The organism is Streptomyces sp. NPDC058579 (assembly GCF_042718575.1).
Classification (GTDB): domain Bacteria; phylum Actinomycetota; class Actinomycetes; order Streptomycetales; family Streptomycetaceae; genus Streptomyces.
On sequence record NZ_JBHXPI010000022.1, the window covers coordinates 1 to 55794 of the forward strand.

A 55794-nucleotide genomic window follows, 5' to 3' on the forward strand; every position below is an offset into this window, starting at 1 on the left:
AACTACATGAACGAGCGCTACGGCTCCCCCAACGCCGCCTGGGCCTTCTGGCAGGCCAACGGCTGGTACTAAGAGTCACCCACCGACTCCCAGCCACAGCAGCACCACCCGCAGCGCCCGCAGCACCCGCAAGGCCCCGCCCTCCCCTCGGAGGAGCGGGGCCTGCCGCGTTTCCAAGACTTTCCGCCTTCCCGGACGGCCTCAGAGCCGCTGAATGATCGTCCCCGTCGCCAGCGCCCCACCCGCGCACATCGTGATCAGCGCGAACTCCTTGTCCGAACGTTCCAGCTCGTGCAGCGCCGTCGTGATCAGCCGCGCCCCGGTCGCCCCCACCGGATGGCCGAGGGCGATCGCGCCGCCGTTGACGTTGACCTTCACGAGCCCGTCCAGGTCGCCCTCGAACTCCTGCGCCCAGCTCAGCACCACCGAGGCGAACGCCTCGTTGATCTCGACCAGGTCGATGTCCTTGAGCGACATCCCGGCCTTGCCGAGCACGGCGCGGGTCGCGTCGATCGGGCCGTCGAGGTGGAAGTGCGGGTCGGAGCCGACCAGGGCCTGGGCGACGATCCGCGCCCGGGGCTTGAGGCCGAGCGCGCGGGCCGTCCGCCTGGACGCCCACATCAGCGCGCACGCCCCGTCGGAGATCTGCGAGGAGTTCCCGGCGGTGTGGACGGCGGTCGGCATGACCGGCTTGAGCCGGCCGAGCGCCTCCATGCTGGTGTCGCGCAGCCCCTCGTCACGGTCGACGAGCCGCCACATGCCCTGCCCTGCGGCCTGCTCCTCCTCGGTGGTGGGGACCTGGACGGCGAAGGTCTCGCGCTTGAACCGCTCCTCGGACCAGGCGTTCGCGGCCCGCTCCTGGGAGAGCAGCCCGAGGGAGTCGACCCGCTCGCGGGTCAGGCCGCGGCGCCGGGCGATGCGCTCAGCGGCCTCGAACTGGTTGGGCAGGTCGACGTTCCACTCGTCCGGCCACGGCTTTCCGGGCCCGTGCTTGGAACCGGAGCCCAGCGGGACCCGCGACATGGCCTCCACTCCGCAGCTGATGCCGATGTCGATGACGCCCGAGGCGATCATGTTGGCGACCATGTGGCTGGCCTGCTGCGAGGAGCCGCACTGGCAGTCGACGGTGGTGGCGGCGGTCTCGTACGGCAGCCCCATGGCGAGCCAGGCGTTGCGCGCGGGGTTCATGGACTGCTCGCCTGCGTGGGTGACCGTACCGCCGACGATCTGCTCGACGCAGTCGGCCTTGATGCCGGTCCGGCCGAGGAGTTCACGGTAGGTCTCGCCCAGGAGATAGGCGGGATGGAGGTTGGCGAGCGCGCCCCCGCGCTTGCCGATGGGGGTGCGTACTGCTTCGACGATGACGGGTTCCGCGGCCATGAGCTCGTCCTCTCCTCGCCCGGGCGGGGTGTCCCGGCACTCCGCGACGGGGGCGGTACGGGGAACTAGTACGCGTTCTAGTTCTGAGTGAAGTCTTATGACTGCTACCGCCGGTACGCAAGGGTTGTGCACGCACTCCCACGCGCTCGCACGCACTCCTCCGCACTCCTCCGCACTCCCCCGCACCCGCGCACGCCCGGTTCACGCGCCCGGTTCACGCGCCCCGATCACTCAACCGGCCGCCCGCTCCCGCCACCACGACGGTTCCGGCAACAGTTCCGGCCGCATCCCTTGCGACTTGTAGAACCCGTTACTACCTTGCGGTCACCATCTGATGGACCGTCAGGAGTGTTGCCGATGCGCTGCCCTCACCTCCCCGAAGGGTTCGACGCCACCGACCCCGATCTGCTCCAGAGCCGCATACCCTTCCCGGAGTTCGCCCAACTGCGGCAGACCGCACCCGTCTGGTGGTGCGCCCAGCCGCGCGGCATCACCGGCTTCGACGACGAGGGGTACTGGGCCGTCACCCGGCACGCGGACGTCAAGTACGTGTCCACGCACCCCGAGTTGTTCTCCTCCACCGAGAACACGGCCGTCATCCGCTTCAACGAGCACATCACCAAGGACCAGATCGAGGTCCAGAAGCTGATCATGCTCAACATGGACCCGCCGGAGCACACCCGGGTCCGCCAGATCGTCCAGCGCGGCTTCACGCCCCGTGCGATCCGGAGCCTGGAGACGGCCCTGCGCGCCCGCGCCCGCGCGATCGTCGAGGAGGCGAAGCGGAACGCCGCCGCCGACGGCTCCTTCGACTTCGTCACCCAGGTCGCCGTCGAACTGCCGCTCCAGGCGATCGCCGAACTCATCGGCGTACCGCAGGAGGACCGCGCCCGGATCTTCGACTGGTCCAACAAGATGGTCGCGTACGACGACCCCGAGTACGCCATCACGGAGGAGATCGGCGCCGAGGCCGCCATGGAGCTCATCGGCTACTCGATGAACCTGGCCGCCGAGCGCAAGGAGTGCCCGGCCAAGGACATCGTGACCCAGCTCGTCGCCGCCGAGGGCCAGGGCAACCTTTCCTCCGACGAGTTCGGCTTCTTCGTGCTGCTGCTCGCGGTGGCCGGAAACGAGACCACTCGCAACGCCATCAGCCACGGCATGCACGCCTTCCTCACGAACCCCGAGCAGTGGGAGCTCTACAAGCGGGAGCGGCCGGCGACCGCCGCCGAGGAGATCGTGCGCTGGGCGACCCCGGTGGTCTCCTTCCAGCGGACGGCCACGCAGGACACCGAGATCGGCGGCCAGAAGATCCGGCGGGGCGACCGCGTCGGGCTCTTCTACTCCTCCGCCAACAACGACCCCGAGGTCTTCGAGAACCCCGAGGCCTTCGACATCACGCGGGACCCGAACCCGCACCTCGGCTTCGGCGGCGGAGGCCCGCACTTCTGCCTCGGCAAGTCGCTCGCGATCAACGAGATCGAACTGATCTTCAACGCGCTCGCGGACGAGCTGCCCGACCTGACGCTCGCGGGCGAACCGCGGCGGCTGCGCGCGGCCTGGCTCAACGGGATCAAGGAGTTGCAGGTCCGCACAGGCGCCTGACCACAGCCCGCCGACAGCCCGGGAGGCGGGGGCCTTCCCCCCTACGCCATGGCCCCCGCCGCCCGCCCCCACCGACGATCCCGCCCGGAACCGGGTCCTCCCCCGCCACGTCTGACCCGGCATGCGGGGGACACGAAGGACACACAGAATTCTGGCCATGATCATCGCGCTGCTCGGGCTCCAGCTCGGCTCGCTGATCGCACCGGCGTACGCGTGCGGTTGCGGGGCGATGGTCCCGGACCGGAACCACAGGATCGGCGTCGACCGGGAGACCTCGGCGGTGCGCTGGGACGGCCGTACGGAGCAGATCGTCATGCGCTTCACCGTGCGCGGCGACGCCGAGCGCGCCGCCTGGATCATGCCCGTACCCGCCCGCGCGGACGTCACGCTCGGCGACCCGAAGCTCTTCGACGCGCTGGAGGACCTCACCGGGCCCGAGTACCGGACCCGGCACTACTTCTGGCCGCGCGGCGGCGACTGGCCCTTCGACCTCACCACCTCGGACGGCTCGTCCGCCGGCGCGCCCGCACCGGGCGCCCCGGACGTCGGCGTCGTCGGGCGCGAGCGCCTCGGCCCCTTCGACGTGGCCCGGCTGACGGCCACGGACCCGAAGGCGCTGAGCGGCTGGCTGAAGAAGAACGGCTTCGAACTCTCCGACCGCCTGTCCGCCGAACTCACGCCGTACGTCGAGCGGAAGTGGGAGTACGTCGCGGTACGCCTCGCCCCGGAGCCGGCCGGCGATGCCGGCAGCACGGGCACGTCGGGCACCTCGGGCATGTCCGGGACCCCCGGCACCTCGGGCACGAACACCGCCCCCGCTCCCACCCTCGGCGGTGACCTCACCCCGCTCCGGATCACCTTCGCCAGCACCGAACTCGTCTATCCCATGCGGCTCTCCCGGCTGGCGAAGAGCCCGCAGTCCCTCGCCCTGTACGTCCTCGCCGACCACCGCATGGAACCGCGCGACGACATCGGCGGCTCGCGCCCCGAGGTGAGGTTCGCGGGCGAGATCGAGGGGACGGAGGACGAGGCACTCACCGCGCTCACCGGCGGCCGGCCTGTCTTCCTGACCGCCCTCGACCAGGAGTTCCCCGAGCCGTCCCGGATCGACGGCGACCACGAACTCCGGGCGGTCGCCGAAACCCCGTACCGCGAGGTGATCTACACCGACCGACTGCTCACCGTCGGCGACGGCATCCCGGTCTGGATCCTGACGGTCTCGGGCGTCCTGCTCGCGGCAGCGGGGACGGTCGGCGCGGTCGTGGCGGTCCGCCGTACCCGTACGCGGGCTGCGGTACGTTCGGCGGTATGACTCAGGATCAATGGACCACGGTGGACCGCTACTTCACCGAGCTGCTCGCCCCGACCGACGACGCGCTCGCCGCCACACTCGCCGACTCGACGGCCGCCGGACTCCCGGAGATCGCCGTCGCCCCCAACCAGGGCAAGCTCCTCAACCTGCTCGTCGCCATGGCGGGCGCGCGCTCGGTCCTGGAGATCGGCACGCTCGGCGGCTACAGCACGATCTGGATGGCCCGGGCGCTGCCGGCCGACGGGGGCCGGATGGTCTCCCTCGAGTACAACCCGGCCCACGCGGACGTGGCCCGCGCCAACATCGCCCGGGCAGGACTCGACAAGATCGTCGAGGTCCGGACGGGCGCGGCCCTGGACAGCCTGCCCCAGTTGGAGGCGGAGGGCGCGGGCCCGTTCGACTTCGTCTTCATCGACGCGGACAAGGTGAACAACCCGCACTACGTGGAGTGGGCCCTGCGCCTCTCCCGCCCCGGCACGGTGATCGTCGTCGACAACGTCGGACGCGGCGGCGCGGTCGCCGACGCGGAGTCGACGGAACCGGCGATCACCGGCACCCGCGCGATGTTCGAACTGATCTCCCGCGAACCCCGCCTGGACGCGACCGCGTTCCAGACGGTCGGCGTGAAGGGCTACGACGGACTCCTGGTGGCCCGGGTCGTGGCGTAAGCCGTGGCGTGGCTCGTGGCGTAAGGGTGAAGGGGCCGTTCCCTCCGCCCGCATCCCTCGTTGCTCCGATCATGAAGAAGATCATCTCCCTCGCCGCGCTCGCCCTGGTCAGCGCCGCACTCGTCACGCCCGCGCACGCCGACAACGACTCCAACTTCGGGAGCGGCGTCAACGCGGCCAACAACTGGAACTTCACCGCCGCGGACGTGTGCATCCAGGAACTGGCCGTGGTGCCCGCGCTCAGCGACTGGACCGGGAACCACGCGAACAACTGCTCCAACGGCAACGTGATCGACCACTCGGGCGGTGGCCGGTAACCGAGCACTCCACGCGTGAGGGCGGCGCCGATGCCGGGCATCGGCGTCGCCCTCACGCCGTCTTGACCGACGGATGTAGGAGACTGCACTCATGAGCATCGTCAAGATCAATGTCCTGACCGTCCCGGCCGAGCAGCGCGAGGTTCTCGAGCAGCGGTTCGCCTCCCGCGCGGGCGCTGTGGAGGGCTCCGACGGCTTCGAGTGGTTCGAGCTGCTGCGGCCCGTGGAGGGGACCGACCAGTACCTGGTGTACACCCGCTGGCGCAGCGAGGAGGACTTCCAGAACTGGATGAACGGTTCGATGAAGGCCGCGCACGGCGGCGGCGCCGAGGCTTCGGGTGGGGAGCGACCCAAGCCCGCCGCCTCGGGGTCGACGCTCTGGTCGTTCGAGGTCGTCCAGCAGGCCTCCCCGAAGTGACCGGCTGGTCGTTCTCGCCCGAGGACGTCCACACCCCCGAAGCGACGGCCCTGCGCCGCGACTACTACGACGACGTGGCGAGCCGCTACTGGCAGCGGCCGGCCACCGAGGCAGAGGTCGACGAGGGCCTGGCGGGCGACGGGGTCGAGCTGCTGACCCCGCCGACGGGCCGGTTCCTGGTCGGCCGGTACGAGGACAAGCCGGCGGCGTGCGGTGGCGTACTGCTCCTCGACGCCGAACGCGCCGAACTGACCCGGGTGTTCCTGCGCCACGCGTTCCGGGGCACGGGCGGCGCCGGGCCCCTGCTGGGCCGCCTTGAGGACGCGGCCCGTGACCTGGGCGCGCGGCGGATGGTCCTCAACACGCGCCTGGATCTCGTCGAGGCGCGCGCCCTGTACACGCGCCACGGGTACGGGGAGATCCCGGCGTACTGCGAGGGCCCGTACATGGACGTCTGGTACGGCAAGGAGCTGTAGAGCGGGGCCGTACGGCTCAAGCTGTCGGTCGGACGGTCGGACGGCTCACGCCGTAAAGCGCGGTCGGACGGCTCACGCGCCAAAGGGTCGGTCGGCTCACGCACGGTGGTCGCGGGGCGGCTCCGGTGAGTGCGGGCGCTCCGCGTCCGAGCCGCTCAGCTCGGCCGTCAGTTCCTCCACCAACTGCACCAGGTCCGTGGGCCGGTCCGGAGCCCACCAGTCGCCGAGCAGTTCGGCGAGCGACTCCTCGCGCGCCTTCGCCAGCCTGGTCGCGGTCGCGAGCCCCTCCTCGGTCAGGATCAGCTGCAGCCCCTCCCGGCGCGCCAGATGGCGCTCCTCGACCTGCCGGGCCGCCTCCGTGATGGCCCGCAGCGGTACGGGCGTGGTCTCGGCGAGCAGGGCCGGTTCCACGGTCCCGTGGCGGCGGATCCGCAGCAACAGCCAGCTCGCGGCGGGCAGCAGATCGAGCCCCGCCTTCGCGGTGATCTTCTCGTAGATCTCCTTGCGGCCCTCGCGGGAGCCGAGCACGGACAGGGCCCGCGCGCACTCGTCGTACGAGGAGCGCTCCACGGGGTTGGAGGCCAGGGTCTGGCTGGTGTCGGGCGCGGTGACGGAGCCGCGCAGCTTGTCCTCCTTGAGGAACCAGGCGACGACGAAGGCGATGAGGACGACCGGTGCCGCGTAGAGGAAGACGTCGGTGATGGACGTCGAGTACGCGTGCACGACGGACTGCTGGAGGTCGGGCGGGAGGGCGTCGATGGCGCGCGGGTCGGCGGCGATCTGCTCGGGTCCGGTACCCGGTGGGAGCGTCTGACCGGCGAGGGCGTCGTCGAGTTTGACGCGGAGCCGGTTGGTGAAGATCGTGCCGAAGACCGCGACGCCGAAGGAGGCTCCGATGGACCGGAAGAAGGTCGCGCCGGAGGTGGCGACGCCCAGGTCCTGGTACGAGACGGCGTTCTGCACGACGAGGACGAGGACCTGCATGACCAGGCCGAGTCCGGCGCCGAAGACGAAGAAGTAGAAGCTCATCTCCCAGGTGGAGCTGGTCTCCGTCAGCTCGTTGAGCAACAGGAGCCCGAGGGCCGTGATGCCGGTGCCGGCGATCGGGAAGACCTTCCAGCGCCCGGTGCGCGAGACGATCTGGCCGGAGACGGTGGAGGTGATGAGCAGGCCGAGGACCATCGGCAGCATGTGCACGCCGGACGCGGTCGGTGTGACGCCCTGGACGACCTGGAGGAAGGTCGGCAGATAGGTCATCGCGCCGAACATCGCGAAGCCCACGATGAAGCTGATGACCGAGACGAGACTGAACGTCCGGATCCGGAAGAGCTTCAGCGGCAGCACGGGTTCGGCCGCGCGCCCCTCCACGTACACGAACCACACCAGGAGTACGGCTCCGAGGACCGCGAGCCCGATGATCTGCGGGGAGCCCCAGTCCCAGGTGGTGCCGCCGAGGGATGCCACGAGGACCAGGCAGGTGGCGACCGAGGCGATGAGGAACGTACCGAGGTAGTCGATGCGGTGCCGGGTGCTGTGCACCGGGATGTGCAGGACGGCGGCGATCACGAAGAGGGCGACGACGCCGATGGGCAGGTTGATGTAGAAGACCCAGCGCCAGGAGAGGTGCTCGGTGAACAGCCCTCCGAGCAGCGGCCCGAGGACGCTCGTGGCGCCGAAGACGGCACCGAAGAGCCCCTGGTACTTTCCGCGCTCCCGGGGCGAGACGAGGTCGCCGACGATCGCCATGGACAGCACCATGAGCCCGCCGCCGCCGAGGCCCTGGACGGCGCGGAAGGCGATGAGCTGCGGCATGTTCTGCGCGATGCCGCAGAGGGCGGAGCCGACGAGGAAGATGACGATGGCGGCCTGGAAGAGCTTCTTGCGGCCGTACTGGTCACCGAGCTTGCCCCAGAGCGGGGTCGCGGCGGTCGACGCGAGCATGTAGGCCGTGACCACCCAGGAGAGGTGCTCCATGCCACCGAGCTCGCTGACGATCGTCGGGAGGGCCGTGGAGACGATGGTCTGGTCGAGCGCGGCGAGCAGCATGCCGAGCAGCAGGGCCCCGATCGCCACCATCACCGAGCGGTGGCTCCCGCCCTCCCCTGGCACCGGGCCGCCACCGCCGAGATTCGCCGTGCGTTCGTCCTGGGCCATGGGCACTCCTCGCGTCCGTTCCCTCCACTGCCTCCGTTGCCTCCATCCTGAGCGGAATGTCCGGTTACGGCCTGCGGAGGGGTACGGGTGTTCGCCTCGCCCGGATGGGCGGGCTGCATAATCGCTGCCAGTTGAACTGGGGAACTGGGGAGGGGACCCGCCATGACCGGACACGTATGTCCTGAATGCGGTGGACAGAGACCGGGCTGCGCCTGCTACCAGGCGGAGGTCGCGGCGGCGGAGGACTTCGATCCGCTACGGATCCGTCCGTACGTGACGCTGGAGGAGCCGGGGGAGGGTGGGGCTCCTGCGGCCGAGCCTGGTGAACCGCCGGTGCCGGTGCCAGTGCCTCCGCCGACGCCGACGGCCAGGCAGGACGCGGCGGAGACGATGCCGCTGCTTCTGCCGGGGATCGCGGATGCTCCGGAACCGGTTCAGGAGGAGCCGTACGGCACGGAGCCGTACGGGTCGGACCCGTACGACGCCGATCCCTACGGCGCGGAGGCGTACGAGCCCGAGCGCCCCGTCACGCGGCGGCGCGGCGCCCTCGTGGCGCTGGCGGCGGCGGTCGCGGTCGCCGTGGTCGCCACGGCGGCGATCGCGACGGGGCTGCTCGGCGACGGCGGGACGGACGACCGGGCGGCCGTGCCCACGCCCACGGCGAGCGCGTCGGAGAACGTCGTCGTGTCGGAGGCCCCGTCCTCCCCGTCGTCGTCACCCCCGCCGTCCCCCAAGGCCTCCGCCTCGCGCTCGGCGTCCCCCTCCGCCTCGCCGACCGCCTCCACGCGGCCACCGGAAGCCACCCCTACGGGCACGGGTACGGCCACCACGCCGACCGGACGTCCGACGCCCTCGGCCACCCGGACGACGACGACGCCCACCCCGACCCGTACCCCCACCGAGGCCACACCGGGCCCGACCCTGCGCTACGGGGACACGGGAGCCGAGGTCGAGGAGCTGCAGCGGCGGCTCAAGCAGGTGTACGCGTACGACGGCAGCATCGACGGCACGTACTCCGGGCGGGTGCGGCGGGCGGTGGAGTGGTTCCAGTCGTACCAGTACATCGAGGAGGACGAGGAGGGCGTGTACGGCCCGGAAACGCGCCGCGCGCTGGAGGCGCAGACCACGGGCTGAGGCCGACCCGAGGCCCGATCGAGGTACGACCGAGGTCCGACTGAGGTCCGGATGCCGTCCGACCGAGGCCGGCTGAGGTCCGCGATGCGGGACGGATTGGCGGAGAGGGCCCCTCGTTTTGTATCGTCGAGGAACAAAGTGGTCCCGCCCGCACCCCCTGACCGGTGGGCGGGACCGCTCTGCTCTCCTCCCACCCCTCTGGAGAACCCTGATGCTCGCGCTCACGACCCACGCCCTCCTCCTCGACATGGACGGCACCCTCGTCAACTCGGACGCCGTCGTCGAGCGCTGCTGGCGGCGCTGGGCGGAGCGCCACGGGCTCGACCCGGAGGAGGCGCTCAAGGTCGTCCACGGCCGCCAGGGGTACGCGACGATGGCCGTCCTCCTGCCGGACCGCCCCGTGGAGCAGAACTACGCGGACAACCGGGTGATGCTCGCGGAGGAGACCGCGGACCTCGACGGCGTGGCGCCCGTACCGGGCGCCCCGGCCTTCATGGCCGCCCTCGTCGACCTCCCGCACGCCCTCGTGACCTCGGCGAACGAGGCCCTCGCCCAGGCCCGGATGGGCGCGGCGGGGCTGCGGATGCCGGGGACCCGGGTGACCGCGGAGCACGTCGGCGCGAGCAAGCCGGACCCCGAGGGCTTCCTCAAGGGCGCGGCGGAACTGGGCTTCGACCCGGCGGACTGCGTGGTCTTCGAGGACTCCGAGGCCGGCATCCAGGCCGGCCGCGCGGCGGGCATGCGCGTCGTCGGCGTGGGCCCGAGGGCGGCGGCCTTCGCCCCGGACGTCCACGTTATGGACCTCACGGAGATCACGGTCGAGGCCACGGAGGACGGCATCCGCCTGACGTTCGCGGAGTAGACCCCAGAGGCCCACCCTCTGAGGCCCAACCCCTGAGGCCCACCCGCTGAGGCCCAACCCCTGAGGCCCACCCTCACCGGCCACCCACCCCCGCACCGCCCTCCCGCCCGCGCTCGCGCACGAAGGCCCCCCGGGCGACCAGCTCCAGCACCGCCGCGACCGCCACGGCCTGCACCACCATCAGCGCCACCAGCACGAAGAGTTGCACGGCGCCCGCCTCCCACGGCGAGGCGCCGCCCAGAAGCATGCCCACGAACGCGCCCGGCAGCGTCACGAGACCGACCGTCCGCGTCTGGTCGAGCCCCGGCAGCAGCGCGTCCGACGCGGCCCTCCGCGCCACCTCCAGGCGCGCCTCCCGCTCCGGCAGCCCGAGCGCGAGCCCCGCCTCCACCTCGCCCCACCGCGTCTCCAGCTCGTCCAGCGCCCGCCGCCCGCCCAGGACGGTCGCGGTCAGCGCACCGCCGATGAGGATGCCGGTGACCGGAATGAGCGCCACGCCCCGTACCGGTACGAGCCCGGTGAGCAGAAGCACCCCGACGACCGGCCCGACGCCCGCCGCGATCGGCACCGCGGCCCACCAGCGGCCGCGCCCCGCGCCGGGGACGACGCGCCGTCCGGCGGTCCAGACGGCGACCCCGTACATCACCACCAGGAAGCCGAGCAGCAGCGGCAGATACCGCATGACCCAGCCGATCACGAGCGACACGGCGATCAGTTGGACGGCCGCGCGCCCGCCCGCGACCAGGGAGTCGCGGGCGCGGCCGAGCTGAGCGAACGCGACGACGCCCGCGGCCACCAGCAGCAGAACGGCGAGAACCACCGCAAAGGTGACGTTCACTTCCAGAAGCACACGCCAACCCTAGGGCCAGGAAACGGAACTGTCGTTCCGTCACACCCCTTGATGTGACGTGCCCATGTCGCCACTCTGTTACCTGGCGCACCCCCCACCGAAACCTGGCGCCGCCACGATGACCGGGCGCCGGGCACCCGCCCGCACAGGCACCCGGACAGCAGCACGGCCCGAGCAGGGCCGAGCACCGCCACAGCACCACCCAGGAACCGGCACACCCCCACGCCCCCTGCATCCCCACACACCAGCCCGAGCCGCCCCCCACCTCCCAGGGAGTCCACATGCCCGCCGCAAGCGCATCCAGCACCCCCACGATCAACTTCTACGCGCGTGGAACGGCCCGCCGAATAGCCCGCCGCGCGACCGTCCTGGCCGCCACCGCCGCCCTCTCCGTCACCGGCCTCCTCGCCACCGCGCCGACGGCCCAGGCGGCCATGCCGACGCCCGTCAGCGCGGCCACGGCCCGTACGTACCTCGCCTCGCTCACGGTCAAGGCGGAAGGTTCCTCCTCGGGCTACAGCCGGGATCTCTTCCCGCACTGGATCACCCAGTCCGGGGCCTGCAACACCCGCGAGGTCGTCCTCAAGCGCGACGGCTCGGGCGTCGTCCAGGACTCCAGCTGCGCGGCCGTCAGCGGCAGTTGGTTCTCCGAGTACGACGGCGCGACCTGGACGGTCGCCTCCGACCTCGACATCGACCACATGGTGCCGCTCGCCGAGGCGTGGCGCTCGGGCGCGAGCTCCTGGACCACCGCCAAGCGCCAGCAGTTCGCGAACGACCTGACGCGCCCGCAGCTCATCGCCGTCACGGACAACGTCAACCAGTCCAAGGGCGACCAGGACCCCGCCGAGTGGCTGCCGTCGCGCACCTCGTACCTCTGCACGTACGTCCGCGCATGGGTGCACACGAAGTACTACTGGGGCCTAAGCGTCGACTCCGCCGAGAAGAGCGCCCTCCAGTCGGTCCTGAACGGCTGCTGAGTCGGCAGCTGAGTCGGCCGGCCGAGACGGCAGCCGAGATCGCTTCCGCCACCCCTCTGTCGTTCCGTACGGTACGGGCTGGAACGACAGAGGGGGATGGAACGAACGATGGCGGCCGGACTGAGGCTCGGACCACTGCTGCGGTACGTCGACGGGGTCACGGGCGACTCCGCGACGATCTGGGTCGAGACGGACCGCCCGTGCACGGCGGAGGTGCGCGGCACCTCCGGCTCCACCGGGGCCGACGGCTCCTCCGAATCCTCCGGGGCCGACGGCTCCTCCGGATCTCCCGGTGCCGGCGGCTCCACCCGCACCTTCCAGATAGCGGGCCACCACTACGCCCTGATACCGGTGACGGGTCTGACTCCGGGCACGACGACGGAGTACGAGGTACGGCTCGACGGCCGCACGGTCTGGCCCCCGCCGGACTCCCGCTTCCCGCCGAGCACCATCCGCACCCCCTTCCCCTCCCTCCCCGCCTCCCCCGCGGGGGCTGACGGCGACGTCAAGGTGGCGTTCGGCTCGTGCCGCTGGGCGGCGAAGCCCGCCAAGGGCAGGGACCCGGTCGGCCCGGACGCCCTCGACACCCTCGCGACGCACCTCGCGGCCGACCCCGCGGCGGCCGAACGCCCGGACCTGCTGGTGCTGCTGGGCGACCAGGTGTACGCGGACGAGACCTCGGCCGACACCCGCCGCTGGCTCGCCGCCCGCCGGGACCTGCGCGACCCGCCGGGTCCGGAGGTCGGGGAGTACGAGGAGTACACCCGGCTCTACGACGAGTCCTGGGGCGACCCCGAGGTGCGCTGGCTGCTCTCCACCGTCCCCAGCTGCATGATCTTCGACGACCACGACGTCATCGACGACTGGAACACCAGCGCCGCCTGGCTCGCGCGGATGCGGGGCACCCACTGGTGGGGCGAGCGGGTGCTGAGCGGGCTGATGTCGTACTGGGTGTACCAGCACCTGGGCAACCTCTCCCCCGCCGAGCTCGACGCCGACCCGCTGTACGCGGAGATCCGGTCCGTACCGGACGGCACGGACCGGCTGCGGCGGTTCGCGGCGGAGGCGGACGCCGATCCGGCGTGCGTGCGCTGGAGTTACCGCAGGGACCTCGGGCGGACCCGGCTGCTGATGATCGACACCCGGGCGGCCCGGCTCCTGACGGAGGGCGCGCGGGCGATGCTGGACCCGGCGGAGGCGGCCTGGGTGCGCGAACAGGCGCTCGTGGACCGGGGCTCGTACGACCATCTCCTCGTCGGCACCTCGCTGCCCTGGCTGATGCCGCCCCTGATCCACGACGCGGAAGCCTGGAACGCGGCCCTGTGCCGGGGCGAGCGCGGCGGCCCCGGGGGCCGCTGGGCGCGGTTCGCGGAGGATCTGCGGCAGCGGGCGGACCTGGAGCACTGGGCGGCGTTCCCGTCGTCGTTCGAGGCCCTGACCCGGCTGCTCGCGGAGGCGGGCAGCGGCCCGGATGCGCCGGCGACGGTGTGCGTACTGTCCGGGGACGTGCACCACGCGTACGTGGCGGAACCCGACTGGACGGAGCGGGCTGTCGAAGCGCCGCCCCAGGCACGGGTGGTGCAACTGACCTGCTCGCCCCTGCACAACGCGATCCCGCGCTCGGTACGCCTGGGCTTCCGCTTCGGCTGGAGCCGCGCGGGCCGCGCCCTGGGCCGCGCGCTGGCCCGCCACGGCCGGGCGGGCCGCCCGCTGATCGGCTGGCGGCGGACGGGGGGCCCGTGGTTCGGCAACCAGCTCATGACGCTGACCCTGCGCGCCCGTTCGGCCCGGCTGACGCTCACCCAGGCGCGGGGGAACGGGCGGCTGGAGAAGGTCGACGAGCGGAGCCTCAGCGGAAGTTGAGCGAGGGGGGCGAGGCGGGGGCGCTCCGCGGGCGTGACCCTGACCACAGATCCGACATGACTGAATGTTGAAGTTGCAAGTACTACTCAGGCATGCCTAACCTGTCGACCTCATCGGTTCCGTCCCCCCGCGTCCCGACCCCTCGGGACCGACTCGACCGAAGGAGTCCCCCCATGAGTCCCCATCCCCACCCCCTGAGCAACCGACTGAATCAGGCCCAGCCGTACGCGCTCGCCGGGTTCCGCATCGTCATAGGCCTGCTCTTCGCCTGCCACGGCGCCGCCACGCTCTTCGGCGTCCTCGGCGACGGCCCCACGGCCACGGCCGGCGCTTGGCCGGGCTGGTACGCGGCCGTGATCCAGCTGGTCGCGGGCGTCCTGGTGCTCGTCGGCCTGGGAACCCGTTCCGCAGCCTTCCTCGCCTCCGGCTCGATGGCGTACGCGTACTTCTCGGTGCACCAGCCCGAGGGGCTCTTCCCGCTGGAGAACAGCGGCGAGGGCTCGGCGCTCTTCTGCTGGGCGTTCCTGCTGCTCGTCTTCACCGGGCCGGGCGCGCTCTCGCTCGACCGGGTCTTCGGCGGCGCCGCCCGCGAGGAGCGTCGGCAGGAGCCGGTCACGGCGTAGCGGCGGTCACGGCGTAGCCGCGAGCACGGACGTCATCCGTACATGAGCGGATTCCGGCCCCCTGCCTGAATCCAACACCCACCGCCGCGTACGCTTCTGCGCTGTGAACGTGCTCGACAGCATCGGGTCACTGCGGTCGCTCACCGCGGGCCCTTGGATCTACGCGGCGGTGGCCACGTCGGTACTGCTCGACGTCTTCCTGCCGGTGCTGCCGAGCGGGGTCCTGGTGATCACGGCCGCGACGGCTGCGGCCACCGCCACCGCGGCCTCCCCGGACGTACCGTCCGTCGTCCCGCTCCTCCTCGTCGCGGCCACGGCCTCGGTGCTCGGCGACTTCGTCGCGTACCGGCTGGCGTGGCGCGGCGGGGCCCGGCTCGACCGGGCGATCTCCCGCTCCCGCCGGCTGACGCGCGCGCAGGAACGTCTCGGCACCGCCCTCGCGCGCGGCGGCGGCCTGCTGGTGGTGATCGCCCGGTTCGCCCCGGCGGGCCGCTCGGTGGTCTCCCTGGGCGCGGGCGCGGCGAAGCGCCGGATCGTGGACTTCCTGCCCTGGTCGGCCCTCGCGGGGGTGGCCTGGGCGAGCTACAGCGTGGCCCTCGGCTGGTTCGGCGGGCTGTGGCTGGGCGCGACCTGGGTGGGCGTGGGCGTGTCCGTCCTCGCCCTGTTCCTGGCGGGGGCGCTGGCGGCCTACGTCATACGGCGTCCGGCTGAGGCTCCCGCACCGGCTCCGGCTTCCTGAGCCCGCGCACTTCGAGCCCGTCGAGGAGCCGGGCGGTCGCGTCGGCGATCTCGTCGACGGCCTGATCGAACACCTCGCGGTTGTGCGCGGCGGGTCTGTGGAACCCGGACACCTTGCGGACGTACTGCAGGGCGGCGGCGCGAATGTCGTCCTCGGTGGCCTCGTCGGGGAGGACCGGGGGCCGAAGGGTCTTGATGCTGCGGCACATGCTTCCAGTGTCGCGCAGGCCACTGACAGCAGCCCGCGACGAGGTAGGTCGCCACGCGACCTCGGGGCTGCCACGAGACCTCGGGGTCGCCACGAGACCTGCCGCTACGCGACATCACGGGCTACGAGATAAGCCCGCGGGGTCTACGACGTAAGCCCGCGCCGACTCCTGGCGTTGATCTCGGCGGCCCGGGCCCGAAGCTCGCGCATGGGAGTGGCGAGCTGGACGTCCCGGGGATCGGCCTCCCACTCACGCCCGCCGCTGACGGGCCGGATGAGATAGCGGCCGGCGACGTTGTCGACGTAGAAGCCGACAAGCCCGGTGGCAGTGTCGCGTACGAGGTCACCGACCTCGGGAGTTGCCTGCACGAATGCCTCCGTCCCGTAACGAGGGATCTCTAGAGATACACCCAGAGAAGCCCGACGGCTCCCCCCTGTCAACGTATCTCTAGAGATGTCCCCCGATGGATGGATCACTCGCACACGTCGGCGCAGACGCGTGCACCAGCTCGCCGGAGTGCGCCGTAGGGTGTCCCGCAGACGAAGGGAGTGGTCCACCCATGACTGACCAGGACAGCGGTCGTCGGCCCAAGTACCAGCGCATCGCCGACGAGTTGAGAACCGCCATCCAGTCAGGCGCCTTCGCCCCCGGCGACCGGCTCCCCGGTGAGAACGATCTGATGACCACGTACGAGGTGGCGAGGATGACGGCCCGACAGGCACTCTCGGTCCTGCGCAACGAGGGCCTGGCTGAGGCCCGCAAGGGCGCCGGCGTCTTCGTGCGCACGTTCCGCCCGCTGCGCAGGCGGGGCATCCCCCGGCTCGCGCAGGACCACTGGGGCACGGGCCGTTCGGTGTGGTCGGCGGACATCGAGGACCGCGCGCTGGTGGTGGACCAGATCGAGGTGGGCGGAACGACGGCGGACGCGCGACTGGCGGGGGCACTGGGCCTCCCGACCGGCGCCCCACTGTGCGTCCGAAGCCGCCGCTTCATCCTGGACGACAAGCCGGTCCTGCTCTCGGTCTCATACCTCCCGGCGGCCTTGACCGAGGACACCCCGATCGCAACCCAGGACACAGGCCCGGGCGGCACCTATGCCCGGCTGGCCGAACTGGGCCACCAGCCGGTCCACTTCCGCGAGGAGATCCGCTGCCGCATGCCGACGGCGGACGAATCGGAGCGACTGGCACTGGAGTTCGGAACGCCGGTGATCCTGATCGCCCGTACGGCGTTCACGGAGAAGGGGGTCGCGGTGGAGCTGAACGAGATGACGCTGGACTCGGCGTCGTACGTACTGGAATACGACTTCGACGCTTAGCTCTGACCGCGAGACCGAGCCCCAGGCACTCCGGCGTTCTGCTGCACATCGGCACTAACCTGCCCACCAAGGGTCATGACATTCAGGGTCGCCGAATTCTCACTGGCGATGGCCTTCTCGACACGAGCGACAAGAAGGGTGAAGCAATCCCGCTCGGAGAGCCCGTGATAGGGCCCGACCCGGGCGGCGAAGTACACCCGCTCATGCCCGAGAAGCTGCTCGGTGGACCGATAATTCTTCCACTGCTCGCGATACCTGTACACGCTCTCCAACGACACGGAGGCAACGACGACAAGGCTGAGCACGGTGGCGGTGACCTTGGCGAACCCAAGATCGAGATTGACGAGCACAGGCACAAGCGCACCACCGACAACAGCCAGCGTGCGCATACGCAGATGCATGGCCTTCATCTTGGTGGCCTTGAGGTCGTACCACTCCTGATACTGCGTCAACCGACTGTCGACATACCGCTCAGCCGTCATCACGCCGCCCACCTCAGCGTCCGGCGCATCCCCCACGTCAACCATCCCCGGAGTACACCCCGCCCACCCCACGGAGTCAACCAGACCCCGGCACGGGTCCTGGTTGGTCGCCCCGGCCCGGATATCCCTTGGCAGCCACATCGACGGCAGGGTCAAAGTGCCCCGTCGGACGACCGCGACCTCTGAGTGAGCCCCAGGCGGGACGCGTGGACACCAAAAGCCCCCTACCAAGATCGGTAGGGGGCCTTCGTACTGGTGGGCGCGGACGGTTTCGAACCGCCGACATCTGCTTTGTAAGAGCAGCGCTCTACCCCTGAGCTACGCACCCGTGGAGTGAGGCAACAGCGTACATGGCCCATGGGTGGGTCCCGCAAACCGGTTCTTCACGGGGGATAGCCCCACCCTCGAGGGGGTGGGTCGCCGGATCGTGGTGGGTGGGGGGTGGTGCGTAGGTTGAGGGGTCCGTTCTTGGGTTCTGGGGGTTGTCGTGCGTCGTGTTCGTGCGTTGGGCGTTGCCGGGGTGGTCCTGTTCGGGGTCGCCGGGTGTGGGAGTGCCGAGGTGGGCGGGGCGCCCGTCGAGGAGAAGAGTTTTGCCTTCTCCGGGGACGCGCTCGTCGTCGATTCCGACGACTCCGAGTTGGAGATCGTGCCCGCCGACATCAAGGACGTGCGGGTCAGTCGGCAGGTCGACGGGTGGGTGTTCATGGGGAACGGGCCCGAGGCCTCCTGGGGGCTCAAGGACGGGCGGCTCACCCTGCGGGTCGAGTGTGACGGCCTCGCCTCGGACTGTGGGTCCGTCCATCGGATCCAGGTGCCCCGCGGTGTCGCCGTCAGCGTCGAGGACGACAACGGGAAGGTGACCGCCGAGGGGTTCGAGACTGATCTGAAAGTACGGTCCGACAACGGCGCCGTCCTCGTCCGGGGCTCCTCCGGGGCCCTCGATCTGACCAGCGACAACGGTGAGGTCGTCGTCGAGGGCGGCACCACCTCCGGGCGGGTCGTCGCCCGGTCCGACAACGGGGCCGTGCGGATCGTGCTCAGTGCTGTTCCCGGGAGAGTTGATGTCGTCAGTGACAACGGGGAGATCGACATCGCCCTGCCCGACGCCTCGTACGACGTCGACGGGCGCAGTGACAACGGGAGCGTCCGGGTCGACGTGCCCACCCGCGACGGCAGCGCCCATGTCGTGACCGCGCGCAGCGACAACGGGGAAATCGTCGTCCGTACCGCGAACTGACGGGCCCGTGTGTTCGTCCTTACCTGGTGGGAGAATGAACCGGACCGGGGCACGGCGGACAACAGTGCGGGAGAGGGACGTGGCGGCTACTCACCGTAGGGGTGCAGGGGTGTATTCGGGGGTACGGTCCGCTCCCGTGCGGCTTGGTCTCATGTTGCCCCTGCTCGTTCTCGGTCTGCTGCCCGCCGCCTTCGCCAGTGGCGGCAACCGGCGCTGGTTCGGCGGGCGTGGTGAGAGTCAGCGGGCCGAGGCGCAGGCCGCCAAGGACGACGCCGCCGCCGCGTTCTACGAGCTGGACACCGCCCAGCGCGATCTGCGGATCTCCATCGAGACGATCACCGCCGTCGACGACTCCCCCGGCGCCCGCCGGGCCGTCGACGGCTTCGCCGCCCTCGGCCGGCGGATCGACGAGGTCAGCCACGCCTACATCACCGCCGTCGACGCCCACGACCTCGACCGCGACGAGCTCGACGCGGCCACCGCCAACCGCGCCCGCGGCGAGCTGACCCGCGCCAAGGAGGAGCTCGTACGGGTCAAGGGCGAGCTCGACCGGTTCGAGCAGGGGCTCGGGCCGCTCCTCGACACGGCCGAGACCCAGCTCGCCCGGCTCGCCCCCGCCGTGGAGCGGGCGCGACAGGCGCTCCGGAACGCGAGCACCGCTCTCGAAACCGCCCGCGAGTCCGGGCTCCGCGCCGACGACCTCGCCACCCGGCTCGCCCGCCTCGGCCCCGAGCTCACCCGGCTCAACGAGGGCGCGGGGCGCCACGGCGTCGCCGAGACCCTCCAGCGCGCCGACCGCGTCCTGCGCGACGCCGAAGCCGTCCGCACCGAGGCCGAGCGCCTCCCCGAGCGGGCCGCCGAGACCAGCAGGCGCCTCGTCTCCCTCCGTACCCGCGCCGAGGCGCTCACCACCCGGGCCGGCGGCGTCGACCCCGTCCTCTCCGAGCTCCGTCGCCGCTTCTCCGCCGCCTGCTGGCAGGACCTCCAGTACGTGCCCGCCCAGGCCGCCGAGACCGTGCGCAAGGCCGAAGAGAAGCTCACCGAGGCCGCCAAGGCCCGCGACGAGCAACGGTGGCCCGACGCCACCAGCCTCCTCGCCACCGCCCGCGCCCTGCTCAACTCCACCGACGAGGCCGTCTCCGCCGCCGGTGACCGGCTCCGCCGCCTCGACGCCGTCGCCAAGAACCCGCAGGACGAGATCGACCGCGCCCGCTTCGCCGTCCGCGACGCCCAGCGCCTCGCCATGGCGGGCCGGCACACCCCCGACCCCCGCCACGCCCGCCCCCTCGACGACGCCGTCGCACGGCTCGACCGGGCCGTCCACTCCCTGGAGGAAGGCCGCCACCCCGACTACTGGCACTTCCTCACCGAGCTGGAAGCCATCCGCGCCTCCGCCGCCCACGTCGTCGAGCAGATCCGGGAGGACCGGGGCGGCGGCCAGAGCGGCGGACACCGCTAACCTCGTCACCATGCCTCGTTACGAGTACCGCTGCCGCACCTGCGGAGACACCTTCGAGCTCAACCGGCCCATGGCCGAGTCCTCCGCCCCCGCCTCCTGCCCCACCGGGCACGAGGACACCGTCAAGCTCCTCTCCGCCGTCGCCGTCGGTGGGACCGCCCAAGGAGCGCCCTCCCAAGGTGGCGGTGGCGGTGGGTGCTGCGGGGGCGGCTGCTGCGGCTAGCCCAGGCGGCTGGCCCAAGCCACTAGCTGCCCAGGTAGCGCAGGACCGCCAGCACCCGCCTGCTGTAGCCCTCGCCCCGGCCCGTCAGCTCCAGCTTGTCGAAGATCGCGTTGATGTGTTTCTCCACCGCGCTCCGCGACACGTGCAGCCGGCCGGCGATCGCCGCGTTCGTGTGCCCCTGGGCCATCGCCGCGAGCACCTCGCCCTCCCGGGGCGTGAGCCGCGCCAGCGGATCGGTGTGCGTGGTGCGGACGAGCAGTCTGCGGACGACCTCCGGGTCGAACGCCGTCCGCCCCTCGCCCACCCGTTCCAGGGCGTCCAGGAACTCGTCGACCTGCGCCACCCGGTCCTTGAGCAGGTAGCCGACCGCGCCCGACTCGCCCGTCAGCAGCTCGGTGGCGTACCGCCGCTCCACGTACTGGGAGAGCACGAGCACCCCGACCTCCGGCCGCTCCCGCCGGATCTCCAGGGCCGCCCGCAGCCCCTCGTCGGTGTGCGTGGGCGGCATCCGGACGTCGGCGACGACCACGTCCGGCGGGTCCGCCCGGACCGCCGCAAGGAGGTCGGTCCCGGTGCCGACCGCCGCCGTCACCTCGTGGCCCTCCTCCGCGAGGAGCCGCACCAGGCCCTCCCGTAGCAGCGTCGAGTCCTCCGCCAGGATCACGCGCACGGCAGGACCGCCCGTACGACCGTCGGCCCGCCCGCCGGGCTGTCCACCGCGAACCGTCCGTCCAGCGCCGCCGCCCGGCTCGCGAGCCCGCTCAGGCCGCTGCCCGACGCGTCCGCGCCACCCACCCCGTCGTCCGTCACCCGTACGCTCAACTCCTCATCCTCCAGGGTTACTTGTACGTCGATACGGGTCGCGCCCGCGTGCTTGACCACATTGGTGACCGCCTCCGAGACGAGGAAGTACGCGACCGTCTCCACCGCCCTCGGGAGCGGCCGCCCCACGGCGTACCCGAGCCGTACGGGCAACGGGCTCCGCTCGGCGACCGCCTCAAGGGCCGCCCGCAGGCCGCCCTCGTCGAGCACGGCGGGGTGCACCCGCCAGGCCACCTCGCGCAGTTCGGCCAGCGCGCGCCGACTCTCCTCGTGGGCCTGGAGCAGCAGCGCGTCGGCGGCCTCCGGGTCCCGGGCCCTGAGCCGGCGGGCGCGGCCGAGCAGCATGCCGAGGGCCACAAGCCGTTGCTGGACGCCGTCGTGGAGGTCGCGCTCGATCCGCCGCCGCTCGTCGTGCACGACGTCCATCACCTCGGCCCGGCTCGTCGCGAGCTGGGCGATCCGGGCCTCCAGGGCGTCGGCGTGGCGCGGCCCGAGGAAGTACCGGGCCAGTCCGTCCTCCAGGGCGACGACGCCGAGCCCGCCCTGGGCGGCGAGGAAGAGCAGGAAGAACCCGCCGACGCTGCTGAACGCGACCAGCCAGGGGTGGTTGATGTCGGTGATCAGCCAGCCGTAGAAGACGAAGGTGCCCAGGCCGAGTCCGTACGCGGCGCAGCCGAGCACGACCGCGCCGAGGAGGCCGAGCGGCCAGCGGGCGGCGAGGTACCGCGCGGCGGCGCCGTCCTCGTGGACCGGGGGCAGGCGGATGTCGAGGAGGTGGCTGAGCCGCGCGCGTTCGAGGCGGGTGAGGGCGCGGGCGACGGCGGTCACCGGGCGCAGCACGGCCCGTCTTCCGCGCGGCCAGGCGAGCACGGGCAGCAGCGCGAGGCCGCCGAGGAGGCAGCCGAGCAGCTCCAGCACGGCGGTCGCGGCTCCGAAACCCAGCCCGAAGCCAAGCCGCATCCAACGGACTAGGTACGCCACGACCCGCGCCCGCCCCTCCTCACAGGCGGGCGCCTCCGCGGTCCGCAGTGCGTTCGTCATGAACCGTCACGCTAGTCCGAGCACCCCACCGCCCGCCCTGCGGAAAACCGCACTACTGACGCACTACTGACTCTTCAGGCCGGCCTTGATCTGCTGCCCGGGCAGCGTGACCGACGCCCTGTGCTCCTCCACCGCCGTACGGAACCTGCGGAGGATCTCCTCCCCCGCCGCCACGCCCCGCTCGGCCAGCACGTCGAGGTGCGGGGCGGTCCAGGACGTGTCGGCCAGCTCGCCGTGGCCCGGGCGCCAGGCGCGGTCGGCGGCGAGCAGCAGGTCCGCGTCGAGGAGCGAGTCGCCTGCGGCCAGGACGAGGCCCGCGCCGCAGCGCCGGGCGACCTCGCGCATCGCCGCGCTCTTGGTGAGCGGCTTCGGTACCGCGTACACCTTGCGGCCCTGGAGCGAGACCGTCCAGCCGCGCTCCTCCGCCCACTCCCCGAACCGCTTCAGCCACTCCTCCGGCATCCGCTCGCGCTCCACCACCAGGTACGCGAACAGGTCCTCGGCCACCCGGTGCTTGCGCACCCAGGACAGGTCGGTGGTAGCGGTGAAGTACGCGCGGATCTCGGAGAGCGGCGCGCACTCCTCCGCGAGCCGGCGCAGCACGGACTCGTGCCAGTCGCGGTCGGCGACGCCGTCGACGAGGATGTGCCCGCCGTTGGCGCAGATCGCGTACTCCGGCGCGGTGCCGGGGAGTTGGATCCGCTGGTACTGCTTGCGGGTGCGTGTCGTCGTGGGGACGAAGACGGCCTCGGCGGCCAGCCGCTCGAGCAGTCCGGCGGCCTCCTCGGTCAGGTACGAGAGCGGCTTCGACTCGTGCACCTCGACGCTCAGCAGCCGTGGCGCCTGCGCGTCCGGCATGCCGAGCGCGAGCGCGGCCGAGGAGTAGATCAGCGTACGGTCGAGGTCGCTCGCGACCATCACCGTGCTGTTCGCCGAAGTCACTGGGAGACCACCGTCTTTCCGTCGGCGCCCGTGGCGCCTCTCGTGAACTGGGGATGGATCAGGCCCACGCAGGTGTACGGCAGTCCGTCGACCTCCTCGACGGGGACTCCGCGCTGCTCGGCGAGGAGGCGTACGTGGGTGAGGTCGGCGCCCGCGCCGCGCTTCGCGAGGATCTTCCAGGGGACGCGGCGCAGCAGGACGCGGGTGGTCTCGCCGACGCCGGGCTTGACCAGGTTGATGTCGTGGATGCCGTACTCCTCGCTGATCCGCTCGACGGCCGCCCAGCCCTCCCAGGTGGGCGTGCGGTCGGCGGCGAGGAGCTCCTTGACGGCGGTGTCGACGTCCTCGGCGACCTCGTCGTAGTGGGCGGCGACGGCGTCGAGGAAGGCGTTGGAGACATCGGCGCCGGCCAGTTCGCGGTAGAACTTGCCGCCGTGGAAGTCGTCCGGGCCGACGAGGTCGGCGCGCAGGACGGTCCGCGATATCAGGCCGGAGACGGTCGAGTTGAGGCAGGCGGAGGGTATGAGGAAGTCCTCGCGGGTGCCGTAGGTGCGGACGCAGGAGCCGGGGTCGGCGAGGACCGCGATCTCCGGGTCGAATCCGGGGAACGCGCGGAGCGCATCGGCCAGTTCGCGGGTGATGGCGCCCTTGCCGGTCCAGCCGTCGACGAACACGACGTCGGCCGGGTCGTGGTGGGCGGCGAGCCAGCGCAGTGCGTTGGCGTCGATGCCGCGGCCGCGGACGATGGAGACGGCGTAGTGGGGCAGTTCGAGGCCGTGCCTGGCCTGGGCCCAGCGGCGCATGAGGACGCCGACGGGGGTGCCGGCCCGGGCGAGGGAGACGAGCACGGGCGTGCCCTTCTTCTCCGCGAGGACGGTCTCGGTGACGGTGCCGACCGCGCGGGCGATCCGGGCGGCGGAGGTCTCCAGGGCGGCGTGGAAGAGCTCCTGGTACTGGTCGCTCGGCTGGTACTCGACCGGCAGCGACTCGGCGTAGTGGGCGCCGCCGCTCTGGATGGCCTCCTCGCGCTCCTCGGTCGGGGCCTCGAGCTCGACGTCCGAGAGGTCCTGGAGCAGCCAGCCGACCTCTTCGGGGGCGTACGAGGAGAAGGCGGGGCCGCGGAGGGGCTCGGGCAGCATGGAGCTCCTTTCGGGAGCTTCGGTGGCGGGAGCGGATGCGTGCGAAGGAACGTACGACGGGACCACCGCGAGCACCACCGACGGGATGTGGCCCGCCAGCTGGGCCAGCAGGCCGTCCTCGGCGTGCAGCTCCGGGGTGTCGGCGACCGAGTCGACGACGGCCACGACCGCGTCGAATCCGGCGCCCGCCACGTTGTACGCGTACCGCTCGCCGGGGCCGTCGGCGGGCGTGTCGTGGGCCGGGAAGACGAGCCGGGTCCGTATCGCGTAGCCCGGGTCGTCGACCGCGAGGACGGGCGAGCGGGTGGTCGTGGAGTACGAGACGTCCCGTCCGGCCCGCTCCAGGGCGACGGCGAGCCGCAGCGGCGCGTACATCAGCTCCTCGAAGCCGAGCACGAGCACCCGCCGCGCCCCGCCGAGGGCCGCATCCAGGCGCTCGGTCATGGCGGGCAGGGCCTCGTCCAGGGCGGCGGCGTGGGGCGCGCGGAAGCCGTGGCGGCCGCCGTCAGGGACGTCGGCGGGCCAGCCGAGGTCGACCCGTACGGGGGCCGTGCGGGGCGGCTGAACGGGCTCGTGGGCCGTCTCGTGGGCGGCGACCAGCGCCTGCCCCTTCTCCAGGACGCCTTCCGGGAGCCGTACGGTGCCGGCCGCGCCGGTCACCAGGTCGACGCGGGCGCCGATCTCCTGGGCGAAGCCCTCCAGGCGGCCGAGGTCGGCGGCGGAGCGCATGTCGACGAGGGCCACGACCACGTACCGCTCGCGCGGGTAGCGCTCGTGCAGGTCGCGGATGGTGTTGAGGACCGTGTTGCCGGTGGAGAACTCGTCGTCGACGAGGACAAGGGTGCCGTCACCTGCCAGCAGCTTCGGGTCCTCGGGGAGCAGCAGGTGCGAGGTGGCGTGTGAGTGGGACTCCTCGAAGCCGCCGGCGCTCGGCACGCCGTCGACGGGCCGCCGGGTGGAGTGCAGGTACGGGGCGTGACCGAGGCCGTCGGCGACCGAGTGGCCGAGCCCTGTGGCCGTCTCCGCGTACCCGAGGACGACGGCCCGCGCGGCCTCCTCGTCGCCGAGCAGCTCGCGCACCCGCAGGCCGAGCGAGAAGCCCGCGCCGTGGACGACGCTCGGCCGCTGCGGCACGTGCTTGCCGAGCACGTTGGAGACCAGCAGATGCGCGCGCCTGGGGTTGCGGCGCAGCGCGAGGCCCAGCAGGCCAGGGAGCTGCTCGTCGCCGTCCAGTTCGACGCCGAGTCGCTCGGCGACCCACGTTCCCGACCACACCACGTTCCGGTTCACCTTCCGTCAGCCGGCCAGGCCGGCGGTGAGCAGATCGACGAAGCCGACGTCCTCATGGGCGACGCCGAAGACCTCGGCGCGCATGAGGGTCCGTTCGGCCCACGCGCGATGCGGCTTCACCTCGTTCATCTTGTTCGTGTACGCGGAGCGCATCACGCCGCCCCCGCCGCGCTCGGGGCGCAGGATGTCCTGCGCGTCGCTGTACTCCTCGTGGGTGACCACGGAGAGCGCGTGCACCGGCACCACGTGCGTGGGGTGGATGCAGGTCTTGCCGAGCAGGCCGTTGGCCCGGTCGAGTTCGATCTCGCGCAGCAGCCCGTCGAGGTCGTGCTCGATGAGCGCGGTGCGCAGGTCCTCGGCGCGGCCTTCCAGGAAGGGGCTGCGGCGCAGCTGGGGCTTGAACATGCGCTCGCCGAGCCGGAAGTACTCCCAGACGGGTCCGGTGATGGTGAAACCGGTGCCGTCGGAGCGGCCGAGGACGTTGACGACGTCGGCGATGACGTTGGCGACGAGCTGGACGTCGTAGGCCGTCATGTCGGGCGAGCGGCGCAGTCCGTATGCGGAGCAGAAGTCGGTGACGCCGAGGCGCAGCGCGAGGACCCGGTGGCGGTACTTGTCGACGGTGGTGGCGATGCCGGCGAGGGTCTCGGCGCGGGTCTCCAGGTGCAGCAGCTCGGGCGACTCCAGGACGGGCATGGCGAAGAGTCTTCTGCCGCTCGACCGCTCGGCGGTGGTGAGGGCCTCCAGGAAGGCCCGGCCGCTGGTCTCGGTGAATTTGGGCAGTACGAATCCGGACAGCAGACGGGCGGTGTCTCCGAGGCGCCTGACCAGATCCGTGATCTGGTGGGGCTCCCGGACCCGGATGAAGAGCAGGGGTACGTCCAGTCCGGTGGTGTCCGCCTCGGCGCCCTTGGCGAGCTCTGCGAACTGGTGTACGAGGTTGCTCTCGGCGGCCTCCACGTCGGCGTCGGCGATGGAGTCCTCCAGGCACAGCACCATGGAGACGACCCCGCGTGCGGCCTGTTTGCGCACGTCGTCGGCGAGGCGCGGCCGGGTCGCCGGGCTGTAGAGGGTGGCCCCGAGGGCCATGGCGAGCGTGCTCGCGGGGGCGTCCGCCGTGAATTCGGCCGGCTCCTGGTGGAAGAGTCCGGCTCTCGCGGAGGCCGGGATGTGCCCGAAATGACGCATGTGACTCCCCGGACTGCCTCGGTTGGCCCTGACAACATGTGGCCGGTAATAGTACGTAGGTGCGGGTGTCCTTAGTTCCCCTCGTGTATGAAATCCAGGTAACTCGTCTGCATCCGTCTCAAGCCTCGCACTTCGCGAGGTGGGACGACGCGCGGTTCGGTTCGGCCCCCGCGTTGTCCGGCGGGCGGGCGGGAAGGCAGGATGACGGTCATGACGCACGCGATGCTGAAGGGCTCCAACGTCCCTCTCGACACCGCGGCCGTACGGGCCGTGCTCCGCTGGACCCCGGGCCCCGGGGTCCCTGACGTGGACGCCTCCGCGCTGCTGCTCGGTGCCGACGGGCGCGTGCGCTCCGACGAGGACTTCGTCTTCTACAACCAGCCGCGCCATCCCTCGGGTCTGGTGCGCCGGCTGCCGAAGAAGCGGGTGGCCGAGGGGCTGACGGACACGGTGGAGGCCGAGCTCGGCCGGCTCGACCCGTCGGTCGACCAGGTGGTGATCGCGGCCTCCTCGGACGGCGGCACCTTCGGCCGCGTCTCCGACCTGCGGATCCTCCTCTACGACGCGACCGCGGCGGACCGGGAGCCGCTGGCCCTGTTCGACGTGAAGGCGGAGACGGGCGAGGAGACCGCCATCATCTGCGGCGAGCTGTACCGGCGCGGGGACGGCTGGAAGTTCCGCGCGGTCGGGCAGGGCTATCCGACGGGTCTCGTCGGTCTCGCCACCGACTTCGGGATCTCGGTCGACGAGGGCACGGAGGAGGCCGGTACGACGCCGGACTCCGGCTCCACACCGGCGCGGGCGCAGGATCGCGCCGCGGTCGTCGACCTCGACGCGACGGTCGTCCAGTCGCCCTCGGCCGGCCCCGGACCCGTACCGCCGCCGCCGCTGACCGTGCCGCCGCAGCCGACCGCTCCCCCGGTGTCCGCGCCGCCCGGCTACGGCTACCCGCAGCCGGTCACGGGCGACCGCCCGGGGTACGGCTATCCGCAGCCCGCCGCTGCCGCCGCGCACGCCCCCGACCCGAACTTCCGGCTGCCGCCGATGGGCCCGCAGTTCGTCCGCCCGTAGCACCACGGGTCAGGCCTTGGTCTTGTAGCCGCGCCCCCACTGCAGACCCCAGCCGTAGAGCCGGTCCAGCTCGGCCTGGAAGCCGTACACGAACTTCACCTCTCGGCGGACGATCAGCTCGTCCTTGACCTTCTCGACGCTGAACACGGCGCAGGAGCGGGCCTGCGGGGCCCGCTCGTCGAGTTCGATCTCGATCCGCGGGCCGTTGCTGGGGTAGAGCGTCACCTTGGCGTGGGTGCGGTCGAAGGCCGGGGTCTGGTCGTAGATGTAGACGAAGAAGAGCAGCCGCTTGATCTCGTCGCGGTGGTCGAGGTTGACGAATATCGTCTCGCCGGACGAGCCGCCGAACCGGTCGTCGCCGCTCAGGTTCACGTACGGCGCGGCGTTCAGCGAGCCGAAGAAGCCGCCGAGCGGCTGGACGACGCCCTTGCTGCCGTCGGCCAGCTCGTACAGGCAGCCGAGGTCCAGGTCGACGTTGACCATGCTCTGGGTGTGCGCCTGGACGACCTCGGGCTTGAAGAGCTTCGAGGGGTGGCGCAGCAGCTGGCCGCTCTGCCGGGAGCGGCCCTCGATGTCGGAGGTGCGCATCCGCCAGGAGAGGTTGACGCGCAGATTGCCGGTGGCGGCGCCCTGTTTGGTCAGGGAGACCGTCGGGCGGCGTTTGGTGAGGTCGATGGTGTTGCTGGCGGCGCTGCCCGAATCGAACTGCGCCCACGCCCTCCCCGGAAAAAGGCCGTCCCAGAAGCCCATGCGCCCCACCCCCCACTCGGAAACCCGGTCGTACGCCGCGGGGCGGCCGGGTGAACCGGCCGCCCCGCAGTGAAGCGTTCCTCATTGCCGGGGGTGTCACACCCCTGACGACACCTCGGTCTTGCCCGAGGAGTCAGCTTTTCCCTCGGCCGCGGCGAGGGCTCTGTTGCGCCGGACGGAGGACCAGAACGACCAGCCGATGAGGGCCACGCCGATGAGTCCGGTGACGACCTCGGGGATCTGGTAGCGGATGGTGATCATGAGGATCACGGCGAGCGCGCCGATGGCGTAGTGCGCGCCGTGCTCCAGGTAGACGTAGTCGTCGAGGGTGCCCTGGCGGACCAGGTAGACCGTCAGCGAACGGACGTACATGGCGCCGACGCCGAGGCCGATCGCCATCAGGACGATGTCGTTGGTGATGGCGAAGGCGCCGATGACACCGTCGAAGGAGAACGACGCGTCGAGGACTTCGAGGTAGAGGAACATGAAGAAGGCGGCCTTGCCGGCCAGCTGCACGGCTCCGACCTTCTTGCCGCTGCGCTTGGCCTCCTCCTCGGCCTCGTGCTCGCGCTCCTCTTCCTCCTCCAGCTTGTTCTCGAAGTAGCCGGAGAGACCGCCGACGACGAGGTACGTGATGAGGCCGAAGACGCCGGAGAGCAGGACGGTGGACGCCTTGTCGACGTGCGTGCCGCCGTGCTGGTGGGCCTGGGTGGCGAAGGTCATGGCGCTGATGGCCAGGACGATCAGGGCGATGCAGACCGACAGCATGTCGACCTTGCCGAGCTTGGCCAGCGGGCGCTCCAGCCAGCCGAGCCACTTGATGTCACGGTCCTCGAAGATGAAGTCGAGGAAGATCATCAGCAGGAACATGCCACCGAAGGCCGCGATCGACGGGTGTGCGTCGGTCACGAGCTGCTCGTAGCGCTCGGCGTCGTTGAGGGCGAGGTCGACGGCCTCGATGGGGCCGATCTTGGCGCTGATCGCGACGATCACGACGGGGAAGACCAGTCGCATGCCGAAGACGGCGATGAGCACACCGATCGTGAGGAAGATCTTCTGCCAGAACGGCGTCATCTTCTTCAGGATTCCGGCGTTGACCACCGCATTGTCGAAGGACAGCGAGATCTCGAGGATGCACAGGATCGCGACGATCCCGAACGCTTCCCACCCCCCGTAGAGCACCGCTGCGACCAGTCCGAGCGCCGTGATGGCGAACGACCAGCCGAAGGTTTTCAGTACCACTGTCTACCTCATCGTGTAATTACGCGGCTTTACGAAACGTTGACCCCGAAGTCTAGAGCGATGCCCCGGAGGCCGGACGCGTACCCCTGTCCGACCGCGCGGAACTTCCATTCGCCGTTGTACCGATACAGCTCGCCGAAGATCATCGCGGTCTCGGTGGAGGCGTCCTCGGAGAGGTCGTAGCGGGCGAGTTCCTGGCCGTCCGCGCGGTTCACGACGCGAATGAAGGCATTGCTGACCTGGCCGAAGGTCTGGCCGCGGTTGTCGGCCTCGTGGATCGAGACCGGGAAGACGATCTTGTCGCAGTGCGCCGGGACCTTGACCAGGTCCACGATGAGCGACTCGTCGTCGCCGTCACCCTCGCCGGTGAGGTTGTCGCCGGTGTGTTCGACGGAGCCCTCGGGGCTCTTGAGGTTGTTGTAGAAGACGAAGAACTCGTCGCCGAGCACCCGGCCCGACTGGCACAGCATGGCGCTGGCGTCGAGGTCGAAGGGGGCTCCGGTGGTGGAGCGCGCGTCCCAGCCGAGGCCGACCAGCACCTGGGTGAGGTTGGGTGCGGCCTTGGAGAGGGAGACATTGCCTCCCTTGGCGAGCGTGACGCCCATGTGTGTGTCCTCCCCGGTGAAGCTGCGGTGTGCCCGCTGGTGGTCCTGCTGGTGTGCTGCTCGCGGTCCTGTTCGTGGCCCCGCCGGCGTGCTGCTGGTGTGCTGTCGGCGTTCCTGCCGGCGTTCCTGCTGGTGTTTCTGCTGGTGTTTCTGCTGGTGTTTCTGCTGGTGAGGCACGTCCGGCGCCGCACGGAGTGTGCGGCGCCGGACGTGTCAGTGCTGCGCGACTCAGACGTTGACGCCGAAGTCGGCGGCGATGCCGCGCAGGCCCGAGGCGTAGCCCTGGCCGACCGCGCGGAACTTCCACTCTTCGCCGTTGCGGTACAGCTCGCCGAAGACCATGGCGGTCTCGGTCGAGGCGTCCTCGGAGAGGTCGTACCGGGCGATCTCGGCGCCGCCGGTCTGGTTCACGACGCGAATGAACGCGTTGCGGACCTGGCCGAAGGACTGCTGGCGGTTCTCGGCGTCGTAGATCGAGACCGGGAAGACGATCTTGGCGACATCGGCCGGCACCGTGGCCAGGCTGACCTTGACCTGCTCGTCGTCGCCCTCGCCCTCACCGGTGAGGTTGTCACCGGTGTGCTCGACCGAGCCGTCGGCGCTCTTCAGGTTGTTGAAGAACACGAAGTCCTGGTCGTTGCGGACCTTGCCCTCGGGGCTGACCAGAATGGCACTGGCGTCGAGGTCGAAGTCCGTACCGGTGGTGGTGCGGATGTCCCAGCCCAGACCGATGGTCACGGCGGTCAGGCCAGGGGCCTCCTTGGTCAGCGAGACGTTGCCGCCCTTGCTGAGGCTGACTCCCACGAGTCCCTCCATGTGGTTTCCAGGGGCAGCGCCCCCGTCGTGCGTTGGCATTCGGATCAACGAGTGGATCCTAGTGACGGGTTCCCGGCCTGGACAGACGATTCGCCCCGATCCTCAGAGAGTGTCGAGCGCCTTGACGTAGTCGTCGATGTCGCGGGCGTCAGGCAGGTCGTTGACGACGCTCCAGCGGACGACGCCGTCCTTGTCGATGATGAAGGTGCCGCGCACCGCGCAGCCCTTGTCCTCGTCGAAGACGCCGTAGGCGCGGGAGGCCTCGCCGTGCTGCCAGAAGTCGGAGAGCAGCGGGTACTCCAGGGCCTCCTGCTCGGCGAAGACGCGCAGGGTGTGGATCGAGTCGGTGGAGACGGCCAGGAGCTGGGTGTCGTCGTTGACGAACTGCGGCTGGTTGTCGCGCAGCTCGCCCAGCTCACCGGTGCAGACGCCGGTGAAGGCGAACGGGTAGAAGAGCAGGACCACGTTCTTCTCGCCGCGGAAGTCGGACAGGCGCACGGTGCGGCCGTGGTTGTCCTTGAGCTCGAACTCCGGGGCCTTGGTCCCGACCTCGATGGCCATGACGGACGATTCCCTTCCCTGGGCCGAATCGGTGACCCCACCCTACGCACGGAGCCCCCGCCGAGCGTATTCGGCGGGGGCTCCGGTGCAGCGTGGTGGATCAGCGCTTCGGGGTGACCAGGCGGGTGCCCGACCAGTCCTTCGCGACGCTGATGCTCTTGGACTGGGAGAGACCAGCGGTCTGCGCGGCATCTTGAATGTCGCTCGGCTCGATGTAGCCGTCGCGGCCGGTCTTCGGCGTCAGCAGCCAGATGTTGCCGCCGTCGTCCAGAAAACCGATGGTATCCACCAGGGCGTCAGTGAGGTCTCCGTCCTCGTCGCGGAACCACACCACCACGGCGTCGGCGACGTCGTCGTAGTCCTCGTCCACGAGTTCCTGCCCGATGATGGACTCGATGCCTTCACGGAGATCGAGGTCGACGTCGTCGTCGTAACCGATCTCCTGGACCACCTGTCCGGGCTCGAACCCCAGCCTGGTGGCCGGGTTGGTCCGCTCCTCCGCGTGGTCCGCGGTCGCGCTCACGGCTTGCCTCCTGATCATGTATCGGAAAATGCTTCGGCCACGCGCACACGCGCGGCACTGGCCGTAGTCCACACGGGCGGGGCGAATCGCGCAAGTACCCGGCCGCCGAGACCGCCGAAACGGTGACGTTTAGGGCCGTCTCGCCGCATCTCCCGGACCGGTTCCACTCCGCTCCGTGACATACGGCACACGCTTCGTCCCGCTTTGCGAACTTCCGCGGCTTCAGTCTGCCGAACGTCCCGCCGAAACGCATGCGCGGGTTGGGCGTAAGGTTGCGATTTGACCCGACCAGGCGCCCGAGAGGGGTTACCCCTCGGTAGAGATGACGTTTGACTCCGACGGGGTACACGATGGACATCCCGGCCGGCGTCCGGCCTCCGTGGGCTCCACCGACAAGCGAAGGAACAGCGTGGCTTCCGGATCCGATCGCAACCCGATCATCATTGGCGGCCTTCCCAGCCAGGTCCCGGACTTCGATCCCGAAGAGACCCAGGAATGGCTCGACTCCCTCGACGCGGCCGTCGACGAGCGGGGTCGCGAGCGAGCCCGCTATCTGATGCTCCGGCTCATCGAGCGCGCGCGCGAGAAGCGCGTCGCCGTGCCGGAGATGCGCAGCACGGACTACGTCAACACCATCGCGACCAGGGACGAGCCGTTCTTCCCGGGCAACGAGGAGATCGAGCGCAAGGTCCTCAACGCGACCCGCTGGAACGCGGCCGTGATGGTCTCGCGCGCCCAGCGCCCGGGCATCGGGGTCGGCGGCCACATCGCCACCTTCGCCTCCTCCGCCTCGCTGTACGACGTCGGCTTCAACCACTTCTTCCGGGGCAAGGACGAGGGCGACGGCGGCGACCAGATCTTCTTCCAGGGCCACGCCTCGCCCGGCATCTACGCCCGCGCCTATCTGCTCGACCGGCTCGGCGAGACCCAGCTCGACGCGTTCCGCCAGGAGAAGTCGAAGTTCCCGAACGGTCTCTCCTCGTACCCGCACCCGCGGCTCATGCCGGACTTCTGGGAGTTCCCGACCGTCTCGATGGGCCTCGGCCCGCTCGGCGCGATCTACCAGGCCCGGATGAACCGCTACATGGAGGCGCGCGGCATCGCCGACACCTCCAAGTCGCACGTCTGGGCGTTCCTCGGGGACGGCGAGATGGACGAGCCGGAGTCGCTCGGCCAGCTGTCCATCGCGGCCCGTGAGGGTCTGGACAACCTGACCTTCGTCGTCAACTGCAACCTCCAGCGCCTCGACGGCCCGGTGCGCGGCAACGGCAAGATCATCCAGGAGCTGGAGTCGCAGTTCCGCGGCGCCGGCTGGAACGTGATCAAGCTCATCTGGGACCGCTCCTGGGACCCGCTGCTCGCCCAGGACCGCGACGGCATCCTGGTCAACAAGCTGAACACCACGCCCGACGGCCAGTTCCAGACGTACGCCACGGAGACCGGCGCGTACATCCGCGACCACTTCTTCGGCGACGACCAGCGACTGCGCTCGATGGTCGAGTCCATGACGGACCACCAGATCCTGCACCTGGGCCGCGGCGGTCACGACCACAAGAAGATCTTCGCGGCCTTCGCGGCGGCCAAGGCCCACAAGGGCCAGCCGACCGTCGTCCTGGCGCAGACCGTCAAGGGCTGGACGCTCGGCCCGAACTTCGAGGGCCGCAACGCGACCCACCAGATGAAGAAGCTGACGGTCGACGACCTCAAGCGCTTCCGCGACCGGCTGCACATCCCGGTCACCGACGCGCAGCTGGAGAACGGCCTGCCGCCGTACTACCACCCGGGCCGGAACTCCGAGGAGATCCAGTACATGCACGACCGCCGCAAGGCGCTCGGCGGGTACGTCCCGACCCGTGTCGTGCGCGCGAAGCCGCTGGTCCTCCCCGAGGAGAAGACCTACGCCCCGGTGAAGAAGGGCTCCGGCCAGCAGTCGATCGCCACCACGATGGCCTTCGTCCGGCTGCTCAAGGACCTCATGCGGGACAAGGAGATCGGCAGGCGGTTCGTGCTGATCGCCCCCGACGAGTACCGCACGTTCGGCATGGACTCGTTCTTCCCGAGCGCCAAGATCTACAACCCGCTGGGCCAGCAGTACGAGGCCGTGGACCGCGAACTGCTCCTCGCGTACAAGGAGTCCCCGACCGGCCAGATGCTGCACGACGGCATCTCCGAGGCCGGCTGCACGGCCTCGCTGATCGCGGCCGGTTCGGCGTACGCCACGCACGGCGAGCCGCTGATCCCGGTCTACGTCTTCTACTCGATGTTCGGTTTCCAGCGGACCGGCGACCAGTTCTGGCAGATGGCCGACCAGCTCGCGCGCGGCTTCGTCCTCGGTGCCACCGCCGGCCGTACGACGCTGACCGGTGAGGGCCTCCAGCACGCGGACGGCCACTCGCACCTGCTGGCCTCGACCAACCCGGGCTGTGTCGCCTACGACCCGGCGTTCGGCTTCGAGATCGCGCACATCGTCCAGGACGGCCTGAAGAGGATGTACGGCCCCGACGCCGAGGACGTCTTCTACTACCTGACGGTCTACAACGAGCCGATCCAGCACCCGGCCGAGCCCGAGAACGTGGACGCCGACGGCATCCTCAAGGGCATCTACCGCTACAAGGCGGGCGAGGCCGGCGCGATCCCCGCGCAGATCATGGCCTCCGGTGTCGCCGTGCCGTGGGCGCTGGAGGCTCAGCGGATCCTCGCCGAGGAGTGGAACGTCCGCGCCGACGTCTGGTCGGCCACGTCCTGGAACGAGCTGCGCCGCGAGGCCGTGGACGTCGACCGGCACAACCTGCTCCACCCGGAGGAGGAGCAGCAGGTCCCGTACGTGACGCGCAAGCTGTCCTCCGCGCAGGGCCCGTTCGTGGCCGTCTCCGACTGGATGCGCTCGGTCCCGGACCAGATCTCCCGCTGGGTGCCGGGCACCTACACCTCGCTCGGCGCGGACGGCTTCGGCTTCGCGGACACCCGGGGAGCGGCCCGCCGCTTCTTCCACATCGACGCCCAGTCGATCGTGCTCGCGGTCCTCACCGAACTCGCCCGCGAGGGCAAGGTCGACCGGTCGGCCCTCAAGCAGGCCATCGACCGCTACCAGCTGCTCGACGTCGCGGCCGCCGACCCGGGCGCGGCGGGCGGCGACGCGTAGCGGCTGGACTCGGCGCGTAGCCGCGTAGCGGCGTACTCGTGGGGTGCGGGTGCGGGGGTCAGTGCGCCCCCGCACCCCCCATACGATTCCCGGCATGAAGGAAAGCTGGGAGAAGCGCACCCAGACACCACTGCTGATCATGGCAGTGGCGTTCGGCGTCGCGTACGCCGTACCGATCGTGGCGCCGGATGCCGACCCCTGGATCCACGAGCTCTGCCTGGCGGTGGAGTGGGTGGTGTGGGGCGCGTTCGCCCTCGACTACGCCGTACGACTGGCGCTGGCTCCGAGCAAGCGGCACTTCGTCCGCCACCACCCGCTGGACCTGCTGGCCGTGGTGCTGCCCCTGGTGCAGCCGCTGCGGCTGCTGCGCTTGGTCTCGACGCTCCTCCTCGTGGGCCGGCGGGCCCGGATGGCCCCGCAGATAACGCTCACCACCTATGTGGCGGGCGCGGTGGTCGGGCTGATGATGTTCGGCTCGCTTGCCGTGCTCCATGTGGAACGCTCCGCCCCCGACGGCAACATCAAGACGCTCGGCGACGCGGTCTGGTGGTCGTTCACGACGATGACGACCGTGGGGTACGGAGATCACGCCCCGACCACGGGACTCGGCCGCGTCCTCGCGGTGGGGCTGATGCTCTCCGGTATCGCGCTGCTCGGTGTGGTGACCGCCAACATCGCCGCCTGGTTCATCTCCCGTTTCGAGCGGGACGACGCCGTCGAGCGCCGGCAGACCGAACTCCTGGAGGCGCTGACCATGGAGGTCCGGGAGCTGCGCGCCGAGGTGTCCCGGCTCTCCGCCCCGGCTCCCGTACCGAGCGCCGTGCCCCCGCAGGGGGAGATTTCCGCGGTCCCTAGCGCTCCCAGAGCTTGAAGGCTCTGACCTGGTACGGCGTCTGGGGCACCCACGTCCCGCGCCCCGGGTAGGTCTCGAACTCGCCCGTCTCCGCGCACTCGGCGGACTGGTACGTGGTGACCGGCCGCCCCGTCCGGTTGGCGAGGGCCCGGGCGCTCGCGCCCGCCGGCAGGGCGACACAGCTCTCGATGTCGGTGTCGGCCAGCTCGTGCGTCCATGCCGGGCCCCTGAAGTCCTCCTTGGGCCAGAGGCAGAGCTGCCCGGGTCCACAGGCGCCGAGCTTGGTGGCCGGTGAGGCGGTGGCAGCGGCGGGTAGGGCAGCGGCCGCGGCCGCCGCGGGTAGTGCGGTGCCCGCCGTCAGCAGCGTGGCGGCCAGTGCGGCCAGTGCGGCCAGGAGTACGTACGTCGGTCGTGCGTGCTTCGTTTCCATGTCGGTGAACATCGTCGAACCCCCCGTTTCGTCACTCTCTGTAATCAGAACTCTGACGGACGTCACCGGCTGCTGGGAAGAGGCCAAGGCTTGATTCACCCGGACAGGTGAAAGCCCCGCCGGACGGAGGCCCGGCGGGGCTTTCACCTGCGTACAGAAGAACAGAGGACGCGAGGTCAGATGTGGGCCGCGCCCGCACCCGCCTCCGCGTTCTCGCCGCGCTTGGTCAGTGTGGCGACCAGCGCCGCGACGACGGCGACGACACCGGCGACGGTGAACGCGAGGCCCATGCCGTCCAGGAAGGTGCCGTGGATGACGCCGCCGATCCGGTCGAGCATGTCCGGGGTCATGTTGGGCGCCTTCGCCAGCTCCTGCGGGACCATGCCGAACTCGGCGGCCTCCTCGAGACCCGGGGCGGGAGCGCCCGGGATCCCGGCGGCCGTCCAGTTGTCCGCGAACGCGCTGGAGACCTTGGAGGACATGACCGCGCCGAGCACGGCCGTGCCGAGCGCGCCGCCGACCTGCATCGCGGCCTGCTGCAGACCGCCGGCCACACCGGAGAGCTCCAGCGGGGCGTTGCCGACGATGACCTCGGTCGCGCCGACCATGACCGGGGCGAGGCCCAGGCCGAGCAGCGCGAACCAGAGCGACATCGTGAACGTGCCGGTCTCCGCGGAGAGGGTCATCATCCCGAACATCGCGACGGCGGTGGCGACCATGCCGCCCACCAGCGGGATGCGCGGGCCGAACCGGGTGATCAGCGCGCCGGCCAGCGGCGAGGAGACGATCATCATCGCCGTCAGCGGCAGCAGGTGCAGACCGCTGTCGATCGGGCTGAGGCCCTTGACGCCCTGGAGGTAGAAGGTCACGAAGAACAGGCCGCCCATGAAGGCGAAGGCCATGAGCACCATCAGCACCACACCCGCGCTGAGCGGGACGGAGCGGAACATGGCCAGCGGGATGAGCGGCTCCTTGACCTTCGTCTGCCAGAGGGCGAAGACGAAGAAGAGCAGGACCGAGGCGCCCAGGCAGCCCCAGGTCTTACCGCCGGTCCAGCCCCACTCGGCACCGGCGTTGATGAGGCCCCAGACCAGGGACCCCATCGCGCCGGAGAGCAGCACGATGCCGAAGATGTCGAAGGAGCGCGGGGCGTTCTCGGCGCGATGGTCCTTGAGGATCACCAGGCCGAGCACGAGCGCGAGGACACCGACCGGCACGTTGATGAAGAAGACGGACTGCCAGCTGACGTGCTCGACGAGGAAGCCGCCGAGGATCGGGCCGCCGGCCGTCGAGGCGCCGATGACCATGCCCCAGATGCCGATGGCCATGTTCAGCTTCTCGGCGGGGAAGGTGGCGCGCAGCAGGCCGAGCGCGGCCGGCATCAGCAGGGCGCCGAAGAGGCCCTGCAGGACACGGAAGCCGATGACGAGGCCGATCGAGTCCGAGAGGCCGATCGCCCCGGACGCGGCGGCGAAGCCCGCGATGCCGATGAGGAAGGTCTGGCGGTGGCCGAAACGGTCACCGAGCTTGCCGGCCGTGATCAGGGCGACGGCGAGCGCGAGGAGGTAACCGTTGGTGATCCACTGGAGCTGGTCGAGCGTGGCTCCGAGGTCGGCCTGGATGGCCGGGTTGGCGATCGCGACGATGGTGCCGTCGAGGGCCACCATCATCACGCCGGCGGCGACGGCGAACAGGGTCAGCCAGGGGTGGCCGCGCAGGCCTTTCGACGGAGCCGGAACGGGGCTCCGGTCGCCCCCCTGACCCTGCGGGGCCTTTTCCACGGTGGTCTGACTAGTCATACGAAAGAGGCTAGTGTCAGCGACTGACAATTGACAAAGCAATTCATGCGACAGTAACTGTCACTTAGCTCACAGGTACGCTGAGCAGCACGAAGCGACGGAAAGTGGCGGGAAGAGGGACAGCGGGTGACGATTTCCGGTCTGCGGGAGCGGAAGAAGCAGCGCACACGGAACGCGCTGCTCCGAGTGGCCCTTGAGCTGTTCACGACCCAGGGGTACGAGCAGACCACCGTGGACGAGATCGCCGACGCGGTCGAGGTCTCCCAGCGCACGTTCTTCCGCTACTTCGCCTCCAAGGAGGAAGTCGCCTTCGCCGTCCAGCAGACGGTCGAGGAGCGCTTCGTCCAGGCCCTGGCGGAGCGGCCCCCCGAGGAGGGCCCGCTCGACGCCCTGCGCAACGCGGTGCTCTCCGCCTGGGACAGCATCGGCGAGGCGATCATGGAGGTCGTGCCCGTCGAGCTGTATCTGCGGACCTTCCAGATGATCGAGTCGACCCCGTCCCTGCTCGCCACGCACCTGCGCCGCTCCATGGAGATGGAGGAGGCCATCGCCCGCCTCGTCGCCGCGCGCGAGGGCGTCGACGTGGACGACGACCCACGCCCGCGGATCGTGGTCGCTGCGTTCAGCGGCGTCATGCGGGTGACGGGCCAGCTCTGGGGCCGGGGTACGGACCTCAGCCTGGAGGGCATCCGCGCCCTGACCGAGGACTATATGGACCACCTGGGGCCGGCGCTGGCGCGGGACTGGCGGAGCTGACGGTCCCCTCGCGGGAGCGTCCCGTACGTCGTATACGACACGGGCCCGTGCGCCCTCCGGTGCGTCAGACACGAACCGGCTCACGCACCCTCCCGTACGTCGTACACGAACCAGGCCGTACGCCATCCCGTACGGAGCGTTACCACATCGCGCCTCCCCGCGTGATCCCCCTCACTCGGCCGCCCGGCCCGCCACCCCCGTCTCCTAGGGTGTGGCGCAGTGACTTCCTTCGACTCCTCCCCCACGCTCTCCGTCTGGCGCCTGATGCTCGCGCTCGCCGTCGTGTTCGTCATGCTGGCGACCACCGGCTGGACCACGATCAGCCATCAGCGCGGGCCAGGGGAGTCCCGCGAGGCCGCGCTCGCGTCCTGGGCGCACGGCAGGATCGGTCACCGGGCGCTGCCCGACCCGGCGGCCCCCGCCCGTACGATCGCCGCGTTCTTCGACTCGGTCGGCCCCTCGCAGGGCGCCTTCCTCGCCGACGCGCACCCGCTCGTCGTCGGCAACCTCGACGGCGCCCCGGTCACGCTCCGCTACCGCGCCAACCGGGTGTCCCTGGAGCGGGCCCTGGACGCCGAGCGCAAGAGGGTCGACAACGCCCGGCTGACCGCCGACGGGCGGCGCGAGGCCGTGCGCCGGGCGCACCGGTTCACCGCGCTCATGGAGCCCGGCCGGCAGATCCTCTCCTTCGACCCGACCGGCGGCGGCCGCATGGCCGAGGTCCTCGGCGATCTGGACCGGGCGCGGCGGGTCTCGGTGATCGTGCCGGGCGTCGACACCAACCTGCTCACCTTCCAGAAGACCGCCCGCCGGTACTCGGCCCCCGTCGGGATGGCCCAGTCGCTGTACGCGGCCGAGCGCAGGGCCGCGCCCGGGAGCCGTACGGCCGTCATCGCCTGGGCCGACTACACCGCGCCTGTCGGCGTCGGCATCGACGCCATGACGGGGCGGCTCGCCTCGGCCGGCGCGGTACGGCTCGTGCGCATGACGGACGCGCTGCCCGGGCACGCGCGCGTGAGCCTGTTCTGCCACAGCTACGGCTCCGTGCTGTGCGGGGTCTCCGCCGCGAACCTGCCCTCCCGGGTGACGGACGTCGTCGTGGCCGGGAGCCCGGGGATGCGGGTGGAGCGCGCTGCGGAGCTGTCCACCCGGGCCCGGGTGTGGGCGATGCGGGACGCGGACGACTGGATCGCGGACGTGCCGCACCTCGCGGTCGGCGGGGTCGGGCACGGGGCGGATCCGGTGGAGCCGGAGTTCGGCGCGCGGCTGCTCTCGGCGGCGGACGCGATCGGCCACACCGGCTACTTCGAGCCGGGGACGAAGAGCCTGGACAACTTCGCGGCCATAGGGGTCGGGGCGTACGCGAACCTGACCTGCGCGAGCGCCGACAGCGCGTGCCGCCGGGGGATCGTCGGCGCGGACGGCGGCTGACGCGAGCTGCCCCGGCCTGACACCGACTGGCCCGTTCCTGACCCGTTCCTGACCGGACCGAACCGGACCGATACCCGGACTGAACCGGACCGATGGGGTCCGGTGCGGACCGACGCGGTCCGCAACCGCCCGGCGCCGCCCGGGGCGCACGGACCCCCGGTGCAGGGGCGACGCGCGGGCGCACGCCGCCTACGATGAGGCCCATGGGTGATGTTCTGGCCGGAATTCATGCCACCTGGGAGTTCGAGAGCGACGCCGTCGTCATCCGGTTCGAACGGGGGATCCGCACACCGAAACTCTTCCAGGCGCTCGGCGAACGGCGTGTCCCGCACGAGGCGTTGGCGTCGGTGACGCTCACTCCCGGCAAGCGGGGCACGGTCGTGCTGCACGCCGAACCGCGACGGGGCGCCGATCCGCTGATGGAGGCGGCCGCAGGGCAGTTGCACGAGGGGAGCGACCCGTACCGCCTTGTGCTGCCGGCGGAGCGGGAGACGCTGGCCGAGTACTACCGGGACGAGCTGCGGGAGCGGCTGGTCGGCGGGCCGGGGGACGAGTCCGCGGGCGGTTTTCTGGTCGCCGCGCAGCAGGGACCGCAGTCCTTCAAGGCGTACGACGGGACGGCGAGCTTCGACGGCGCGTCGGAGGTGTCGTTCCGCTGGTTCTGGACGGGCGCGTCCTCGGAGAAGTGGAAGGCCGGCGACCAGACGTTCTCGGTACGGGACATCGGCGGGGTCGAGTGGCGCTCGCCGGACGTCTTCGACGGGTACCTGCGGCTGCTGCCGCGCTCCGGGGAGCCCCGGTCCGCCCAGGCGGACCGTGACCCGGCGGCCGTCGTCTTCGGCCTCGGCTACGGCTCGGTCCACAAGTCGCTGCCGTTCGCCGCGGCGGTCCTGGCGGCGACCCGGGGCGCGGGCCGCACGGCCCCGTCCCCCGTGGACGCGCTCCCGGAGGCGCGCGACCCGGCGGGGATCGCGGAACGCATCCGGCAACTGGGCGAGCTCCACCGGTCGGGCCTGGTGACGGACGACGAGTTCGCCACGAAGAAGGCGGAGCTGCTGGCGGAGCTGTGAGGGCCGGGGGTTGGGCGGGGCGGCCGGGGCGCGGCGGCCGAGGGTCGGGCGGGGCGGCCCGGGCTCGGCGGCCGAGGATCCGGGCAGGACCCCGAGGCTCGCCCCCGGGTGGGCCCCGGCGCTGGACCCCGGGTCCGCCCCGGAGCAGACCCCGGGCAGGACCCCGGGTCCGCCCCGGAGCAGGTCCCCAAAACCGGTCCCCGGCGCGCGACCCCCAGACCTGCCCCACCACCACCACCACCACCCCGCCTCATACCCCGGTATCAACCCCGTTCCGCCCCTAGGTATGACGTACGTTCCGGTCCTGGCTGCCTAACCTGGGCTGGCAATGAAGAAGACATCCATCTCCCCCGGCCTCGTGGCGCGGATCGCGCCCGCGCGGAGGGCCCTGCGGTCGTTCGGGGTCGCGCTCGCGACGCCCACCGAGCCCGGTGCACCGCTCTTCGCGGATGTGGGCAACCGGTGGCTGAGGCTGCTCCCGTACGTCCTCGCCCTCGGCTTCGTCTGCTCGCTGCTGCCCGTCACCGTCACCGTCCTCGCCAACGACTACGGCGTGAACGGCGCCCTCGCGGGAGCGCTCGCCACCGCGCAGACCGCGCCGCTGCTGCTCGCCGTCACCCGCCCCCTCCAGGCCTGGTGGATCATCGGGGTCGCCGACGTCCTCGGGGCGCTCGTGCTACTCCAGGCGGACGGTCTTGACGGGCGGTCCTGGCCGTGGACGCCCATGGTCGTCGTCGGCTACCTCGCGCTGATGCTGGCCCTCGCGCTCCGCGAGTCCCGCAAGGCGCTGCTCGGGGTGTGGCTGGTCACCGGGGCCGCCGGGTTCGTGCTCGTGGCCCTCACCCCGCAGCACGACGACGGCGTCCACATCCTCCTCTTCGTCCTGAGCGGGATCGTCCTGCTCCTGACGGCGACGCTGCGCGAACGCGGGGACGCCGAGCGCCGCACGCAGGCGGAGCGGGCCCGGACCACGCTCCTGGAGGAGCGCGCCCGGATCGCGCGGGAGCTGCACGACGTCGTGGCCCACCACATGTCCGTGATCACCGTGCAGGCGGACTCCGCTCCGTACCGGATCCCGGATCTGCCGGAGGCGGCGCGTGAGGAGTTCACCTCGATCGCCGCGAGCGCGCGGGAGTCGCTCACCGAGATGCGCCGGCTGCTCGTGGTGCTGCGCAGCGAGGGCACGGAGGGCGAACGGGCCCCACAGCCCGGCCTCGACCGGGTGCAGCAGCTGATCGAGGCTTCGGTACGGGCGGGGGTGCCCGCCGAGCTGTCCATGGCCACCGAACTCGGCGACGTACCGCAGGCGGTGGATCTGTCGGCGTACCGGATCGTGCAGGAGGCGCTCGCGAACATCGTCCGGCACGCGCCGGGCGCGAAGACCCGGGTGTCGGTCCGGTCCGAGGACGGCGCGCTGCTCGTCGTGGTCGTCAACGGGCCCTCCCCCGGCCACACTTCGCCTGTGGAGGGCGGGGACGGGACGGGTCACGGCCTGGTCGGCATGCGGGAACGCGTACGGTTGACCGGCGGCACGCTGGACACCGGGCCGCTGCCGGACGGCGGCTTCCGGGTCGCCGCCCGGCTTCCGCTGCGTACGGAGGAAGACGGCACGTGACCATCCGGGTGATCATCGTCGACGACCAGGCCATGGTGCGGGCGGGGTTCGCCGCGCTGCTCTCGGCGCAGGCCGACATCGACGTGGTGGGCGAGGCGCCGGACGGCCGGCAGGGCGTGGACGTGGCCCGGTCCACGCACCCTGACGTGGTCCTCATGGACGTACGGATGCCGGAGATGGACGGGCTCGCGGCGGCGCGGGAGATCCTGGACCCGCCGGTGGGGGTCACGCACCGCCCGAAGGTGCTGATGCTGACCACCTTCGACGTGGACGACTACGTGTACGAGGCGCTGCGCGCGGGCGCGTCGGGGTTCCTGCTGAAGGACGCGCCGCCGGCGGATCTGATCGCGGCGGTACGAGTGGTGGCGGCCGGCGAGGCGCTGCTCGCGCCCTCGGTGACGCGGCGGCTCATCGCCGACTTCGCGGCGTCGCGGCCGGCCCCGCGCGCGGACCGCGCGGCGCTGCGGCTGAACGGTCTTACGCCGCGTGAGACCGAGGTACTGGAGCTGATCGCGCGGGGCCTGTCGAACCAGGAGATCGCGGACCGGCTCGTCCTCGCGGAGCAGACGGTGAAGACCCACATCGGCCGGGTGCTCGCCAAGCTGGACCTGCGCGACCGCGCGCAGGCCGTGATCTTCGCGTACGAATCGGGCCTGGTCACCCCGGGGGACGCGGGTCGTTAGTCCTACCCCCGTACGTTGGCCCTTCCCCCGTACGGGTGACACGGGTCGTCAGGCCCCGTACGGGCCTGCGGGGGAAAACCCCACCCCCGCGCGGGGGTTCGCTCCTCGTCCGACCCCTACCCCGGTATCAGTCGGGACTTGGCCCCCCGGTGTGACGTGCCGTCATGCGTCCTCTTCCTACCTTCCTCTCGCCAACGTCGAGAGACACGAAGAGGGAGGGGCGCCCCATGCGTCGCTACACGAGGACCCTGGTCGCCGCCGCGATCGTCACGACCGTGGTGGCCGGGACCGCGGGATGGGCGTCCGGGCACGCGCAGCAGCCCGTGACCGGGGCGCCCGTGGGGGCGGAGGCCTGGCGGGCGGACGGGCTGCCGGACCCGGAGCGGACGAGCGCCGCCGGGATCGCCGCGTTCTTCGAGGGGCTGAGCCCCGCCCGGCAGCGGGAGTTGGTGCGCGCGCACCCCTCCGTCGTCGGCAACCTCGACGGCGTTCCGCCACGGCTGCGGTACGAGGCGAACGCCCGCACCCTCGGCGGGGAGCACGCCGATCAGCAGGTCCTCGCCTCCGACCCGCGCGGCCGAGGCCAGGTCGCCCTCGTCTACGGCGACCTCGACACCGCCGAGCACGTGGCCGTGGTCGTACCCGGGTCCGACATCGACGCCGGGAACGTCCGGCCCCTCACCGACATGGCCGAGTCCCTGCGCCGCGCCACCCACGGCCGTACCGCCGTCGTCGCCTGGGCCGGCTACACCACGCCCCTCGGCGTCGGGGTCGACGCGGCCACCGGCGAGCTCGCCGAGGCGGGGGCCGAGCGGCTGACCCGGCTGACCGACGGGCTCGCGGCCGTCGGGGCGCCCGCGCCGTCCGTGTTCTGCCACAGCTACGGCTCCGTCGTCTGCGGTCTCGCCGCCGACCGGCTCAAGGCCAAGGACCTCGTCGTCTTCGGCTCACCCGGCATGCGCGCCGCGAACGTCGGCGAGCTGAACACCTCCGCCCGCGTCTGGGCCGCCAAGGACCCGTCCGACTGGATCGACCGGATCCCGAACGTCGAGTTCGCGGGGCTCGGGCACGGCGAGGACCCCACCGACCCCGCCTTCGGCGCCCGCCGCGTGCCCGCCGACGACGCCCGTGGCCACAACGGCTACTTCGCGCCCGGCACGCAGTCGCTCCGTACCTTCGCCGCCATCGCCCAGGGGGACGTCCGATGAAGACGCCGCACGCACTCGTCGCACGCATCGAATCCCGTACCCCCGCCCATCGCGACCGCGCGATCGACGGCCTGCGCGCCCTCGCCCTGCTCGCCGTGCCGACCGGGCACTGGCTGCTCGGCGGGTTCACGCTCTCCGCCGACGGCGCGATCCACAACGCCAGCCCGCTCGGCACCTTCGGCGGTCTCGCGCCGGTCAGCTGGATCCTGCAGATGCTGGGGATCTTCTTCCTGGTCGGCGGTTACGCCTCCGTCCTGTCGTACCGGCGCCACGAGGGGTCCACCGGTGAGTGGCTCAAGGGCCGGCTCGCCCGCCTGGGCCGCCCGGTGCTCGGGGTCACGGCCGTCTGGGCCGCGCTCCTGCCGCTGCTGCACTTCGGGTTCGGGGTGCCGGGCGACACCCTGCGGACGGCGTCCACGCTGGTGATCCAGCCGCTCTGGTTCGTCGGGGTGTACACCGTCGTCACGGCCCTGACCCCGCTGTGCGTGCGCGCCGCCCGCCGGGCGGGCGTGTGGGCCGCCGCGCCACTGCTCGGCACCGTCGCCGTCGTCGACTTCCTGCGCTACGGGCCGTACGCGGACGGCATGCCGTCCTGGCTGAGCCTGGTGAACATCCTCCCCGGCTGGCTCTTCGCCTATCAGCTCGGTGTCTCGTGGGGCGAGGGCCGGCTCACCCGGCGCCACGCCTGGGGGCTGCTGCTCGGCGGCGCCGCGCTCTTCGCCGCGCTGCTGCTCGCCTTCGGCTACCCGGCGTCGATGGTCGGCGTGCCGGGCGAGGTCCGCACCAACTCCCACCCGCCGTCGCTGCTGGTCCTCGCCCTGGCCGCCGCGCAGAGCGGCGCGGCGATCCTGCTCCGCGACCGGCTCGGCAAGCTCCTGAAGCGCCCCGCGCTGTGGGCGCCGGTCGTGGTGATCAACCTGTCCGCGATGACGATCCTGTGCTGGCACCAGACGGCGATGCTCGCCGCCGCGATCCCCGCCTCGTACGCGGGTGAGGTCCCGGGCCTGGTGGGCGCGCCGGACTCGGTCGGCTGGATCCTCGCCCGGCTGGCGTGGATGCCGCTCTTCGCGGGACTCCTCGTCCTGATCGGGCGGTACGCGCGCCGCTTCGAGGCGCCGTGGACCCGCACCGGCCCCGCCCGCCGCACGGTGGCGGGCCTCCTCGCGGCGGGCTTCGCGATGTTCGCGCTGGGGCTGACGTGAGTCCGACAGGGCGGTGGCTACTCGCGGGCCGCCGAGGTGAAGGTCATGTCCGGGTAGCGGTCGCCGGCGACCTGCCCCGCGATCGGCTCCAGGGTGGCGAGTTCCGCCTCGGTGAGCGTGATCCGCGTCGCCGCCGCGTTCTCGAGGAGACGGCTGCGCTTGCGGGTGCCCGGGATGGGGACGACCGTCAGGCCGTGGACGGCGGCGCGCTGCTGGACCCAGGCGAGGGCGACCTGCGCCGCCGTCGCGCCGTGGTCGGCCGCGATCTTGTGGACCGGCGTGAGCAGAGCCGTGTTCCGCGCCGCGTTCTCGCCCGTGAACCGGGGCTGGTGCGCGCGGTAGTCGCCGCCCGACAGGTCCTTCGAGGCGTCCGCGAACGCGCCGGTGAGGAAGCCCCGGCCCAGCGGCGAGTACGGCACGAACGTCACGCCGAGCTCCGCCGCCGCGCCGACCGCGCTGCGCTCGACGTCGCGCGAGAAGAGCGACCACTCCGACTGCAGGGCCGCGATCGGGTGCACCGCGTACGCCTCGCGGAGCTCGGCGCCGGTCACCTCGCTCAGGCCCAGGTGCCTGACCTTGCCCTCCTGTACGAGCTCCGCCATCGTCCCGACGGACTCCTCGAAGGGGATCTCCGGGTCGCGCCGGTGCATGTAGTACAGGTCGATCGTCTCGATGCCGAGGCGGCGCAGGCTGCCCTCCACGGCCTGCCGGATGTACGCGCGGTCGTTGCGCACGGCCCGGTAGTGCGGGTCGTCGGCGCGCCGCTCGATGGCGAACTTGGTCGCGAGGACGACCTCGTCGCGGTGCCGGGCGAGGAAGGGCGCCAGGAACTCCTCGTTGGCGCCGCTTCCGTAGACGTCGGCGGTGTCGATCAGGGTGACGCCGGCCTCAAGGGCGGCGTCGAGGGTGTCGCGGGCGGCGGCCTCGTCGGTGTCGCCGTAGAACTCGCTGATGCCCATGGCACCGAAGCCCTGGACGCCGATCTCGGGTCCGTTCTGACCGCCGAGCCGTACGGTGTCGATCCTGGTCATGAGGTACTGCCTCCACTGGTGGTGCCGTCGGTGGTTCCGTAATGGCCGATCTTGATGTCGAGCACGGCCAGCGCGTCCTGGAGCTCGCCGATCCGGGCGAGGACGTCCCGTCGGGTGCTCTCCAGGAGCTCGCGGCGTTCGTCGCGGGTGTGGTCGCCCTCCCGGATCAGCTCGGCGTACCGCACCATCCCGGCGACCGGCATCCCGGTCAGCCGGAGCTTGCCGACGAACGCCAGCCAGTCCAGATCGCGCTGGGAGAAGCGGCGCTGCCCGGTGTGCGAACGGTCGACGTGCGGCATCAGACCGATCCGCTCGTACCAGCGCAGGGTGTGCGCCGAAAGCCCGGTCAGGGCGGCGACCTCGCTGATGGTGAAGTGGGCGGCGCTGCTCTCGATCACGCTCATGACCTCCACGCTAGAACCTTAGAGCGTGCTCTAAGCAAGTAGGCTCGGCCCCATGTCGTTGCAGAGCCTGGCGTTGACCGAGAACTGGCCCGTCCCCACCGCGGCCGCCGCCGTCGTCCGCGCGGACGGCACCCTGGCCGGGTCGTACGGCCCCACCGGACAGCGCTTCCCGCTCGCCTCGGTCACCAAGCCGCTGGCGGCGTACGCCGTCCTCGTCGCGTACGAGGAGGGGGCGATCGACCTCGACGAGCCCGCCGGGCCCGAGGGCGCGACGGTCCGGCACCTGCTGGCGCACACCTCGGGGCTCGCCTTCGACGAGCCGCGGGTGATGGCCGCGCCGGGGGCCCGCCGGATCTACTCCAACACCGGGTTCGAGGCGCTCGGCGATCATGTCGCCAAGGCGACGGACATCCCGTTCGCCGACTACCTCCACCAGGCCGTCCTGGAGCCGCTGGGGATGGCGTCGACGACGCTGGAGGGCTCGCCCGCCAAGGACGGCGTCTCGACCGTCGACGACCTGGTGCGGTTCGCGGCCGAGGTGCAGGCGCCCCGGCTGCTCGACGCGCGCACCGTCCTGGACGCGATGACGGTGACGTACCCCGGTCTGACCGGCATCCTGCCCGGCTACGGGCACCAGAGGCCGAACGACTGGGGGCTCGGCTTCGAGATCCGGGACGGCAAGTCGCCGCACTGGACCGGGGCTTCGTCCTCGCCGCGTACGTTCGGGCACTTCGGGCAGTCGGGCACGTTCCTGTGGATCGACCCGGACGCGCGGGCCGCGTGCGTCGCGCTGACCGACAGGCCCTTCGGGGCGTGGGCGGTCGAGGCCTGGCCGCCGTTCACGGACGCGGTCCTCGCGGAGCTGCGCGCCGGGGCCTGATCCCCCGCTTTCCCTCGCTATCGGCCGCTACTGGCCGCAGGTCTGGGCGGCCAGGGTGCCGTCCGGGCCGCTGAGGCTGATCGCGGCCAGTCCCGCGGGGTCCTTCGCGAAGACCGTCGTGCAGACGATCTGCTGGACGGCGACCGGCTCCAGGGCCTTCACCGGGCCCGTGGACCGCACCAGGTACGTCGGCATGCCGTAGGTCCCCATCTTGGCCGCGTAGTCGCTCACGTACAGCTCGTGCCGCCCCGCCGGGAGCCGGGAGCCCAGGCCCGCGGCGCGCTCGCCTTCGTCGGGGCCGGCCAGCAGGGCGACGAGCGCCTTCATGGGCCGGCCCGTGCGGCCCTGCCCCACGTCGGTCTCCCGCAGGTCCGCCGAGTCCGCCGCTCCGGTGCCGGTCGGGGTGGGGCCGGGGTCAGGGCCGTGGTCGATGCCCTGGCCGTCCCGTACCACCGGTGCCAGGCGCCCGTCGCCGCCGACGAGGAAGAGCGTCATCCGGAGCGCGGGCGGCGGCTGGACGACGACGGAGGCCGCGTCGCCGGACTCCACGACGTCGGTGCCCTGGATGCCGCACGCCCCGAGGGTCAGGAGCAGGACGGCGGCGAGGGCGGCCCGGCGGTACGCGTGCACAGCGGGTTCGTTCGCAGCGAAATCGTGCACAGCCGGTTCGTTCACAGCGGGATCCTCACGACGAAGACGGCCCCGCCGTCGGGGTGGTTGGCGGCCAGGACGGTGCCGCCGTGGAGCCGTACGTTCTCCTGGGTGATCGCGAGCCCCAGGCCGCTGCCGGCGGAGCGGGTGCGCGCCTGGTCGGCCTTGAAGAAGCGGTCGAAGACGTGCGGCAGCACCTCGGGCGCGATGCCGGGCCCCTTGTCGGCGACCTCGGTGACCACCCACGGCCCGTCGGTGTACAGCCGTACCGTGACCGGCGGGCGGCCGTGCCGCAGCGCGTTGCCGACCAGGTTGGCGACGACCACGTCGAAGCGGCGCGGGTCGAGCCGGGCCCGGATGCCGTCCGGGAGGTCCGGGACCAGCTGCTCCGGGTCGGTCCAGTGGCGGCCGGCCAGGGTCCTGCGGATCGTCTCGGCGACGTCCACCTCGTCCGGGTTCAGCTCGGCGGCGCGGGCGTCGAAGCGGGAGATCTCCATCAGGTCCTCGACCAGGTCGGCGAGTTTGCCGGTCTCGGCGCTGATGAGCCGGACGGCGGCGGCCGTGTCCGAGTGGAGGTGGGCCGCGTCCTCGTCGAGTACCTCGGTGACGGCGAGCATCCCGGCGAGCGGGGTGCGCAGTTCGTGCGACACGTCCGAGGCGAACCTCCGGGCGCGGGCCTCGGCGCTCTGCAGCTCCGCGACCGAGCGTTCGAGTTCGGCGGCGGACTCGTTGAACGTCCGGGCGAGATCGGCGAGTTCGTCGCTGCCCTTGGCCTGGATACGGGTGTCCAGCTCGCCCCGCCCCATGCTGTGCGCGGCGCGCCTGAGGTCCCGTACGGGGCGCAGCACGCTCCGGGCGGCGATCAGGGCGGGGACGAGCGCGGCGGCGAGGGCCGGCAGGACGCCGCCGCGGGCGGCGGCCACCATGGCCTCGATGTTCTTCTGCTCGCCGCTCATGTCGACGACGGCGTAGAGGACAAGGCCCGTGGGCAGGCCGTCGGCGCCGGGGCCCGGCTTGAGGAGGGCGGGGACGGCGATCGTCAGATAGGCGGTGCCGTTCTTGACGACGCGCTGGAAGCTGGTGTGCGTGGTGCCCTGGGCGCGGGCACGGAGTTCGGGGGTGAGGACGGTGGAGGTGGGGCGGTCCGTGGAGGAGACCCGGAGGGGTCCGTACTCGGCGTAGACCCGCCAGGGGCGGGGTTTGCCCTGCTTGGCCATCTGGAAGAGCGACTCGCGCAGCGCGTCCCGGTCGACGGGCAGCGTGATGCTGTGCTGCCCGACCAGTTCGCGGAAGGCGGCGACGGCGTTGTCCTGGGCCTGTTCGAGGATCGCGTTGCGCGCGGCCTGGTAGGTCAGCGCGGCGGTGGTGCCACAGCCGACGGCGGCGACCAGGAGGAAGGCGAGGACGAGCCGGGTGCGGAGCCCGAAGGGGCGCAGGCGGCGCTTCACAGCGGTCCGAAGCGGTAGCCGAAGCCGCGCAGGGTCTGGATGTAGCGGGGGGTGCCGGGGGCGTCCTCGATCTTGTTGCGGAGCCGCCGGACGCAGGCGTCCACGAGCCTGGCGTCGCTGTGGTAGCTGTGCTCCCAGACGTGTTCGAGGAGTTGCTGGCGGCTGAAGACCTGCTCGGGATGGGCGGTCAGGTGCAGCAGCAGTTTGAGCTCGGAGGGGGCGAGGGCGAGGCGTTCGCCGGACTTGGCGACGGTGAGCCCGGCGCGGTCGATGGCGAGTTCGCCGTGGAACTCGACGGCGGGACGGCCCGCCCCGGGTATCTCGATGCGGCGCAGGACGGCGCGGATGCGGGCCTCGATGACCTCGGTGCGGGCGGGTTTGACGATGTAGTCGTCGGCGCCCGCCTCCAGGCCGACGACGATGTCGAAGTCGTCGCCGCGCGCGGTGAGCATGATGATCGGCAGCTGGCTGGTCTCCCGGACCCGGTGGCAGACCTGGACGCCGTTCATGCCCGGCAGCATCAGGTCGAGCAGGACGAGGTCGGGCCGGAACTCGGTGAGCAGCGCGAGCCCCGCCTCTCCGGTCGCGGCGGCCCGCACCTCGTGGCCGCGTCGGCGCAGCCCGAGTTCGACCCCTTCGCGGACGGAGGGGTCGTCTTCTATCAGGAGCACGCGAGGCATTCGTGGAGTATCCCAAGGTGAGGAGGGCGAGCGGCGGGGTGCCCCCGGTCAGCCGCCGCGCGGGCGCGGGACGACGCGCAGGCGCCGGCCGGTGGTCGTGAGGAGGGCGCTCACCTCGGTGAGCCCGAGGGGCCGGGCGAGCAGCCCGAAGACCGCGAGGACGGCGAGGCCGCCCGCCAGGGCGGCGGGCAGTGCGCCGGCCGGGGCGGTGGAGTCGGTGGCGAGCAGCCCCCAGCCGGTGGCGGGCAGGGCGACCACGACCAGCCGCGCGAGCGAACCCCCGGCCCCGGCGCCTCGTGCGGAGGCGGGCGTGGAGGCCCCGAGGCGGCGGCGCAGCGCGTACGCGGTCAGGGCCCAGCCCGCCCACAGCGCCAGCGAGTAGCCGGCGGCGATGCCCGCCACCGCCCAGGTCGGGGGCAGGAGCCGGTACGCGGTCAGGGAGAGGCCCGCGTTCAGGGCGGCGATCACCAGGTTCAGGAGGAACGGGGTCTTCGTGTCGCGCAGCGCGTAGAAGGCGCGGGTGCAGACGTACTGGCCCGAGAAGGCGACGAGGCCCGGCGCGAAGGCCATCAGGATCCACGCCATCGCCCGGACGTCGGCCGCGTCGGTCCTGCCGTACTGGAAGACCAGGCTCATCAGCGGCACCGCGAGCGCGAACAGCGCGCAGGCCGCCGGGACGACCGCCGCCGCCGAGGCGCGCAGCCCGTACGAGACGTCCCGCCGCACCCCGGCGAGGTCGCCGTCGGCGGCGGCGCCGCTCATCCTCGGCAGCAGCGCGGTCACAAGCGAGACGGTGACGATGCCGTGCGGCACGGCCCACAGCAGGTAGGCGTTGTTGTACGCGGCGAACCCGAAGCCGCCCCCGCCGCCTTCCAGCCGCTCCGCCTGCGCGCCCGCCGCCGTGGCGAGCTTCGTCGTCACCCAGTACGCGGCCTGGTTGGTGAGGACGAGCAGCACCAGCCAGCCCGCCGAGCGCAGCGGCGCGGTGAGCCCGCTGCCGCGCCAGTCGAACCGGGGCCGCCAGCGGAACCCGGCCCCTCGCAGCGAGGGCACGAGCGCGAGGGCCTGGAGCGCGATGCCGGCCGTCGTGCCCCAGCCGAGCAGCGCGGTCTCCCCCGCCGAGAGTCCGCCGGAACCGGTCACCGCCGTCGCCACGTAAAGCCCAAAGACGGCGATGACGACGACGTTGTTGAGGACCGGCGTCCACATCATCGCGCCGAACCGGCCCCGCGCGTTCAGGACCTGACCGAGCAGGGTGAAGAGGCCGAGGAAGAAGATCTGCGGCAGGCAGTAGCGGGCGAACGCGACCGTCATCGACTCCCGCGCGCCGCTGTAGTCGGTGTACGCGTCGACGATCGCGGGCGCCGCGACCACCGCGCCCGCCGTCATCACGAGCAGGGCGCAGACGCAGATCGTGAGGAGCCGATCGGTGTAGGCGACGCCGCCGTCCTCGTGCTCCTTGGCGGCCTTGACCAGCTCGGGCACGAAGACCGCGTTGAGGGCGCCGCCGAGGAGCAGTATGTAGACGATGGTGGGGATGGAGTTGGCGACCGCGTACCCGTCGGCGATCCCCCCGACGCCGAGCGCCGCCGCGACGATCGCCGAGCGGACGAAGCCGGTGGCGCGCGAGACCAGCGAGCCGGCGGCCATGAGCGCGCCGCTGCGCAGCACGGACGGGGTGGCGCGGTGCCTCGGCCCCGCTCCCGCGCCCTGCCCTGGGCCCGGCCCCGGCTCCGGCCCTGGCTCCGGCTTCGCGACGGTCGTCGTCATCGGCGGGCCAGGTACGCCTGGAACGCCCGGTACAGCGCGTGGTTGGTCGTGCCGGCCAACGGTGTCTCCCACTCCCCCAGCGTCTCGACGGCCTGCCCGCCCGTGCCGAGCTTCCAGCGCAGCAGACCGTGGGCGCGGTCGTCCGGATCAAGGGTGGAGGGTATCCCGCGCATGTCGTAGACATCGGCGCCGATCGCGTGGGCGTCGAGCAGCATCCGCCACTGCAGGGCGTTGGAGGGGCGGACCTCGCGGCGGTGGTCGGCGGAGGCGCCGGTCTGGTACCAGACCCGCTTCCCCACGGTGATCATCGTGTGGGCGGCGAGGGTCTCGCCCTCGTGGCGGGCGAGGTAGAGCTTCATCCGTCCGGGTTGCTCGGCGTTGAGGACCGCGTACTGGCGTTCGTAGTAGGAAAGGGAGCGGCCGAGGCGGAATCCGTCACGCTCCTCGGTGATCCGCAGGAGCCGGAAGAAGTCCGGCAGGTCGGCCGCCGAGCCGACGACGACCTCGACGCCGGACTTGCGGGCCTTGCGGACGTTGCGCCGCCACTCCTGGTTGAGGCCGTCCCACAGGTCTTCCGAGCTGCGCCCGGCGAGGGGGACCTGGTAGACGTGGCGGGGCTGGGCGTCGGCGCCGTCGGAACCGCTGGTCGAGTCGCCGCCGCAGCGGCGCCAGCCGCGGGAGCGGAGCCGTTCGGCGACGGCGGTGCCGAGCGGGTCGACCTCGTCGGCGAGGACGTCGGAGAGCCGCCGCCCGGGAGCGGTGTGCGCCTTGAGGGTGGCGGCGTTCCAGCGGCGGAAGGCGGGCGAGGGCCCGATGCGTACGGCGAAGGCCCCGGCGGCGCGCAGGTGCTGGAGCAGCGGGGTGAGCCAGCCGTCGATGTCCGGGTCGGACCAGTCGGCGACGGGCCCCTCGGGGAGGTAGGCGAAGAACTTCCGGGTGCCGGGGAACGGTCGCAGCAGGACGAGAGCGACACCGGTCGGACCGGTCCCCGACTCCGGTCCCCAGCCGAGGAGTTGATGCCGCCAGCCGTCCTTGACATCGGCCCAGGAGGGGCACTGGAGAAAGCTGGGGCGGGCCTCGCCCCGGGCGAGGAAGGCACGGTACGTCTCGACGGTGACGGGCTCGAGCCGAGTGGCCTGCGGCGGTGCGGCCGTCACGAGCAGAGCTGACACAACGTGAGCCTCCTTGTTCCGCCCCTCGGTCGGGGGTCGCACAGGATGCTCACAGCCGGTCTTGACCGGTCCGCGCGTCGTGTGTGACCGGACGATGACCGTTCCTCACCACCCCTCGTCACAGAGGTCCGGGGGCCGATTCCGCGGCATACAGTCCGGGCATCCCACACTTTTCTCCGGAGGTTTCCGTGGTTTCCGTGCTGTCCTCGGTTCCCGCACGCACCCGAATACGCCGGTCGCTCGCGGCCGTCGCCCTCTGCGGCTCGCTCGCCGCCTGCTCGGCCGGGGCGGTGGGCGCGCCCCGTACGACGGAGAGCCCCGGGGCCGCGGGCCAGGCGGAGACCCCGGCGAAGGTGACCGTGGTAAGCCCGGCGGCGGGGCGGACGGTGACGGTCACGGCGACCGGCGGGACGCTGCGGACGGTCCGGGTCGTGGACGCGGAGGGCGCCGAGCTGGCGGGCCGTACCGGGGCCGGCGGGACGTCCTGGGTCTCGGACCGGAAGGCGGTGCCGGGCACGTCGTACCGGGTGGAGGCGACGACCCGGACGGCCGGCGGGAAGGAGACGACGAGCAGCTCGACGTTCAGGACGGCGCCGGCCGCGCGGGTCAACAAGCTGACGCTGGCGCCGGGGAAGAACACGACGGTCGGGGTCGCCCAGCCGCTGTCGATCGTGTTCGACCGGCCGGTGACGAACCGGGCCGAGGTGGAGAAGCAGCTCAAGGTGACGACCTCGAACGGGACCGTCGGCTCGTGGGGCTGGCTGAAGGACTGGTCGGGCAAGGACCGGGTGGACTGGCGGCCGAAGCAGTACTGGAAGCCGGGGACCCGGGTGGACCTGAACGCGACGCTCGACGGGACGGACTCGGGCGGCGGCTGGTTCGTCCGGGACTACCGGACCGGGTTCACGGTCGCCGGGACGGCGCAGGTGGTGAAAGTGGACCTGGACCGCAAGCAGCTCGTCCTTGAGCGGGACGGGCGGGCCGTGCGCACGATCCCCGTATCGGGCGGGACGCCCGGGGGCGACAAGCGGTCGTGGCGGGGGACGGCGGTGCTGATGGCGAAGGAGGGCACGATCAACATGAACTCGGAGACGGTCGGGCTCGGCGACGCCTACGACAAGATGGTCGACTTCTCGATGCGGCTGACGTGGTCGGGCATGTACGCGCACGCGGCGCCGTGGAACGCGGCGAACTTCGGCCGCGCGAACCGCAGCTCGGGCTGCATAGGCATGAGCGACGCCGACGCGACGTGGTTCTACGGCCAGGTGCGG

General features: G+C 71.7%; 54 protein-coding genes, 1 tRNA gene and 1 pseudogene (1 of these 56 only partly in view). 29 read left to right on the forward strand and 27 right to left on the reverse strand.

What is annotated here, in order from left to right; genetic code table 11:
* Positions 1-72, forward strand: a pseudogene (locus ACFWRO_RS23075) (lytic transglycosylase domain-containing protein); the annotation flags it as partial.
* Between the two features lie 129 nt (positions 73-201).
* Here the strand turns inward: ACFWRO_RS23075 and ACFWRO_RS23080 are convergent.
* The gene (locus ACFWRO_RS23080) at positions 202-1380 is read right to left on the reverse strand and encodes a steroid 3-ketoacyl-CoA thiolase (protein ID WP_384512942.1); all 1179 of its coding nucleotides are present in this window, start codon (positions 1378-1380) and stop codon (positions 202-204) included.
* Positions 1381-1737: 357 nt separating this feature from the next.
* Between ACFWRO_RS23080 and ACFWRO_RS23085 the strand changes: the two genes are divergently transcribed.
* From ACFWRO_RS23085 to ACFWRO_RS23110, 6 genes are all read left to right on the forward strand, one after another.
* On the forward strand, positions 1738-2985 hold the full coding sequence (locus ACFWRO_RS23085) for a cytochrome P450 (RefSeq protein WP_384512943.1): 1248 nt from the start codon (positions 1738-1740) through the stop codon (positions 2983-2985).
* A 157-nt stretch (positions 2986-3142) separates the two neighbouring features.
* Entirely contained in the window at positions 3143-4297 is a 1155-nt protein-coding gene (locus tag ACFWRO_RS23090) for a DUF2330 domain-containing protein (protein WP_384512944.1), read from the forward strand.
* Entirely contained in the window at positions 4294-4965 is a 672-nt protein-coding gene (locus tag ACFWRO_RS23095; RefSeq protein WP_384512945.1) for an O-methyltransferase, read from the forward strand. Before ACFWRO_RS23090 ends, ACFWRO_RS23095 begins: the two co-directional genes overlap by 4 nt.
* Before the next feature lie 71 nt (positions 4966-5036).
* On the forward strand, positions 5037-5282 hold the full coding sequence (locus ACFWRO_RS23100) for a hypothetical protein (protein ID WP_384512946.1): 246 nt from the start codon (positions 5037-5039) through the stop codon (positions 5280-5282).
* Positions 5283-5373: 91 nt separating this feature from the next.
* Complete coding sequence (locus tag ACFWRO_RS23105) at positions 5374-5700, forward strand: antibiotic biosynthesis monooxygenase family protein (protein WP_384512947.1); 327 nt, start codon at positions 5374-5376, stop codon at positions 5698-5700.
* Positions 5697-6176 (forward strand): GNAT family N-acetyltransferase, encoded by a 480-nt coding sequence (locus ACFWRO_RS23110; RefSeq protein ID WP_384512948.1) that lies wholly within the window; start codon positions 5697-5699, stop codon positions 6174-6176. The genes ACFWRO_RS23105 and ACFWRO_RS23110 overlap by 4 nt, the downstream gene beginning before the upstream one ends.
* 96 nt (positions 6177-6272) lie before the next feature.
* On the opposite strand, the gene ACFWRO_RS23115 is transcribed toward ACFWRO_RS23110, so the two are convergent.
* Positions 6273-8330 carry a DHA2 family efflux MFS transporter permease subunit gene (locus ACFWRO_RS23115; RefSeq protein WP_384512949.1) on the reverse strand — a complete coding sequence of 686 codons (2058 nt, stop codon included), beginning with the start codon at positions 8328-8330 and terminating at the stop codon, positions 6273-6275.
* A 162-nt stretch (positions 8331-8492) separates the two neighbouring features.
* Here ACFWRO_RS23115 and ACFWRO_RS23120 point away from each other — a divergent pair, with 162 nt between their 5' ends.
* Entirely contained in the window at positions 8493-9464 is a 972-nt protein-coding gene (locus ACFWRO_RS23120) for a peptidoglycan-binding protein (RefSeq protein ID WP_384512950.1), read from the forward strand.
* A 211-nt stretch (positions 9465-9675) separates the two neighbouring features.
* Positions 9676-10326: an HAD-IA family hydrolase gene (locus tag ACFWRO_RS23125; protein WP_384512951.1), complete on the forward strand. Its 651-nt coding sequence runs from the start codon at positions 9676-9678 to the stop codon at positions 10324-10326.
* A gap of 73 nt (positions 10327-10399) precedes the next feature.
* Here ACFWRO_RS23125 and ACFWRO_RS23130 read toward each other — a convergent pair whose 3' ends face one another.
* Entirely contained in the window at positions 10400-11176 is a 777-nt protein-coding gene (locus ACFWRO_RS23130) for an ABC transporter permease (protein WP_384512952.1), read from the reverse strand.
* Between the two features lie 281 nt (positions 11177-11457).
* Here ACFWRO_RS23130 and ACFWRO_RS23135 point away from each other — a divergent pair, with 281 nt between their 5' ends.
* From ACFWRO_RS23135 to ACFWRO_RS23150, 4 genes are all read left to right on the forward strand, one after another.
* On the forward strand, positions 11458-12156 hold the full coding sequence (locus tag ACFWRO_RS23135; RefSeq protein ID WP_384512953.1) for an HNH endonuclease family protein: 699 nt from the start codon (positions 11458-11460) through the stop codon (positions 12154-12156).
* A gap of 108 nt (positions 12157-12264) precedes the next feature.
* Complete coding sequence (locus tag ACFWRO_RS23140; RefSeq protein WP_384512954.1) at positions 12265-14019, forward strand: alkaline phosphatase D family protein; 1755 nt, start codon at positions 12265-12267, stop codon at positions 14017-14019.
* 173 nt (positions 14020-14192) lie between these two features.
* On the forward strand, positions 14193-14642 hold the full coding sequence (locus ACFWRO_RS23145) for a DoxX family protein (RefSeq protein WP_384512955.1): 450 nt from the start codon (positions 14193-14195) through the stop codon (positions 14640-14642).
* Positions 14643-14751: 109 nt separating this feature from the next.
* Positions 14752-15381 (forward strand): DedA family protein, encoded by a 630-nt coding sequence (locus ACFWRO_RS23150; protein ID WP_384513032.1) that lies wholly within the window; start codon positions 14752-14754, stop codon positions 15379-15381.
* Here the strand turns inward: ACFWRO_RS23150 and ACFWRO_RS23155 are convergent.
* Both ACFWRO_RS23155 and ACFWRO_RS23160 read right to left on the reverse strand, forming a co-directional pair.
* Positions 15335-15589: a DUF2277 domain-containing protein gene (locus ACFWRO_RS23155; RefSeq protein WP_384512956.1), complete on the reverse strand. Its 255-nt coding sequence runs from the start codon at positions 15587-15589 to the stop codon at positions 15335-15337. The two genes, ACFWRO_RS23150 and ACFWRO_RS23155, sit on opposite strands and share 47 nt — an antisense overlap.
* 143 nt (positions 15590-15732) lie before the next feature.
* Positions 15733-15957 (reverse strand): hypothetical protein, encoded by a 225-nt coding sequence (locus tag ACFWRO_RS23160; protein ID WP_384512957.1) that lies wholly within the window; start codon positions 15955-15957, stop codon positions 15733-15735.
* 191 nt (positions 15958-16148) lie between these two features.
* Between ACFWRO_RS23160 and ACFWRO_RS23165 the strand changes: the two genes are divergently transcribed.
* Positions 16149-16907, forward strand: a complete 759-nt coding sequence (locus ACFWRO_RS23165; RefSeq protein ID WP_384512958.1) for a GntR family transcriptional regulator — start codon at positions 16149-16151, stop codon at positions 16905-16907.
* Here ACFWRO_RS23165 and ACFWRO_RS23170 read toward each other — a convergent pair.
* Both ACFWRO_RS23170 and ACFWRO_RS23175 read right to left on the reverse strand, forming a co-directional pair.
* Entirely contained in the window at positions 16904-17434 is a 531-nt protein-coding gene (locus ACFWRO_RS23170; RefSeq protein ID WP_384512959.1) for a DUF4231 domain-containing protein, read from the reverse strand. The genes ACFWRO_RS23165 and ACFWRO_RS23170 overlap by 4 nt on opposite strands.
* 208 nt (positions 17435-17642) lie before the next feature.
* Positions 17643-17717, reverse strand: a tRNA-Val gene (locus ACFWRO_RS23175).
* Positions 17718-17948: 231 nt separating this feature from the next.
* Between ACFWRO_RS23175 and ACFWRO_RS23180 the strand changes: the two genes are divergently transcribed.
* The 3 genes from ACFWRO_RS23180 to ACFWRO_RS23190 all read left to right on the forward strand — a co-directional run bounded on the left by ACFWRO_RS23180 (position 17949) and on the right by ACFWRO_RS23190 (position 20308).
* Positions 17949-18626, forward strand: a complete 678-nt coding sequence (locus ACFWRO_RS23180) for a DUF4097 family beta strand repeat-containing protein (protein WP_384512960.1) — start codon at positions 17949-17951, stop codon at positions 18624-18626.
* A gap of 79 nt (positions 18627-18705) precedes the next feature.
* Entirely contained in the window at positions 18706-20085 is a 1380-nt protein-coding gene (locus ACFWRO_RS23185; protein WP_384512961.1) for a hypothetical protein, read from the forward strand.
* A 10-nt stretch (positions 20086-20095) separates the two neighbouring features.
* Positions 20096-20308, forward strand: a complete 213-nt coding sequence (locus tag ACFWRO_RS23190; RefSeq protein WP_384512962.1) for a zinc ribbon domain-containing protein — start codon at positions 20096-20098, stop codon at positions 20306-20308.
* 22 nt (positions 20309-20330) lie between these two features.
* Here ACFWRO_RS23190 and ACFWRO_RS23195 read toward each other — a convergent pair whose 3' ends face one another.
* The 5 genes from ACFWRO_RS23195 to ACFWRO_RS23215 all read right to left on the reverse strand — a co-directional run bounded on the left by ACFWRO_RS23195 (position 20331) and on the right by ACFWRO_RS23215 (position 26730).
* Positions 20331-20978 (reverse strand): response regulator, encoded by a 648-nt coding sequence (locus ACFWRO_RS23195; protein WP_384512963.1) that lies wholly within the window; start codon positions 20976-20978, stop codon positions 20331-20333.
* Positions 20969-22090, reverse strand: coding sequence for a sensor histidine kinase (locus ACFWRO_RS23200; protein WP_384513033.1), 1122 nt, complete (start codon positions 22088-22090; stop codon positions 20969-20971). The genes ACFWRO_RS23195 and ACFWRO_RS23200 overlap by 10 nt, the downstream gene beginning before the upstream one ends.
* Before the next feature lie 144 nt (positions 22091-22234).
* Positions 22235-23089, reverse strand: a complete 855-nt coding sequence (locus ACFWRO_RS23205; RefSeq protein ID WP_384513034.1) for an HAD family hydrolase — start codon at positions 23087-23089, stop codon at positions 22235-22237.
* A gap of 20 nt (positions 23090-23109) precedes the next feature.
* Positions 23110-25530 carry a phosphoribosyltransferase gene (locus ACFWRO_RS23210; protein WP_384512964.1) on the reverse strand — a complete coding sequence of 807 codons (2421 nt, stop codon included), beginning with the start codon at positions 25528-25530 and terminating at the stop codon, positions 23110-23112.
* 18 nt (positions 25531-25548) lie between these two features.
* Complete coding sequence (locus ACFWRO_RS23215; RefSeq protein WP_384512965.1) at positions 25549-26730, reverse strand: HpcH/HpaI aldolase/citrate lyase family protein; 1182 nt, start codon at positions 26728-26730, stop codon at positions 25549-25551.
* 201 nt (positions 26731-26931) lie between these two features.
* On the opposite strand from ACFWRO_RS23215, the gene ACFWRO_RS23220 reads away from it, so the two are divergent.
* Positions 26932-27801 carry a TerD family protein gene (locus tag ACFWRO_RS23220; protein ID WP_384512966.1) on the forward strand — a complete coding sequence of 290 codons (870 nt, stop codon included), beginning with the start codon at positions 26932-26934 and terminating at the stop codon, positions 27799-27801.
* A gap of 9 nt (positions 27802-27810) precedes the next feature.
* Here the strand turns inward: ACFWRO_RS23220 and ACFWRO_RS23225 are convergent, their stop codons facing one another.
* The 6 genes from ACFWRO_RS23225 to ACFWRO_RS23250 all read right to left on the reverse strand — a co-directional run bounded on the left by ACFWRO_RS23225 (position 27811) and on the right by ACFWRO_RS23250 (position 32298).
* Entirely contained in the window at positions 27811-28551 is a 741-nt protein-coding gene (locus ACFWRO_RS23225; protein WP_384512967.1) for a Tellurium resistance, read from the reverse strand.
* Between the two features lie 96 nt (positions 28552-28647).
* Entirely contained in the window at positions 28648-29793 is a 1146-nt protein-coding gene (locus ACFWRO_RS23230; protein ID WP_384512968.1) for a DUF475 domain-containing protein, read from the reverse strand.
* A 29-nt stretch (positions 29794-29822) separates the two neighbouring features.
* Complete coding sequence (locus ACFWRO_RS23235) at positions 29823-30398, reverse strand: TerD family protein (protein ID WP_384512969.1); 576 nt, start codon at positions 30396-30398, stop codon at positions 29823-29825.
* A gap of 228 nt (positions 30399-30626) precedes the next feature.
* Positions 30627-31202, reverse strand: coding sequence for a TerD family protein (locus tag ACFWRO_RS23240; RefSeq protein ID WP_384512970.1), 576 nt, complete (start codon positions 31200-31202; stop codon positions 30627-30629).
* A 114-nt stretch (positions 31203-31316) separates the two neighbouring features.
* The gene (locus tag ACFWRO_RS23245; RefSeq protein WP_384512971.1) at positions 31317-31775 is read right to left on the reverse strand and encodes a peroxiredoxin; all 459 of its coding nucleotides are present in this window, start codon (positions 31773-31775) and stop codon (positions 31317-31319) included.
* Positions 31776-31875: 100 nt separating this feature from the next.
* Entirely contained in the window at positions 31876-32298 is a 423-nt protein-coding gene (locus tag ACFWRO_RS23250; protein ID WP_384512972.1) for a DUF3052 domain-containing protein, read from the reverse strand.
* A 409-nt stretch (positions 32299-32707) separates the two neighbouring features.
* On the opposite strand from ACFWRO_RS23250, the gene aceE reads away from it, so the two are divergent.
* A complete protein-coding gene (gene aceE, locus ACFWRO_RS23255) occupies positions 32708-35440 on the forward strand; it encodes a pyruvate dehydrogenase (acetyl-transferring), homodimeric type (protein ID WP_384512973.1) in 2733 nt (910 codons plus the stop codon).
* A gap of 94 nt (positions 35441-35534) precedes the next feature.
* The gene (locus tag ACFWRO_RS23260; protein ID WP_384512974.1) at positions 35535-36311 is read left to right on the forward strand and encodes a potassium channel family protein; all 777 of its coding nucleotides are present in this window, start codon (positions 35535-35537) and stop codon (positions 36309-36311) included.
* Here ACFWRO_RS23260 and ACFWRO_RS23265 read toward each other — a convergent pair.
* Both ACFWRO_RS23265 and ACFWRO_RS23270 read right to left on the reverse strand, forming a co-directional pair.
* Complete coding sequence (locus ACFWRO_RS23265) at positions 36292-36723, reverse strand: peptidase inhibitor family I36 protein (protein ID WP_384512975.1); 432 nt, start codon at positions 36721-36723, stop codon at positions 36292-36294. The two genes, ACFWRO_RS23260 and ACFWRO_RS23265, sit on opposite strands and share 20 nt — an antisense overlap.
* A 176-nt stretch (positions 36724-36899) precedes the next feature.
* The gene (locus ACFWRO_RS23270; RefSeq protein WP_384513035.1) at positions 36900-38393 is read right to left on the reverse strand and encodes an MFS transporter; all 1494 of its coding nucleotides are present in this window, start codon (positions 38391-38393) and stop codon (positions 36900-36902) included.
* Positions 38394-38648: 255 nt separating this feature from the next.
* Between ACFWRO_RS23270 and ACFWRO_RS23275 the strand changes: the two genes are divergently transcribed.
* The 7 genes from ACFWRO_RS23275 (at position 38649) to ACFWRO_RS23305 (ending at position 46487) form a co-directional block, all read left to right on the forward strand.
* Positions 38649-39278 (forward strand): TetR family transcriptional regulator, encoded by a 630-nt coding sequence (locus ACFWRO_RS23275; protein WP_384512976.1) that lies wholly within the window; start codon positions 38649-38651, stop codon positions 39276-39278.
* A gap of 219 nt (positions 39279-39497) precedes the next feature.
* The gene (locus tag ACFWRO_RS23280) at positions 39498-40709 is read left to right on the forward strand and encodes an alpha/beta hydrolase (RefSeq protein WP_384512977.1); all 1212 of its coding nucleotides are present in this window, start codon (positions 39498-39500) and stop codon (positions 40707-40709) included.
* 194 nt (positions 40710-40903) lie between these two features.
* On the forward strand, positions 40904-41779 hold the full coding sequence (locus tag ACFWRO_RS23285) for a DUF4429 domain-containing protein (protein ID WP_384512978.1): 876 nt from the start codon (positions 40904-40906) through the stop codon (positions 41777-41779).
* A gap of 328 nt (positions 41780-42107) precedes the next feature.
* Positions 42108-43394: a sensor histidine kinase gene (locus ACFWRO_RS23290; protein WP_384512979.1), complete on the forward strand. Its 1287-nt coding sequence runs from the start codon at positions 42108-42110 to the stop codon at positions 43392-43394.
* Complete coding sequence (locus tag ACFWRO_RS23295) at positions 43391-44077, forward strand: response regulator transcription factor (protein WP_362015195.1); 687 nt, start codon at positions 43391-43393, stop codon at positions 44075-44077. The genes ACFWRO_RS23290 and ACFWRO_RS23295 overlap by 4 nt, the downstream gene beginning before the upstream one ends.
* Positions 44078-44304: 227 nt before the next feature.
* Complete coding sequence (locus ACFWRO_RS23300; RefSeq protein ID WP_384512980.1) at positions 44305-45285, forward strand: alpha/beta hydrolase; 981 nt, start codon at positions 44305-44307, stop codon at positions 45283-45285.
* Positions 45282-46487: an acyltransferase gene (locus ACFWRO_RS23305; protein ID WP_384512981.1), complete on the forward strand. Its 1206-nt coding sequence runs from the start codon at positions 45282-45284 to the stop codon at positions 46485-46487. Before ACFWRO_RS23300 ends, ACFWRO_RS23305 begins: the two co-directional genes overlap by 4 nt.
* Before the next feature lie 17 nt (positions 46488-46504).
* Here the strand turns inward: ACFWRO_RS23305 and ACFWRO_RS23310 are convergent, their stop codons facing one another.
* Both ACFWRO_RS23310 and ACFWRO_RS23315 read right to left on the reverse strand, forming a co-directional pair.
* Complete coding sequence (locus ACFWRO_RS23310; protein ID WP_384512982.1) at positions 46505-47518, reverse strand: aldo/keto reductase; 1014 nt, start codon at positions 47516-47518, stop codon at positions 46505-46507.
* Positions 47515-47922: a MerR family transcriptional regulator gene (locus ACFWRO_RS23315; protein WP_384512983.1), complete on the reverse strand. Its 408-nt coding sequence runs from the start codon at positions 47920-47922 to the stop codon at positions 47515-47517. Before ACFWRO_RS23315 ends, ACFWRO_RS23310 begins: the two co-directional genes overlap by 4 nt.
* Before the next feature lie 52 nt (positions 47923-47974).
* On the opposite strand from ACFWRO_RS23315, the gene ACFWRO_RS23320 reads away from it, so the two are divergent.
* The gene (locus ACFWRO_RS23320) at positions 47975-48802 is read left to right on the forward strand and encodes a serine hydrolase domain-containing protein (protein ID WP_384512984.1); all 828 of its coding nucleotides are present in this window, start codon (positions 47975-47977) and stop codon (positions 48800-48802) included.
* Between the two features lie 27 nt (positions 48803-48829).
* On the opposite strand, the gene ACFWRO_RS23325 is transcribed toward ACFWRO_RS23320, so the two are convergent.
* The 5 genes from ACFWRO_RS23325 to ACFWRO_RS23345 are packed head-to-tail and all read right to left on the reverse strand — an operon-like array spanning position 48830 to position 54523.
* Positions 48830-49462 carry a hypothetical protein gene (locus ACFWRO_RS23325; RefSeq protein WP_384512985.1) on the reverse strand — a complete coding sequence of 211 codons (633 nt, stop codon included), beginning with the start codon at positions 49460-49462 and terminating at the stop codon, positions 48830-48832.
* Positions 49463-49473: 11 nt separating this feature from the next.
* Entirely contained in the window at positions 49474-50901 is a 1428-nt protein-coding gene (locus tag ACFWRO_RS23330) for a sensor histidine kinase (RefSeq protein WP_384512986.1), read from the reverse strand.
* The gene (locus ACFWRO_RS23335; protein ID WP_384512987.1) at positions 50898-51581 is read right to left on the reverse strand and encodes a response regulator; all 684 of its coding nucleotides are present in this window, start codon (positions 51579-51581) and stop codon (positions 50898-50900) included. The genes ACFWRO_RS23330 and ACFWRO_RS23335 overlap by 4 nt, the downstream gene beginning before the upstream one ends.
* Positions 51582-51629: 48 nt before the next feature.
* A complete protein-coding gene (gene murJ / locus ACFWRO_RS23340) occupies positions 51630-53351 on the reverse strand; it encodes a murein biosynthesis integral membrane protein MurJ (protein WP_384512988.1) in 1722 nt (573 codons plus the stop codon).
* Entirely contained in the window at positions 53348-54523 is a 1176-nt protein-coding gene (locus ACFWRO_RS23345) for a lipid II:glycine glycyltransferase FemX (protein ID WP_384512989.1), read from the reverse strand. Before ACFWRO_RS23345 ends, murJ begins: the two co-directional genes overlap by 4 nt.
* A gap of 197 nt (positions 54524-54720) precedes the next feature.
* Here ACFWRO_RS23345 and ACFWRO_RS23350 point away from each other — a divergent pair, with 197 nt between their 5' ends.
* Positions 54721-55794: the 5' portion of an Ig-like domain-containing protein gene (locus ACFWRO_RS23350; RefSeq protein WP_384513036.1), read on the forward strand. Its footprint extends 123 nt past the window's final position; 1074 of the gene's 1197 nt are visible here — the first part of the coding sequence; its start codon is at positions 54721-54723; the stop codon falls past the right edge of the window.

What these genes read in the sequence shown, in the direction of transcription:
- ACFWRO_RS23080 (WP_384512942.1), bottom strand. Translation starts at nt 1,380, where the DNA reads ATGGCCGCGGAACCCGTCATCGTCGAAGCAGTACGCACCCCCATCGGC.
- ACFWRO_RS23085 (WP_384512943.1), top strand. Translation starts at nt 1,738, where the DNA reads ATGCGCTGCCCTCACCTCCCCGAAGGGTTCGACGCCACCGACCCCGAT.
- ACFWRO_RS23090 (WP_384512944.1), top strand. Translation starts at nt 3,143, where the DNA reads ATGATCATCGCGCTGCTCGGGCTCCAGCTCGGCTCGCTGATCGCACCG.
- ACFWRO_RS23095 (WP_384512945.1), top strand. Translation starts at nt 4,294, where the DNA reads ATGACTCAGGATCAATGGACCACGGTGGACCGCTACTTCACCGAGCTG.
- ACFWRO_RS23100 (WP_384512946.1), top strand. Translation starts at nt 5,037, where the DNA reads ATGAAGAAGATCATCTCCCTCGCCGCGCTCGCCCTGGTCAGCGCCGCA.
- ACFWRO_RS23105 (WP_384512947.1), top strand. Translation starts at nt 5,374, where the DNA reads ATGAGCATCGTCAAGATCAATGTCCTGACCGTCCCGGCCGAGCAGCGC.
- ACFWRO_RS23115 (WP_384512949.1), bottom strand. Translation starts at nt 8,330, where the DNA reads ATGGCCCAGGACGAACGCACGGCGAATCTCGGCGGTGGCGGCCCGGTG.
- ACFWRO_RS23120 (WP_384512950.1), top strand. Translation starts at nt 8,493, where the DNA reads ATGACCGGACACGTATGTCCTGAATGCGGTGGACAGAGACCGGGCTGC.
- ACFWRO_RS23125 (WP_384512951.1), top strand. Translation starts at nt 9,676, where the DNA reads ATGCTCGCGCTCACGACCCACGCCCTCCTCCTCGACATGGACGGCACC.
- ACFWRO_RS23135 (WP_384512953.1), top strand. Translation starts at nt 11,458, where the DNA reads ATGCCCGCCGCAAGCGCATCCAGCACCCCCACGATCAACTTCTACGCG.
- ACFWRO_RS23140 (WP_384512954.1), top strand. Translation starts at nt 12,265, where the DNA reads ATGGCGGCCGGACTGAGGCTCGGACCACTGCTGCGGTACGTCGACGGG.
- ACFWRO_RS23145 (WP_384512955.1), top strand. Translation starts at nt 14,193, where the DNA reads ATGAGTCCCCATCCCCACCCCCTGAGCAACCGACTGAATCAGGCCCAG.
- ACFWRO_RS23155 (WP_384512956.1), bottom strand. Translation starts at nt 15,589, where the DNA reads ATGTGCCGCAGCATCAAGACCCTTCGGCCCCCGGTCCTCCCCGACGAG.
- ACFWRO_RS23165 (WP_384512958.1), top strand. Translation starts at nt 16,149, where the DNA reads ATGACTGACCAGGACAGCGGTCGTCGGCCCAAGTACCAGCGCATCGCC.
- ACFWRO_RS23170 (WP_384512959.1), bottom strand. Translation starts at nt 17,434, where the DNA reads ATGGTTGACGTGGGGGATGCGCCGGACGCTGAGGTGGGCGGCGTGATG.
- ACFWRO_RS23190 (WP_384512962.1), top strand. Translation starts at nt 20,096, where the DNA reads ATGCCTCGTTACGAGTACCGCTGCCGCACCTGCGGAGACACCTTCGAG.
- ACFWRO_RS23200 (WP_384513033.1), bottom strand. Translation starts at nt 22,090, where the DNA reads ATGCGGCTTGGCTTCGGGCTGGGTTTCGGAGCCGCGACCGCCGTGCTG.
- ACFWRO_RS23205 (WP_384513034.1), bottom strand. Translation starts at nt 23,089, where the DNA reads ATGGTCGCGAGCGACCTCGACCGTACGCTGATCTACTCCTCGGCCGCG.
- ACFWRO_RS23215 (WP_384512965.1), bottom strand. Translation starts at nt 26,730, where the DNA reads ATGCGTCATTTCGGGCACATCCCGGCCTCCGCGAGAGCCGGACTCTTC.
- ACFWRO_RS23220 (WP_384512966.1), top strand. Translation starts at nt 26,932, where the DNA reads ATGACGGTCATGACGCACGCGATGCTGAAGGGCTCCAACGTCCCTCTC.
- ACFWRO_RS23225 (WP_384512967.1), bottom strand. Translation starts at nt 28,551, where the DNA reads ATGGGCTTCTGGGACGGCCTTTTTCCGGGGAGGGCGTGGGCGCAGTTC.
- ACFWRO_RS23235 (WP_384512969.1), bottom strand. Translation starts at nt 30,398, where the DNA reads ATGGGCGTCACGCTCGCCAAGGGAGGCAATGTCTCCCTCTCCAAGGCC.
- ACFWRO_RS23245 (WP_384512971.1), bottom strand. Translation starts at nt 31,775, where the DNA reads ATGGCCATCGAGGTCGGGACCAAGGCCCCGGAGTTCGAGCTCAAGGAC.
- ACFWRO_RS23260 (WP_384512974.1), top strand. Translation starts at nt 35,535, where the DNA reads ATGAAGGAAAGCTGGGAGAAGCGCACCCAGACACCACTGCTGATCATG.
- ACFWRO_RS23265 (WP_384512975.1), bottom strand. Translation starts at nt 36,723, where the DNA reads ATGGAAACGAAGCACGCACGACCGACGTACGTACTCCTGGCCGCACTG.
- ACFWRO_RS23270 (WP_384513035.1), bottom strand. Translation starts at nt 38,393, where the DNA reads ATGATGGTGGCCCTCGACGGCACCATCGTCGCGATCGCCAACCCGGCC.
- ACFWRO_RS23285 (WP_384512978.1), top strand. Translation starts at nt 40,904, where the DNA reads ATGAGGCCCATGGGTGATGTTCTGGCCGGAATTCATGCCACCTGGGAG.
- ACFWRO_RS23290 (WP_384512979.1), top strand. Translation starts at nt 42,108, where the DNA reads ATGAAGAAGACATCCATCTCCCCCGGCCTCGTGGCGCGGATCGCGCCC.
- ACFWRO_RS23300 (WP_384512980.1), top strand. Translation starts at nt 44,305, where the DNA reads ATGCGTCGCTACACGAGGACCCTGGTCGCCGCCGCGATCGTCACGACC.
- ACFWRO_RS23305 (WP_384512981.1), top strand. Translation starts at nt 45,282, where the DNA reads ATGAAGACGCCGCACGCACTCGTCGCACGCATCGAATCCCGTACCCCC.
- ACFWRO_RS23310 (WP_384512982.1), bottom strand. Translation starts at nt 47,518, where the DNA reads ATGACCAGGATCGACACCGTACGGCTCGGCGGTCAGAACGGACCCGAG.
- ACFWRO_RS23315 (WP_384512983.1), bottom strand. Translation starts at nt 47,922, where the DNA reads ATGAGCGTGATCGAGAGCAGCGCCGCCCACTTCACCATCAGCGAGGTC.
- ACFWRO_RS23320 (WP_384512984.1), top strand. Translation starts at nt 47,975, where the DNA reads ATGTCGTTGCAGAGCCTGGCGTTGACCGAGAACTGGCCCGTCCCCACC.
- ACFWRO_RS23335 (WP_384512987.1), bottom strand. Translation starts at nt 51,581, where the DNA reads ATGCCTCGCGTGCTCCTGATAGAAGACGACCCCTCCGTCCGCGAAGGG.
- murJ (WP_384512988.1), bottom strand. Translation starts at nt 53,351, where the DNA reads ATGACGACGACCGTCGCGAAGCCGGAGCCAGGGCCGGAGCCGGGGCCG.